Origin of the sequence: Zongyangia acetica (assembly GCF_038739695.1) — a bacterium.
Lineage (GTDB): Bacteria > Bacillota > Clostridia > Oscillospirales > Ruminococcaceae > Zongyangia > Zongyangia gallinarum.
This window is the reverse complement of record NZ_JBBEWN010000007.1, coordinates 114,769-168,254: the sequence shown is the minus strand read 5'-3', so window position 1 is coordinate 168,254 and position 53,486 is coordinate 114,769. Positions and strand designations below refer to the sequence as shown.

Below are 53,486 nucleotides of genomic sequence, written 5' to 3'. Positions count from 1 at the left end.
ATCCTCTCTGTCACCTCTTCGCTGTAGCTTGTCCTGGTGACTCCACCCTCCCATAGTTCTTTGGCTCGTCCTATCCCGCAATTGTAAGCCATCAGCCGCTTGTGCGGATCCTCATAGTCGAACAGGCTCAGCATGTAGACACCCGCCTCTATGTTCTGCGCGGGCTCCATGATGTCGTCAAGTCCCAGGGTCTCCTGGAGCCAGTTATTGTTCACGGGATTGATCTGGAAAAGTCCCTGATCTCCTCCCTCGCTGACTACGTCTGACTGGAAGCGGGACTCCTGTTCCATCACCGCCAGCGCCATCTCTACCGGCACGCCGTATTCCTCGCACAGATCAAACAGGTGGTCTTGCAAGGGGTGTTCCAACGGCACGTCATAGTAGACAGGCTCGTCCACAATCGGCTCATACAGAGCCACAGAGACGGGAAGATTCACAACGCTCTGCGGCTTTTGGGGTGCTGTTTGCTGGGGTGCTGTTGGACATGCCGCGAAACTTGAAAGTCCTAGGATCACCGCTGTTACTGTGGCTGTTGTTAGAAGTCTAACTGATTTTGCTTTGATGTCGTTTCGCCTCCTTATACAATCGGGAAATACTTTAGCACCTCGTTTCCTGTGATGCCCAGTATCTTGCAGATGGTCTGCATGTCGCTCAGGCTCCAGTCCACCTTTCCACGCATTCTTAAGCTGATGTAAGCGCCGCTTTTTCCCATTTCTTTAGCAAGCTCCGCCTGTGTGTAGTCTTCCTGCCTGATGCGTTCTCCTAATGCTCGGTACTTTGGAAACACAGATGTTTCTGTATATATGACTCGGCTCATATTGTCGTCTCCTTTCTTTTATTGGTATTGGTGGAATCTCGCTTGAACCACCGTCTTATCCATGTTATACTGTAGTTCCAAGGAGGTTGTCGCGATGGATAAAGAAATGCTTGAACAGTTTCAAATCCTTTTCCAGGCTATTCAGGATGTGAAAAATGAGGTTAAAGAGTCCGAAACCCGGATCAATCTTAAAATTGAAAATGAAGTATCGAAACGTATTGAAGCATTGTTTGACGGTTACAAGCTTACCCATGAAAAGCAGTGGGAATTAGAGCGAAAAACCGATCTCCTTCAGCAGCAGATCAACGATCTTCAGGCAAGGCTCTCCGCCTTGGAAAACCAAACTGCATAATGTATCTTCTCTTGCGCCCGCTTTCTTTTGCCTGTTGCGGGCGCTTTTGTTTTGTGCTTTCCATCTTTTTTCGCCTCCTTTCTTGATTGGCGATAAGCTGGTGACTTAAAAAGTTACTATCGGGTAAAAAAAATTTCTGCCGGGTTATCTATGTCCAATACTGAAATCATTGCATCGATCTCGTCACTCCCAAATACACCTTTTTTCATTTTTTCATAGAATGTTTTTGGGGAAATTCCGATGGCTTTTGCGACGTCGCATTGAGACATGGCACGTTCAGCAATGATCCCCCTCAGCTTGTCAACCTGAATCATTATATCACCTCCGTAACTTCTTAAGCTACTACCATTATAGCCAGATCGCAGTAACTTGTCAAGATATTTTTGTGTTGACTTGTAACTTATTTGTGTTATACTATAATCAAACAAACACATAGGGGGTGGTGGATTGAAAAAAGGAGAACGCATTAAAATGCGCAGGGAGCAACTTGGAATTACGCAAACCGCATTAGCAGACATGATTGGAGAGTCGAAACAGACAATCTATAAGTACGAAAGCGGAGTAGTGTCCAACATTCCATCCGATAAAATCGAGGCTATTGCAAACGCACTTGATGTTTCTCCTGCTTGGATCTGTGGATGGGAACAAGGTAGCGAAACACCCATTCCATCTGGATTTGATCCATTGCCTGATATGGCGGAAATCCCGCTTGTGGGCCGTATCGCTTGTGGGGAACCGATCACCGCAAAAGAAAACCTAGAAGGTTATGTTTCTGCTCCCGCTATGTGGCATGCCACATTTGCTTTAATATGCAAAGGAGATAGTATGGAACCCACCATTTGCGATGGTGATTTGGTTGCCATTAAGAAGGGCGTCCAAATTGAAAATGGACAGATAGCCGCCGTTCGCATTGGTGACGAAGCCACTCTCAAGCGGGTATACATTCATAAGGACTACATCGAATTGCGGCCAGAGAATCCTGCATACACATCGATTATCTTGCGCAAAGAAGAAATAAGCGAAGTAGCTATAGAAGGTCTGGCCGTAGGATTGTGTCGAGGGTTATAAAAAGGAGGATTTACTTATGGGGGCATTGGGTAAAAAAGATGGATGTGTCATTTGCGGTGGAAAATTGCCGGCACTAACTAGCATTGTACTTGCAGACGGTAAGATGTGCAGAAAATGTTGGGATCAGTGTACTCAATATGTTGTTTTTCCTCAACGATTTACTTCTAGTGATATCAAGCGTAATATGGAAGAAGCGATTGGAAACAAAAGACTGTACCAGATATTTTCTCCCCGGGAGTTTCCTTATCTACTTCATATTGACTACATAAACAGATTATTTGCTGTCGCGCCTAAGAAATTGTTAAAGTCGCAAAAGGCTTATATCTTTAGCTTTGATGAAATCTTAGATTATGAAGTATTTCAGGACGGCAATACCATCTCTAAAAGTGGTGTTGGAGGTGCTATTGCCGGAGGCATTCTGTTTGGAGGGGCAGGTCTGGTTGTTGGCGGTCTCATGGGGCGTGGAACCAAAGAAACCATTACGAAAATGTCAATAAATCTTAAGACCACAAATGAATGGGCTCCTACCGTAGAAATATCAATTTTATCAAGTGAAGTAAAAAAAGATTCAGCTACATACCGATTGACCAAGTTAAACACAGAGACACTTTTACAAGCAATTGATTCCATGATGCAAAAATCCAGCCAATAAAAAACCGCCTCAGTGCTACAACACCGAGACGGCTTTAAGATAGGGAGTATAGGTTGGTTCTCCTATCAAAATATATTATATTAGAAATACCGACAAAATTCAACACAATCTTTCCATTTTATGTAGCATTATCCTCGCTGTGTCGGTAGGGGGGGATTTTTATGAAGTGTAGTGTGTGTGGATTCGAGCACAACGAAGAGCGCTGTCCAAATTGCGGCTATGTCTCGTTTTCTCCGTCCTTTGATAACGGACCGGTACAGACTGCGGTCAAAGCTCCTATGATGGCAAAGAAGAAAAAGAGAAGCGTTTGTCTTCTGATTTCCGCCATTCTCGGCATTGCCTACGCCATCTATCTCGTTGTATATTTTACCGGGATTAATGTCGCTACCACAGGGTCTATTGAAGCTATTAGTTCAGGCTTAGCCACTGCCATGGTGATGCCCCATATGGTGTGTGTTGGTGTCGCCGCTATCTTTAATATTCTTGGCTGGGCGCTCAATAACAGAGCTTTTGCCTTGGTAGGCGGCATCCTCTATGCTGTTTCTATGGTCTTCATGTTCATCTATGCATTCTTTGTCATTGTGCAGATGATTCTGTCGTTTGTAGGCTTTGCCAATCTTAAAAAGATTAACGCAATCAATCATCAATAAAAAATCCCGCCTCAGTGCCGGAACACCGAGACGGGATATAGGAAGCTTACCCAAAGAGGATAAGACAGCCTGAACACCTGTATTATACCTCTCATTTGGGTGGGCTTTGTAAAGTGCGCTCAAAGGAGGTTTTTTCATGCGTAGAGTTAACACCGCAAGGTGGATCGAGTCAAAGAAAATGTGGAGAATCGATGTCCAAAAGGATGGTGTGCGGAAGTCATTCTACTGCTCCACACCAGGGCGCAACGGCCAGAGAGAAGCAAACCGCAAAGCGGATGCTTGGCTGGAGAGCGACATTATATCCTTCTCTGTCCGCACCAATGCCCTGCTTGACGAATATTTGGAACGTGTCAAGGCTACCACATCCAAAAGTAATTACCGCAAAGAGTCCTACCATGTGGAACACTTTATCCGTCCGGTTATGGGACGAAAGAAGGCTTGCCACCTGACCGACCTGGATTGTCAAAAGGTCATTGACAGCGCTTTTCGCCGCACCGGTAAAGACGGAAAGACGGTGGAACTATCCCGCAAGACCCTAATGAATATCCGGGCTACCCTGGCGGCCTTCGCTAAATTCTGCCGTAAGCGGAGGGTAGTCTTGCTCAACTCGGAGGATTGGGAGATACCCAAAGGTTCCCGCTATAAAGGAAAAAGCATTTTACAGCCGGACAGCCTTATCAAGCTTTTTTCCACCGATACCACCCTATTCCGTGGAAAGCGCGTCAAAGACCCATTTATCCATGCTTACCGCTTTCAAGTTTTAACAGGTGTGCGGCCCGGCGAATTGTGCGGCCTTCATCCAGAGGACTGCCAGCCCGGTAAGGTGATCATTCGGCGTTCTATTAATAACGAAGGAGAGGAAACAAGAGGAAAGAACGAAAACGCTATTCGCTCAGTTGTCCTGTCTCCCTTAGCCGAAGCGGAGCTGACCTCCCAGCTTCGCGATTTGCCGGGAGATGGCACGGTGTTTGGGCTGCGGTCTGAAAGTTATTATCGCAAGCGTTGGATTGTGTTCTGCGACGCAAACGATATCTCTTATGTCTCGCCTTACGAACTGCGGCATACCTTTGTTTCAGTGGTAAAGAATCTACCGGAAGGAGAGGTGAAGGCTTTGGTGGGCCACTCTCGAAATATGGATACCTTTGGTACATACGGCCACGAATTGGACGGAGAGCAAAACCGGGTAGCAATCCGGGTCAACTCATTATTCTTGGAGCTTCTTAAGCGTCGGGAAAAAGGATGAGTGCGGTACCAAGTGTGGTAAAACAAAAATAGACCGCCCAGGAATGGCTTTCCTGGGCGGTTTTTTTTGGTGCGGGCGGTGGGACTTGAACCCACACACCGAAGTACTGGCTCCTAAGACCAGCGCGTCTGCCATTCCGCCACGCCCGCAGAATCCGTGACCTTTCTTTGAGGATAGGCCACGTTTCGTAAAGACTATTTTAGCATAGAAATATCTGTCTGTCAATGAGAGATCTCTGGCAGCAGCCCTTTTTCCAGCATGGACTGAGCTGCCAGCATGACCCCCATCTTCGCCGCGGGATAGATCAGACCTCCCTGCATCCAGGCGGCATAGGGTTCCCGCAACGGCGCGTCAGCGGAAAGTTCGATAGAGGCGCCCATGGTAAAGGCCCCGGCCGCCATGATCACCTGGCTGTCATAGCCTGGCATATCCCAGGGCTCAGGAGCCACGTAGGCGTCTACTGCCGCTCCCTTCTGGATGCCCTGGCAGAAAGCGATCAGGCCTTCAGGATTTCCCAGCTGTACCGCTTGGATAATATCCGCTCTGAGCTCGTCAAAGCGAGGCGTCACCCCAAAGCCCAGCAGCTCAAAAAGAGCGGAGGCAAAGACAGCGGTTTTCAGGGCGTTGGCTGTGGTCGTAGGGGCGTAAAAAAGCCCCATAAAGAGCTCTCGATTCTGCTCTAACGTACAGCCCACCTCCTTGCCCATGCCAGGGGCTGTGAGACGGTAGGCGCACTGCTCCACCCATTTGGCTTTGCCGGCAATGTAACCGCCGGTGCGGGCAAGGCCGCCTCCCGGATTCTTAATCAGGGAGCCGATGATCAAATCCGCCCCCACCTGGGTAGGCTCCTGTTCCTCTACAAATTCCCCATAGCAGTTATCCACCATCACCACAATGTCCGGATTCTTTTCCCGGGCCAGCTTGGCCATTCTTCCCACCTCCGCCACGCTGAGGGAGGGCCGGAGGGAATAGCCCCGGGACCGCTGGATATAGGCAACCTTGGCCCCTACGCAGGCCTCCGGTATCTTCTCATAATCCGGCGCCTCCCCTGCCATGGGAACCTCCCGGTAGTGGACGCCAAATTCTTTGAGGGAGCCGTTGTTCTCCCCTCGCAGGCCGATGGCTTCTTCTAATGTATCATAGGGCCGGCCGGTGAGGGACACCATGGTATCCCCCGTCCGCAGCACCCCAAACAAGGCGGTCACCAGGGCATGGGTGCCGGAGACAAAGGTATGGCGCACCAGGGCATCCTCACAGCCCATCGCCTGGGCAAATACCGCGTCCAGGGTATCCCGGCCTCGGTCGTCGTAGCCATAGCCAGTGGTGCCGTGGAGATGATATTCAGACACATTGTTTTTGATAAAGGCAGAAAGGACCTTCAGCTGATTGTATTCACAGATTTCCTCAATCCGCCGGAAGGGTTCCCAGCACATTTCCTCCGCCTGTTTTGCCTTTTCCTCTAAGGCAGGCGCGATTTTAAAAAATTCCTGCTGCATGATTTGTCTCCTTATGTATGGTAACAATATTCTCCTTTTCGATGACAAAGCCCGCCCGCTGATAGATGCGGCAGGCATTCTCTTCCCGGGTCAACAGCCGCAGCATCCTTCCCGGATACTGGGCGGACACATGGCCCAAAAGCCGCCGGAAATAGCCCTGTCCCCGGCAGTCCGACCGGGTGGCGATGTCAGATAGATATAGCTGCCCATCCAAACCCGACGCCGTCAGGGTGGCGGCTAGGCCTCGGCTATCCCGGATTCCCCAGGTCTCCATCAGCCCTCGCCGGGCCCGATGGTTCCGGTCGCAGTACCATCCGTCAAAAGAGGGCAGTGTTCCCCGGACGCTCATAGAAAGCAGCTCATAAGCTTCCGCTTCGGAGGGGTGTACCGCCCTTTCCTCCTTCCTGCCAGGAAGATCTCTGGCCCCCAGGGCCCAGATGGGCTTCCTCCGCCCCGGTATGTCCTGCAAATGGCGGGCAATCTCCCCGGTGCAAAGAAGGCTGTCCCAGGAAAGGGCGGAGAGATACTCCGCTATCTCTGCAGCCCCGGTCTCCTCCCCGGCCCAAGCCGTGGCTTCGCTATAAAAGAGGCAAAGACATCCCTCCGTCATCCCTTGGTTTTTCCATTCCCACACCTGGGAGAAGGGATACCGGTTCTCATAGGCCGCGAAATCCAGGGCACAGAGGAGGGACAGGGGACTTTGGAGGGGAATCTCCCGGCCGCCCCCTTCTAGGAGCCGGATCACCGGGCGCTCTCCTCCCAAATGGAGGCCAGCAGAGCGGCGGTCAGATCCCGCGTGGCGGTGATGTCCTGGGTCTTGAGGACACAGGAGGGGGAATGAAGGTACCGGCAGGGCATGGAGATAGCCAAGGTCCGCACTCCGGCCCGGGCCGTGTGTACCGACCGAGCGTCGTTGCCGCCGTAGACCCCCTCCTTGATCTGGGCCGGGATTCCCCGGCTCTGGGCTGTGGCTATGGCCAAGTTGACCAGCCCCTTGTCATAGATGGCGCCCCGGTCCATGACCGAGATCACCGGGCCCTTGCCCAGCCGGCAGACCTGATTTATTTCCTCCACCCCGGCGATGTCCGCCGCCGTGGTGGTTTCCAGCACAATGGCAAACTGGGGATCCACCCCAAAGGCCGCTGTCTGAGCCCCACGGGTTCCCACCTCTTCCTGGGTGGTGAAGACAAAGGTGGTATCATAAGGGATTTCTCCCTGGATCATATCCATTAAAATCGCGCAGCCCGCCCGGTCATCCAGGGCTCTGGCCTTGAGAAAGCCGTCTCCAAAGGGGGTAAAAGCGCTTTCCCATACCACGCTATCCCCCAAGGAAACCAGCTTTTCCGCCTCTTCCTTGGTGTCCGCGCCGATGTCGATATAAAGTTTATCCAGAGGCACCGTTTCGTCCCGCTCCTTGGCCGACTGCATATGCATGGCCTTGGTGCCGATGATCCCCCGGACGCCTTCCGGCCCTACCCGGACCGGTTTTCCGATCACCACCCGGGGATCAATGCCCCCTACCTCGTCAAAGCGGAGCATCCCTGTCTCGGTGATGCCGGTGACGAGAAAGCCCACTTCATCCATGTGGGCCTCTACCATCAGGCGGTGGGGAGCCCGCTTTGCTCCCTGTTTCTCGCAGATGAGATTGCCCAAGGCGTCCACCCGCATCTGGCAATGACCCGCCAGCCGTTTCTGGATATATTCCCGCACCCGGCCTTCATCCCCGCTGACGCCGGAAAGAAGGCTCAAATCTTTGATGGTTTCCATGAGTCTGTCCATTTATTCCACCGCCTTTCCCGCTACGCCAAAGGTATCTTTCACATAGGCCGCCATCAGCCGCCCACAGTTTTCCACATCCCGCAGGTCAATGAGCTCGGTGGGGGTGTGCATATACCGCAGGGGGATGGAGAGGAGCCCGCAGGGCACCCCGGCTCCCGCCAGGGTAATGGCATCGGCGTCGGTGGAGGTAGCCCCCGGCATCACCTCGGTTTGGTAGGGGATTTCATGTCTTTTGGCAGTCTCGGTCAGAGCGGCGCTCAGCTTTTTGGAGAGCACCGGGGAGACGCCGATCATCGGGCCTTTGGCCAGCTCCCCGCATTTGTGCCGGGGGGCGTCTTCGGTGTAGGCAAAGCTCACATCCACCGCAATGGCCTGGGTGGGGCTTAGGCCAAAGGCGCTGGTCTTCGCCCCATTGCAAGAAAGCTCTTCCCGGGTGCTGAGGACCACGCTAACCCCGCAGGAAAGAGGCGCGTCCTTGAGAAGCTCCGCCGCATAGAGAACCGCGGCGCAGCCGGCCCGGTTATCCAGGGCCTTGGAGCTGATCCGATGCTCTCCCATGGCAGCCCCCTCGTGGCAGACAACGACCCGGGTTCCCAAGGGGATTTTTTCCCGGGCAGTCTCCCCGTCAAGGCCTACATCTATAGCTATTTCGTCCATCTGCGGCACCTTTTTGCTCTCCTCTCCCCGCTGGAGATGGGGAGGGATGGAGCAGACGACCCCATCCAGCTTTTCTTTGGCCAGCACCTTCACCGGGGAGGCCAGCAGGGTCCTGCGGTCCACACCGCCTACCGCCGCCACCTTGAGAAATCCGGTATCCTCGATGGCGGTGACAATCATCCCGATCTCATCCATATGGGCGCAGAGCATGACATGCTCCCCGCTCTCCGGGACGGGATGGAGGGCGCAGATGAGATTGCCCAAGGCATCGGAATGTACCGGGCCCCATTTTTTCAGATAATCCGCCGCCACCTGAGCGGCTCCCTGTTCCTCCCCGCTGACGCCGTAACGGGAGGCCAGGGTCAGGGTCAATTTTTTGATATCCAAACTGTTTCCTCCTTTGGATCAAAGCCCATGGACCAGGGACTTGAAGTGTTCTCCCCGGGCCTCAAAGTTGGGATACATATCAAAGCTGGCACAGGCCGGGGACAGGGTGACAATGTCCCCTTCTCCCGCGATTGCACGGGCCTTGTTTACCGCTTCCTCCATTGAGCCCACCCGGTAGATGGGCAGCTTCTTTTCATCGTAACCGGAAAAGCCTCGGACCGTATCCTCGATCTTATCCGCTGTCACCCCCATCAGGATGAGGGCTTTCACCTTTTCAATAATCTTAGGCGCCAGGGGCAGGAAAGGGATCTTCTTGTCATAGCCGCCGGCCAGAAGGATTACCTTTTGGTCAAAAGCGTTGAGCCCCGCGATGGTCCGGGTGGGGCTGGTGGCAATGGAGTCGTTATACCAACGCACCCCATCTAGAGTGCGCACCAGCTCAATGCGGTGCTCCACCCCTCCGAAGGTTTCCGCTGTGTGGAGGATGTTTTCCATCTCCACCAGGCCCCAGGTGGCGCAGATCGCCGCCAGGTAGTTGAGGACATTGTGATCCCCCGGGATTTTGATTTTATCCCGGTTCATGACCTTGATGACATTGCCGTTGTCCGCAAAGAAAATATCCCCGTTTTCATCCATATAAGCGCCCCGCTCCACCAGGCCGTGGATAGAAAAGGTGAGAAGTTTTCCACGCACATCGGGGGCCAGAGACATGGCCGTCTCGCTGTCCGCCCCCAGTACGGCGGCGGAAAAGGCGTTCTGATGCAGCAGGATGTTCCGCTTGGCCCCGATGTATTCTTCCATGGTGCCATGGACGTCCAGATGGTTGGGGGCGATGTTGGTCACCACCGCCACATCCGGGCTTTCCCGCATGGAGAGCAGCTGGAAGCTGGAAAGCTCTACCACGGCGTAGTCCTCCGGCTCCATCTCCTCAATATGGGCAAGCAATGGCCGGCCGATGTTTCCACCGATGTGGACCCGTTTCCCCTGCGCCTTCAAAAGCTCCCCAATGAGGGTGGTGGTGGTGGTCTTGCCGTCGGAGCCGGTAACCGCGATCAGCCGGCAGGGACAAAGATCAAAAAAGACCTCCATCTCGCTGGTGACCACCTTGCCCTCCTTCCTGGCTTTTTGAAGGGCCTCGTTATAAAAATACATCCCCGGAGTGCGGAAGATCATATCCCCATCCAGGTGGTCAAGATAATTTTCCCCCAGGATAAAGTCAATTCCCTGGGCCCGGAGGGCGTCATAATCCTCCCCCATCTGTTCCCGGGTCCGACGGTCCCGGATGGTGACATGGGCCCCCTTCTGGGCAAAGAGGGAAACCAAAAGCCGGTGGCTGACTCCCAACCCGATAAAGGTGACGTCCTTGCCCCGGATCTGCTCAAAAAACTGTGCGACTCTGCTGTCCATATGCATCCTTCCCGGCGCCGCTTAGGAAAAAGCCTCCTGGTGAGGGGTTCCCTGCGGGCCCTTGCCGCCGTTTGTTTTTCTTCCCCGATGATCCCAGGGAAAACGGCGTCATATACATCTTATTATTATACTTTTATGCAAAGAAAATATCAATCTCCCCGCCCCCTTCCAGAAAAAAACCTGTGCTTTCAAAAAAGGCCTGCCCTTTGGGGCAAGCCTTGGCATTTCATGGTTTTTTTCTATCGGTGGAAGTTTATAATCCATAGTGGATGATAAATTTCTCTTCCCGGATCCCCCGCTCAAAGAGGGCAAGGACAGGTTCAAATTGTCTGCCGTCCTGCCGTCTCCAGACTTCAGCAAAGAGAGAGGCAGAGGAGGGAGGGATCAGGGTGATCCCGCAGTAGTCCAGGTTGTATTCCGGGCGAAGGCGGGTATGCCAATAACAAGGGATATGTTCAAACTCCGGCAGCAGAGGGGAAAGGTCATCATCGTCCAGAAAAATACAGCCGTATTTTTCCGGATCATAGGTGTCATACCGCTCCTTTCCCGGCGTTACCGGCATGATTCCAAAGCCGTGATTTGCCACAGAAGGATCCCCTTTCTATTGAGAAGGCCAGTCAGGGCCTATCCCATCCATTTGTCCAGCAGCCGGCGGAGCCCCGCGGAAAAACTGTCCATAGAGGAGCGCAATAGCTCCGCAATCTGGCGCATATCCCCTTCAATGACGCCGCCGGAACCCAATCCGAAAAAGTCCCGGGCCCGGACCCGCTCATAGCGTTTGATGAGCTTTTTCAGCTGATCCGCCTGTTCTGGCGTCATCTGGGAGCGGCCTCCCCGCTGCAAGGTCCCCAGCAGTTTGTGGGTTTCGGTGATAATCTCATCGTATTCCCGCCGCCGAGCCTCTTTGAACCGGGCGATCTGCCGCAGCTCGTCCCGCTCATCCACAAACTGTATCTCGATGAGGGTGGCCTCTCCGCCCAGATCCCGGATCTTATCGGCCAGCCTCCCAAAAGCGCGGAGATTCACCGGATTCTTGGGCAGGATGGCCACCCCCTGCTTAAAATAGTCGGCGCCCATCTCCTTAAGCTTGCGCCAGACATAAACCCGGTTCTTTGACGGATTGACCGGCAGATTATAGCCAAGCCCCATCCATTTGACCCGTTCCGGCAAATGCTCCGCCCCCTTTCTCAAGACAAAAACGCTTTGTTCCTATTGTAATAGATGTTACTATTTTTCGCAACTAGTTTTCCCCCATTTTCTCTAAAAAAGAAGGGGGCGGACACCGGGCCGGTCCTTGTAATTTCGGCCAAATAATGATAATATTAATTAGTTAATATGGCGGTTGCAACTGAAATCATAGGGGGAAAACTATGTCTGTAAAAAACCTGATTTTGCCTGACACCTATCTGAATAAATTGGATATACTGGAGACGGAAGTGGCCATCAAGCTGGTCAAGGATACCTTTGAACGGGAGCTGGCCGATGCCCTCTCTTTGACCCGGGTTTCGGCGCCACTCTTTGTCCGGCCCGAAACCGGGCTCAACGACGACCTCAACGGGGTAGAGCGGCCGGTACAGTTTGACATCCGGGAACTGGGCGCCGATGTGCAGATTGTCCACTCCCTGGCCAAATGGAAGAGGATGGCCCTGCGCCGTTATGGCTTTGCGCCGGGAACAGGGCTTTATGCCGACATGAACGCCATCCGGCGGGATGAGGACCTGGACAATCTCCACTCGGTCTATGTGGACCAGTGGGACTGGGAAAAGGTCATCGACCGGGATCACCGGAATCTGGACTATCTGCGGGAGACGGTGCTTTCCATTGTCTCCGCCCTGCGGAAAACCCAGAGCGTCCTTTCCCTCCAGTACCCGGTCCTGGATCACCTCATTGACAGCGATGTCTATTTCATCTCCTCCCAGGAGCTGGCGGACCGGTATCCCGGCCTGACACCCCATGAACGGGAGGACCGGATTGCCAAGGAGAAGGGGATTGTTTTTGTCACCCAGATCGGCTGCAAACTCCGGGACGGCAAGCCTCATGATGGCCGGGCACCCGACTACGACGATTGGCGGCTCAACGGGGACATTCTGGTCTGGTATCCTGTTCTCAACCGGGCGGTGGAGATTTCCTCTATGGGCATCCGGGTAGACGAGAAGAGCCTCAGCGCCCAGCTCAAAGAGGCCGGCTGCGAGGAACGGCGGAACCTGGATTTCCACAAGAGGCTGCTGGCAGGGGAATTGCCCCTGACCATGGGCGGCGGCATCGGCCAGTCTAGGATCTGTATGCTCTTGCTGCAAAAGGCCCACATTGGTGAGGTTCAGGCCTCTGTCTGGTCGGAGGAAATGATTGACACCTGTGAGGCCAACGGCATCCATCTGCTCTAACAAAACAGCGAAAAAGCCTGGCGTCACCCTGCCCCAGGCTGGAAAATATCCCTCCGGCCGCGCAATGCCGGGGACAAGCATCAAAGGCTCAAGCCGCTCTTTTCGCAGGCGGTGAAAGCTTCTCTAGTACGATCTGGCAGATCTACCACTTCGGGAGGAATCAACGGATGAATGTAACAAAAATCTTTGGATGTAAGGTGTTTGACGACGCCGTCATGCGGGCCCGTCTGCCCAAAAGCGTCTATGAAAGCCTGAAGCGCACCCGGAAAGAGGGCACCCCTCTGGATGAGAACGTGGCCCATGTGGTGGCCGGCGCTATGAAGGACTGGGCGGTGGAGATGGGTGCCACCCATTATACCCACTGGTTCCAGCCTATGACCAACATCACCGCGGGCAAACATGACGCCTTCCTCACCCCCACCGACGACGGCCGGGTCATCCTGGAGTTTTCGGGAAAAAGCCTGGTCAAGGGCGAACCGGACGCTTCTTCCTTCCCCTCTGGTGGGCTGCGGGCCACCTTTGAGGCCCGGGGCTACACCGCTTGGGATCCCACCTCCCCCGCTTTTGTCAAGGACGGTACCCTTTATATCCCCACCGCCTTCTGTTCCTACACCGGCGAGGCGCTGGATACCAAAACCCCCCTGCTTCAATCTATGGATGTGGTCAGCGACAAGGCCATCGCCGTCCTGCGGCTGCTGGGTGTCAGCGACGTCAAACGGGTCATGGCTACTGTGGGCGCGGAGCAGGAGTACTTCCTCATCGACCGGGCTCTTTACGAGCGGCGGCTGGATCTGAAGCTCTGCGGCCGGACCCTTTTCGGCGCCCGTCCTCCCAAGGGCCAGGAGCTGGACGACCACTATTTTGGCCGGATCCGGCTTCGGGTGAGCAAATTCATGCATGACCTGGATGAAGAGCTGTGGAGTTTGGGCGTCACCAGCAAGACCAAGCACAACGAGGTGGCCCCTGCCCAGCACGAGCTGGCCCCTGTTTTTGAATCCGCCAACGTAGCCTGCGATCACAACCAGCTCATCATGGAGACCTGCAAAACTGTGGCCAAGAAAAATGGCCTGGCCTGCCTGCTCCATGAAAAGCCCTTCCACTATATCAACGGTTCCGGTAAGCACAACAACTGGTCACTTTCCACCGACACAGGGAAAAATCTGCTGAGCCCTGGTAAAAACCCGGGGGAGAACGATGTGTTCCTGGTCTTTCTCAGCGCTGTGCTGGAGGCTGTGGATGAATACGGGGATCTGCTCCGTCTTTCTGCCGCCAGCGCCGGCAACGACCATCGTTTGGGCGGCTTTGAGGCTCCGCCCGCCATTGTCTCTGTCTTTTTAGGGGAACAGCTGACCACCATGCTCCAGTCCATCGCCTCCGGCGTCAATCCGGATACGGTGTCCCGGCTGGTGCTTCACACCGCCGCTGCCGCCCTGCCTGATCTGCCCCAGGACGATTCCGACCGCAACCGCACCTCCCCCTTTGCCTTCACCGGCAACAAATTTGAATTCCGTATGGTGGGGGCTTCCCAGTCCATCGCCTACGCCAATATCTTTTTAAATACCGCCGTAGCGGATGTCTTGGATCGGTATGCCCAGCGGCTGCAAAGCGCCTCTGACATCCATGAAGAGGTCCGCCGTATCGTCCACGACGTGGTAGCGGATCACAGCCGCATCATCTACAACGGCAACAACTACACCGAGGAATGGGTGGAGCGGGCCAAAAAACGGGGGCTTCCCGTCTTAAACACCACCTGCGACGCCATCCCCGCTTTGATCTCGGACAAGAATGTGGCCTTGTTTGAGCGCCATCATATCTTTAGCCGGGCCGAATGCTTCTCCCGCCACGACATCATGCTGGAAAACTATATCCATGTCCTCTCCATTGAGGCCGCCACCATGGTGGATATGGCACGGCGCTCCATCCTGCCCGCCTGCATCCGCTTTGCCGCCGAAATGGCCAAGGACGCCTCCCTCATCAAGGAGGCCGGAGGAATGCCGGCCCCTGTCTCTGATATTGTCCGGGATCTTTCCTCCCTTATCGGCAAGATAAAGGCCGGTATCTCCGCCCTAGAGGAGCTCAACGCCAACGCTGGGGAGGAAAGGAGCCTGTATCAAACCGCCCGCTATTACTGTGACATGGTCATTCCCGCTATGAATCAGCTTCGGGAATGCTGTGACCGGGTGGAAACCATGGTGGCAGAGGACGCTTGGCCGCTGCCCACCTACACCGATTTGATCTACCGGGTGTAACAGTACTCTGGAAATATCCCCCTCCTGCCGTATAAGCGCGGAAGGAGGGGGATATTTATTGTGCAAAATTGCCCATACGACAAAAATAAGAGGGAAAAATCGTGAATCATTGTCGCTATTTTCCTCCCCTTTGCCCTTGACTTTTCCATATGCATACTATACAATTGGTATTGTCATTTTTATAAACACAATATATAGTATTTGAATATATGGGAGGAAACGATCATGCTCACAAAAATCATCAAGCGGGATGGCCGGGAAGTGGCCTTCAACATCGAAAAAATCGCCAACGCTATCTTTAAAGCCGCCCAGGCCACCGGCGGACACGACTATGATACCGCGTTTTCTCTTGCCTCCCAGGTGGTGGATTATATCGAAAATGAGCTGGGAAATCATACCCCCAGCGTGGAAGAAATCCAGGACGCAGTGGAAAAAATCCTGGTGGAAACCGGACATGCCCGCACCGCCAAGGAGTTTATCCTCTATCGCTCCGAGCGCACCCGGGTACGGGAGATGAATACCCGGCTGATGAAGACCTATGAGGATTTGACCTTCCAATCGGCTAAGGACAACGACATTAAGCGGGAAAACGCCAATATCGACGGCGATACCGCCATGGGCACCATGCTCAAATATGGCTCTGAGGGCGCCAAGCAGTTTTATAAGATGTTCATCCTGGATCCCAAGCATTCCCAGGCCCATGAAAACGGGGATATCCACATCCACGATCTGGACTTCCTGACCCTGACCACCACCTGCTGTCAGATCGATCTGGAAAAGCTCTTTGAAGGGGGATTTTCCACCGGCCACGGATTTCTGCGGGAGCCAAACTCCATCCACAGCTACAGCGCTTTGGCCTGTATTGCCATCCAGTCCAATCAGAATGACCAGCACGGCGGACAGAGTATCCCCAATTTTGATTACGCTATGGCAGGCGGCGTGAGAAAATCTTACCTTCACGCCTACAAGGCCAACATGGCAAAGGCCATCGAGCTGCTCACCGGCCGGGAGGATGCCAAGGACTTCACCGAGCAAATGATCCAGGCCTTGAAAGAAGAAACTGGGTTGATCCCCTCCCTTGCCCAGAACGCCACCTATAAGGCGGCGGAACACGCCTATCTGCTCCAGCATTTCGACGAGGAGACCGCTTCCCGCCTCCAGGGAATTGCGGCGAAATATGCCCTTCAGGAGACCGATCGGGCTACCTATCAGGCCATGGAGGCATTGGTTCACAACCTGAACACCATGCATTCCCGGGCAGGCGCTCAGATTCCCTTTAGCTCCATCAACTACGGCACCGACACCTCCCCCGAGGGACGGATGGTCATCAAAAATATCCTGCTGGCCGAGGAGGCTGGATTGGGCAATGGGGAGACCCCCATCTTCCCCATCCACATCTTTAAGGTAAAGGAAGGGGTCAGCTACAACGCGGAGGATCCCAACTACGACCTGTTCAAGCTGGCCTGCCGAGTATCCGCCAAAAGACTGTTCCCCAACTTCTCCTTCCTGGACGCCCCCTTTAACCTGCAGTATTATAAAGAGGGCGATCACAACACAGAGGTAGCCTATATGGGCTGCCGGACCCGCGTCATGGGCAATGCCTATGATCCGAGCCGGGAGGTGACCGCCGGCCGCGGCAACCTGAGCTTCACCTCCATCAACCTGCCCCGGTTGGCCATTAAGGCCCACGGCAACCTGGATATTTTCTTTGAGGATCTGGACCGGAAAATCGACCTGGTCATCGATCAGCTCTATGACCGCTTTAAGCTCCAGTGCCAGAAAAAGGTCCGCAACTTCCCCTTCCTCATGGGACAGGGCGTCTGGCTGGACAGCGACAAGCTTTCCCCCGATGACTCGGTGGAGGAGGTCCTCAAACACGGCACCCTGACCTTGGGCTTTATCGGCCTGGCGGAATGCCTGAAATGCCTCATCGGCAAGCATCACGGTGAATCTGCCGAGGCTCAGAATCTGGGTCTGGAAATTGTGGGCTATATGCGTTCCCGGATGGATCAGGAGACCAAAAAGAGCGGGCTCAACTTCTCCCTCATCGCCACACCGGCGGAGGGCCTCTCCGGCCGTTTTGTCAAGATCGACCGGAAGAAATACGGCGTCATTCCCGGCGTCACCGACCGGGAATATTACACCAACTCCTTCCATATTCCGGTATACTTCCCCATCTCCGCTTTCGATAAGATCCGGCTGGAGGCCCCCTATCATAATCTGACCAACGGCGGCCACATCAGCTATGTAGAGATGGACGGGGATCCCACCCAGAACCTGGCGGCCTTTGAGCAGGTCATCCGCTGCATGAAGGAATCCGGCATCGGTTACGGTTCCATCAACCACCCGGTGGACCGGGATCCGGTCTGCGGCTATACCGGTATCATCGGAGACGAGTGCCCCAACTGCCACCGCACCGAGGCCGACGGTCCTGCCTTCGAGCGCATCCGCCGGATCACCGGCTATCTGGTGGGCACGTTGGACCGCTTCAACAACGCCAAACGGGCGGAGGTAGAAGACAGGGTCAAACACGGCGTCACCATGGAGACATTGTAGTGCACTACAGCATCTAAGATAAATTCAAAAAGAGATGCTCCCAGCTGGGGGCATCTCTTTTGCGGCGAAAGAAGGGCAACTGCCCCTGGGAGGAAAAGTTATGGCTGAAAAAACCACCCTGCGCCTGGCAGGGGTGATCAAAGAATCCATTGTGGATGGTCCGGGTCTGCGTTTTACCGTCTTTGTCCAGGGCTGTCCCCATCACTGTCCCGGCTGCCACAACCCCCAAACCCATGATTTTTCTGGCGGCTTTGACTGCGATGTGGAAAAATTGGTGGCGGAGGTACAAAAAAATCCCCTGCTCCAGGGCGTTACCTTCAGCGGAGGGGAGCCCTTCTGTCAATGTGAAGCGCTTTACCGGCTGGCCACAAAAATCAAGTCCCTTGGCCTGGATCTCTATATATACTCTGGGTATACATATGAACAGATTCTACAATTGGAGGATCCCTTTGCCCGAAAACTGCTGGAACAATGCGATGTGCTCATGGATGGCCCCTTTCTTCTGGAGCTTCGCACCCTGGACGCTCCTTTCCGGGGGAGCAAAAATCAGCGGGCCATTGATGTTGCCGCCACCCTTGCGGGGGAGGAAATTATCCTCCACGATTTTGGGGCGCAGTAGCGTGGGCATGGCACGCAAAGATATTCTTCAAGGGAGGGCATTGCCCTCCCTTGTTTATTGATAAACGAATTGCGGCTTTCTCCTTGGCATATACTGAAATATGCGGCCATTTCCCCAGGTATTTTTAAGATTCTTTGAAATTTTTTCGTTTTTATTGAATCGCCATGGCAACCATGCTACACTTAACGTAATCACTGAAATTCCCATCGCTGCCGGCGATGTTTTTATAGGAGAAGAATCACTGTGCTGAAAAAAATAACCGCTTTTCTGCTGGCCGCTCTAGCTGTCTCCCTGTTTTTTACAGGCTGTTCCCACAGCGGGACGGACGGGCAGATTCTCCGCTACGATATTACGTCAGAGCCTATTAACCTGGATCCCCAGCTTGCCAACGATCACGAATCCATGCTGGTCATCCAAAACAGCTTTGAAGGGCTGCTCACTGTGGATGAGGACAATCAAATTGCCCAGGGCGTGGCCGAGCGCTACGAAGTCTCCGACGATGACCTTATCTATACCTTTTATCTGCGCCAGGACGCCAAATGGTCCGACGGTACCCCGATGACGGCTGAGGATTTTGTCTTTGCCTTCCAACGTTTGGCGGATCCCGCCACCCTCTCCCCACACGCCAGCTCCTTTTTCTGCATCAAAAACGCCCAGTCCATCTATCAGGGCGCCGCTGGGGTGGAGGAATTGGGCGTAACAGCCTTGGACAGTCACACCTTACAGATTACTTTGGACTATCCCAACCCCTATTTCCCCACCTTAATGGCTTCTTCCGCCGCCATGCCCTGCAATGAGGAGTTTTTCCTCTCCACCAAGGGGCGCTATGGACTGGACGCTGATATGCTGCTCTACAACGGGCCGTTTTACATCCGTAAATGGTCCCATGGCGAGTATGTTTCCATGCGGCGGAACCCGGAATATGTCTCCGAAAAGGAAACCATTGCCGGCGGCATCGCCTTCTATATTCAGGAGGATGGGCTGGATCTGGACCGCCTGTTGGACGGTGAGATTGACGCCATGCCCGTCACTGCCGACGAGCTGGATACCGTGGCTGAGCAGGGGCTATCCTATGACAGCTTTGAGGACACCGTCTGGGTGCTGGCTTTTAACGGCAATAACGAAGTTTTCCAGAACGCCAACATCCGCAAAGGGCTCTCCTACGCCATGGACCGGCAGTCTTATATTGAAATTCTGCCCAGCTATATGTCCTATGCCCAGGCGCTGGTGCCCGAGGCGGTCAACATGCTGGACCGCTCCTACCGCTCTGTTGCCGGTGAAGATCTTATGTATGACTATGATCCGGAAACCGCCAAGCAGTTTTTCAATACGGGATTGGCGGAGTTGGGGTTGGAAAAGCTGGAGAAAACCACCATTATCTATCCTGACTCCGATCCCCATCATCTGGCTCTCAGCTTAATGCAGGGCAATTGGCAGACCAATCTGTCCGCTTATATCAATATCGAGCCACTGCCCCAGGATGAGGTCATGGCCAAGGTGGAAAGTGGGGATTTTGACATCGCCCTGATCCCTCTGAAAGCCACCTATGATGCTCCTGAATCTCTGCTCAACAACTTTTTAGCTGAATCGGGAAGTAATTACTATGGATATAACAGCACAGCCTTTTCTGAGGCTCTGAACGCCGCTTTGGAAAGCACCGATATCACCACCAAAGCCTCCTCCTTCGCGCAGGCGGAGCAGGTTTTATTGGACGACTGTGTGGTCGTACCGCTCTACTATCAGACCTCCAGCTACGCCATGGGCGAGGATGTCACCGACATCAGCTTCTCCCCCTTCTCAGGACAGATCCACTTTAAATATGCCCGCAAGCCGGGATAAAGCTCGAAATAAATTTTTCAGACCTTTTCAAAAGCCCTCCCCCGGCCTGGGGGAGGGCTTTTGGGGTTTCCTATCGTTTCAGGCTGTCAAGTTCTTTAGCGAATCGCCTTTTATAAGCTTTGTCCGTCCTGTTAAGTGGGCAGCAAAAAGCGGCAGGAAGTTTTACTTCCTGCCGCTTTAAACGATCTATGATTACACCAATTCGATGATCGCCATCTCCGCAGCGTCTCCGCGGCGGGGGCCAATCTTGACAATTCTTGTATAGCCGCCGTTTTTCTCTTTATAGTTGGGGGCAATCTCGTCAAACACCTTTTTGGCCACGCTTTCCTTCGTGATGAAGGAATAGACCTGACGTTTGGAGTGGAGATTGTCTTGTTTCGCGGTTGTAATCATTTTCTCAGCCATAGACCGAACCTCTTTGGCTCTGGTGACAGTGGTCTCAATCTTGCCTTTTTCCAGCAGATAGGTTACCATGGCACGCAGCATTGCCTTTCTATGATCAGAGGATCTGCCGAGTTTCCTTGTACCTGGCATCGAAATTCACTCCTTTACCTGGTTGTTTGCAAGCTATTCCTCTTCCTTGCTCAGATTAAAGCCCAGGGAGTTGAGCTTGCTGATCACCTCTTCAAGACTCTTCCTGCCGAGGTTTCTCACTTTCATCATGTCTTCCTCAGATTTATTGATCAGGTCTTCTACCGTGTTGATGCCTGCGCGCTTGAGGCAGTTGAAGGAACGCACAGACAGGTCAAGTTCTTCAATGGTCATCTCAAGGACCTTCTCTTTGCCGTTGTCGTCTTTCTCCACCATAATCTCGGTGCGATAGACTTCATCGGAGAGGTCAACGAACAGGTTGAGATGCTCGTTGAGGACCTTGGCTGCGAGGGATACGGCCTCTTTTGCGGAAATAGTTCCGTCAGTCCATACCTCGATTGTCAGTTTGTCGTAGTCGGTAATCTGGCCGACACGGGTATTTTCCACGGCATAGTTGACCTTTAATACCGGCGTATAGATGCTGTCCACCGGGATCACGCCAATGGCCGTCTGCAGCGTCTGCTTGTTCCGCTCGGCGGCAACATAGCCACGGCCTTTATCCAGCGTAATTTCCATGTAGAGCTTTGCGCCAGCTCCCAGAGAAGCAATATGCATACTCGGGTCAAGAATTTCAACCTCGCTGTCCGCCTTGATAGAACCGGCGGTGACTTCGCACTCGCCCTCCGCCTCAATGCAGACAACCTTCGGGCCATCGCTGTAAAGCTTGGCTGTCAGCCCTTTGATATTGAGGATAATCTCGGTGACGTCCTCTTTCACTCCGGGAATCGTTGAAAATTCATGTTGAATACCGTCAATCTTGACAGATGTGACGGCAACACCAGGAAGCGAGGAGAGCAGCACACGCCGTAGGCTGTTACCTAACGTTGTACCAAAGCCACGCTCGAGAGGCTCAACGATAAATTTACCATAAGTCCCGTCGGACTTCATATCCGCCGTCTCAATTCTTGGCTTCTCAATTTCAATCATTCATAACCCTCCTAGTCGGACAGGCCCAAAATGGACCCGTGTTTTTCGCCTTCCTTTGCCGATGTGTCGTGCATTACTTAGAGTAAAGCTCGACGATGAGATGCTCCTCAACCTCAAGGTCAATGTCCTCACGGTTCGGCAGCTCAGCGACAGTTGCCTGCAGGTTCTGACGATCGACATCCAGCCATTTGGGAACCGGTTTGGCGGAGTTCGCTTCCACAACCGCTTTGATCTTGTCGGAATTCTTGCTTGCACCGGCGATCGCGATTACATCGCCAGCCTTGAGCAGATAAGAAGGAATGTTTACCTTCTTGCCGTTGACGGTGAAATGGCCGTGACGGACCAGCTGTCTGCCTTCTTTTCTAGAAGAGGCAAATCCGCAGCGGTATACCACGTTGTCGATACGGCTCTCCAGGATGCGGAGCAGGTTTTCACCGGTCACGCCCTGTTTACGTTCCGCCATCTCGAAGTATTTTCTAAACTGGCCTTCCAGAACACCATAAAAGCGTCTTGCTTTCTGTTTCTCGCGCAGCTGCAGGCCGTACTCAGAGTTCTTCTTACGGCCCTGGCCGTGCTGGCCGGGAGCATAGCTTCTGCGGACAAGTCCACACTTATCGGAGTAGCATCTCTCCCCTTTCAGGAAGAGCTTCTGGCCCTCGCGACGGCACTGTCTGCAAACTGCTCCAGTATATCTTGCCATATGGTTACACCTCCTGATAAATACGAATCCGCGGGGGATCTCCCGCCCTGGGCCTGCATGGCGTCAGGCCGCGGATTCTCCTGCACCTTTGGTGCTATACACGCCGTCTCTTGGGCGGGCGGCAGCCGTTATGGGGAATCGGAGTTACGTCTTTAATCATGTTAACTTCCAGTCCTGCTGCCTGCAGGGCACGGATTGCAGCCTCACGGCCGGAGCCCGGGCCTTTGACATATACTTCCACCGTTTTCAGACCATGTTCCATAGCGGCTTTTGCAGCGGTCTCTGCTGCGGTCTGTGCTGCGAACGGAGTAGATTTTCTGGAACCTCTGAATCCGAGTCCGCCTGCACTTGCCCACGAAAGGGCATTGCCCTGTGTGTCGGTGATGGTAACAATGGTATTGTTAAAGGTGGACTGGATATGTGCGGCGCCACGTTCGATGTTTTTGCGTTCACGACGCCGGCGAGTGGCCTTTTTCGCTGTTGCTTTTGCCATCTCTCTTATCCCTCCCTAGTTACTTTTTCTTGTTGGCGATGGTCTTCTTCGGTCCCTTGCGGGTTCTTGCGTTGGTCTTGGAGCGCTGGCCTCTAACGGGCAGGCCCTTTCTATGACGAACACCGCGATAGCATCCGATTTCTACCAGTCTCTTGATGTTCAGTGCGACCTCACGGCGCAGATCACCTTCCACCTGCACATTGTGGTCGATGTACTCACGCAGTTTGGAAACGTCATCCTCGCTGAGATCTCTCACCCTTGTGTCCGGATTGACGCCTGTCGCCTGGATAATGTCCTGAGCTTTTTTGCGGCCGATACCATAGATGTAGGTAAGGCCAATCTCGACCCGCTTCTCTCTGGGCAGGTCAACACCAGCTATACGTGCCATATAACTGTTGCACCTCCTTCTATACTTTTCGTTAAAAGTACCTGATTGCGGTTTTGCGGGAATCTCTCCCTACCGCAGGATGCTCTCTGACCAGAGCTTAGCCCTGGCGCTGTTTATGCTTGGGGTTTACGCAAATAACCATTACACGCCCTTTGCGCTTAATGACTTTGCACTTCTCGCAAATAGGTTTCACGGAAGGTCTGACTTTCATTTGAAATACCTCCTTGTTACCGGCCCGGTGGGGCTATTTAGAACGCCATGTGATGCGTCCCTTGGTGAGGTCGTAGGGTGACATCTCGACCGTCACCTTATCCCCGGGCAGGATGCGGATAAAGTTCATCCGCAGTTTGCCTGAGATATGGGCCAGAATTTTATGACCGTTTTGAAGCTCCACCTGGAATGTGGCGTTGGGCAGGGCTTCCAGCACGGTACCCTCAATCTCGATTACATCGTCTTTCGACAAGCAAATACCTCCCTCGCAGGTGACGGGCTGCTCACAGCTCCTCATTGACGGGAGCGTCCAGGGAGCCGTTAAACTCCCGGAGAGCGCGCCTCAATTTGTTGTTGGTTGTCAGTGTCTCCACGTCCAGGACAGTGTTGGTCGGCCGCAGATGGCGAAGGTTTTTACGTTTGGGCCTTTCCAGCTTCCGTTCCTTCCCATCGGCGATGACCGCGAAGCCATCTGTTAGGGAAAGAACTACATAAAACCGACCGCCGTCATGGCCCGCCACGGATTTCACGACGCAGCCTTTTGCTATTTCCATTTTGTCCCTCCCGCTTATGGACGGGTCAGCACCACAGGACCATTTTCTGTGATCGCAATGGTGTATTCAAAATGGGCTGACAAGCTGCCGCTTGTAGTTACCGTTGTCCAGCCGTCTGCCAGCACTTTGACGTTTTCTCCGGTAGCGTTCACCATGGGCTCAATAGCGATCGTCATACCAGGTACCAGACGGGCGCCCCGTCCGGCCCGGCCGTAGTTGGGAACATCCGGGGATTCATGCAGATTTTCTCCTACGCCGTGGCCGACAAACTTCTTGACAACCGCCATTCCGTTTTCTTCCACATAGGTCTGAACCGCATGGCCGATATCCCCGATGCGGTTGCCCGCCACGGCTGCCTTGACGCCAATCTCCAGGCTCTGGCGGGTGACGTCCAGCAGCCTTTGGGCTTCTGGGCTGATCTCTCCCACCGGGAAGGTGTAGGCGTTGTCTCCATGGAAACCATGGATGCAAGCGCCCACATCTACACTGACGATGTCGCCGGATTGGATCACTTTGGTCTTTTTCGGGATGCCATGAATAACCTCATTATTGACTGAGATACATGCGCTGCCTGGAAAACCACCATATCCCAAGAAGGACGGCACCGCACCTTCGGACACGATATAATCGTGCACCACAGTGTCGATGTCTTTGGTGGATACGCCGGGTTTGATATGCTCCCCGGCCACCTTCAGTGCCATTGCAGAGATTCTGCCCGCCTCCCGCATGAGTTCGAGCTCTCTCGCCGTTTTCAGCACAATCATGGTTAATCCTCCAGGGCTTTCAAAGTAAGTTTTGTTGTGTCCGCGACCTCTTCCTGGCCGATGACAGTGCGCAGCTTACCCTTCTGAGCATAGAAGTCCTTCAGAGGCTCGGTCTGCTCATGATAAACTTTCAACCGGTCACGAATGGTTTCGGGCTGATCGTCTTTGCGGGTGATGAGCTTTCCGCCGCAGCGGTCGCACAGTCCTTCGTTCCTGGGAGCTTTGTAAAGCAGATGATAGGAAGTGCCGCAGCTCTCGCAGACACGGCGGCCGGACAGTCTCTTTTCGATGTCTTCGTCGGACACTTCAATGTTGATGACTCTGTCGATTTCCACACCCATGTCATCCAGTGCCTGTGCCTGGACAACGGTGCGGGGGAAGCCATCCAGAATGAATCCATCCTTGCAGTCATCTTTAGCCAGGCGCTCCTGGATAATGCCGATGACTACATCGTCGGGGACCAAAGTGCCGGCTTCCATATAGGATTTGGCCTTCAGCCCCATCTCGGTTTCATTCTTCAGTGCTTCACGGATGATGTTTCCGGTACTGATAGCCGGAATGTGCAGGTGATCACAGATCACCTCAGCCTGTGTGCCTTTGCCGGCGCCGGGTGCGCCGAGAAGAATCAGCTTCATAACCATATCCTCCTTTAATCTACTATTCAAGGAAGCCCTTGTAGTGACGCATCATCATCTGGGATTCCATCTGTCTCATGGTGTCAATTGCAACACCAACGATAATCAGGACCGTTGTACCGCCCAGTGCGATATTCATGCCGCTGACCGCGCCAAAGGCGATGGGCAGGATAGCCACAAGGGCCAGGAAAATCGCACCGATGAAGGTAATCTTGCTGATAATTTTCCCAATAAAGTCGGAAGTGGGTTTTCCAGGCCGAATACCGGGAACCGTTCCGTTGTTTTTGCGGATATTGTTGGAAATTTCAATGGGGTTATACTGGACAGAAACATAAAAGTAGTTGAAAGCAATAATCAGCAGGAAGTAGATGATAGCGTAAACTGCTGTATTGTAATCAAACGCGCCCAGGAATTTGCCCCAGAAGCCGGTTTCGCTCGGGTCAACAAATGCCTTGATGGTGCCCGGGATGGACAGCAAGGAGCTGGCAAAGATGATGGGCATAACGCCGGACATATTGACCTTGATAGGAATATGGCTGGACTGGCCGCCATACTGTTTCCGGCCCACCACACGCTTCGCGTACTGTACCGGGATTCTCCGCTCCGCATTGGTCATCAGCACAATGAAGGCGATGACCACCAGGAAGATGACGACGACCAGGGGAACCAGGAAGTAATACTGGGTCTGGCCGATTGCCGCCAGCTGGAAGTAGGCGATAAAGGTGGCGATAACCGACGGGAAGCGGGAGAGGATACCGGCAAAGAGGATCATGGAGATACCGTTGCCGATTCCTTTTTCGTTGATCTGCTCACCCAACCAGACGATCAGAGCCGTACCAGCGGTAAAGCAGGCAACAATGACAATCGCTGCAAACCATCCGGAGAAGCCAGTGGTGTACTGGACAACACCAGAAGTGTTCCTCAGCATGAGATAATAAGCGATAGCCTGGATCAGCGCAAGACCCACAGTGGTATACCGGGTGATCTTGTTGATCTTCTTCCGGCCGTCCTCGCCTTCCTTGGCCATTCTTTCCAGGGCCGGAATGGCGATGGTCAGCAGCTGGATTACGATGGAGGATGTAATGTAGGGGGTAATGGACATAGCGAAGATGGTCGCGTTGCCCAAAGCACCACCGGTCAGAACATCCAGATAACCCAGCAGGTTACCGCTCTGGCTGAGCATCTCTTTCATCCCAGAGGGATCCAGGAAAGGAACCGGGATGGCAGAGCCGATTCTGAACAGAAGCAGGATAAACAGGGTAAATAGAATCTTTTTCCTCAAATCAGCGATTTTCCACGCATTTTTCAGGGTTTCAAACACTCTACTTCACCTCAGCCTTTCCGCCCGCCGCTTCAATTTTCTGCTTTGCGGAAGCAGAGAAGGCAGCGACGCTTACTGTCAGCTTTTTGGTGAGTTCACCATTTCCCAGGATTTTAATGCCATCCAGGGGTTTTTTCAGAATTCCAGCCTCAATGATTGCTTTCTCGTCTACAGTAGCGCCGTCCTCAAACCGCTCCAGGGCGGAAACATTGATGGCTGCATACTTTTTCGCGAAGATGTTATTGAAGCCTCTCTTGGGGATACGTCTCTGCAGAGGCATCTGACCGCCTTCAAATCCGGGTCTGACACCGCCGCCGGAACGTGCATTCTGGCCTTTATGGCCTTTGCCGGCTGTTTTGCCGTTTCCAGAACCAGCACCTCTGCCTTTGCGCTTAACATCCTTTACGGAACCAGGTGCCGGAGATAGCTCGTGCAATTTCATCGTGTTCGCACCTCCTTGTTAGGCTTTCTGCCTGCATTACTCATCAATTGATGGGGAAGCCTTACGCCTCTTCTACCTCAACCATGTGGGAGATCTTGGCGACTTTCCCTCTTGTTGCTGCATTATCAGGCTGAATCACCTGTGCACCGATTTTGCGAAGGCCCAGGGATTTGGCTGTGGCGATCTGGTCGTCCTTTTTCCCCGCAAAGCTTTTTGTAAGCTTGATTTTCAGGTTTGCCATTGTAATCCCCTCCCTTAACCTAAGATTTCTTTGACAGTCTTGCCCCGGATTGCTGCGACTTGCTCTGCGTCGCGCAGGGAGGCCAGACCGTTCATGGTCGCGCTCACCACGTTGCAGGGGTTATTGGAGCGCAGGCATTTTGTACGGATATCACGGATACCGGCGGTCTCAAGGACTGCACGGACCGCGCCGCCAGCGATTACACCGGTACCAGGGGCAGCCGGTTTCATCAGAACGCGGCCGGCGCCGAATACGCCGATGATCTCGTGAGGAATGGTTGTGCCTTTCAGGGAAACTTTGATGAGGTTCTTTTTAGCGTCCTCGATTCCCTTACGAATTGCATCCGGGACCTCGGAAGCTTTGCCAATGCCAAAGCCTACGATGCCGTTGCCGTCTCCGACTACTACCAGGGCGGCGAATTTGAAAATACGGCCGCCTTTTACGGTTTTGGATACACGGTTGATGGATACAACTCTTTCAGTGAGTTCAAGTGTAGATCCGTCGATTCTAGCCAAAAGTATCCTCCTCCCTAGAATTTCAGTCCGCTCTCGCGAGCGCCGTCGGCCAGCTCTTTGATGCGGCCGTGATAAATATATCCGCTGCGGTCAAACACCACTTCGGTAATGCCGGCTTCCATGGCTTTTTTGCCGATGGTCATGCCGACCTTTTTAGCAGCCTCTTTGTTACCGCCAAAACCTTCAAAATCTTTGTCCATAGAAGATGCGGAAACCAAGGTGACTCCCTTCACATCATCAATAATCTGGGCGTAGATGTGTTTTGCGGAGCGGAATACGTTGAGGCGCGGACGCTGCGCGGTGCCGCTGATCTTAGCGCGCACTCTGCGATGTCTTAAAAGCCTTGCTTTGTTGCTGTCAGGCTTTGTCACCATAGCTTTTTCACTCCTTTAATTACTTCTTGCCCTTACCGGCCTTGCCTTCCTTGCGGATGATCACTTCGTCAACGTACTTGATGCCCTTGCCCTTATAGGGTTCCGGCGGACGTTTCTCGCGGATCTCTGCGGCAAACTGTCCAACCTGCTGTTTGTCAGCGCCGTGGACAATGACTTTGTTGGGGGCAGGTACTTCGATGGTGATGCCATCGATCTCAGGCACGATGACCTGATGGGAGTAACCCAGTGTCAAAACCAGGTTTTTACCCTGTTTTGCAGCACGGTAACCAACACCGTTGATCTCCAGCTCTTTGCTGAAGCCGGCAGTGACACCCTGTACCATGTTGGCGATCAGGGTCCGGGTCAGACCGTGCAGGCTCTTGTGCATTTTATCTTCGGAAGGACGGGAGACGATAATCTCATTGCCTTCCAGCGCAATCCCGATTTCAGGATGGAAGGTCATGTCAAGAGCGCCTTTGGGGCCTTTGACAACAACCTCGTGTCCGTTGACCTTTACATCAACGCCTGCGGGAATTTCAATTGGTTTTCTTCCGATACGAGACATTCCCTGTGCACCTCCTTACCAAATAAATGCAAGGACTTCGCCGCCGACATTTTCCTTGCGGGCCTGTCTGTCGGTCATAACGCCCTTGGATGTGGAGAGAATCGCGATGCCGAGGCCCTTCATCACCTTGGGCATATCCTCGCAGCTGGTGTAGATGCGCAGGCCGGGTTTGGATACCCTACGCAGGCCAGTGATGACCTGTGATTTATTCTCACCGTATTTTAAGGTAATACGGATAATCCCTTGCTTACCATCGTCGATGACCTGGAAGCCTTTGATATATCCCTCGTCCACAAGAATCTGCGTGATCGCTTTCTTCATGTTGGAAGCGGGGACATCCACCGTGTCGTGTTTTGCTGAGTTAGCGTTTCTGATGCGTGTCAGCAAATCGGCAATTGTATCGGTGATCTGCATGCCGTCAACCTCCTTTGCTCTTTTTACCAGCTGGCCTTCTTCACGCCCGGGATCTGGCCTTTGTAGGCGAGCTCCCTAAAGCAGATACGGCAAATGCCGAACTTGCGAAGATAGGCGTGTGGCCTGCCGCAGATTTTGCATCTGTTGTATGCTCTTGTGGAGAACTTGGGAGTTCTCTGCTGTTTTGCAATCATGGATTTCTTTGCCACAAATCTTCCCCCTTACTTCGCGAACGGGGCGCCCATGAGAGTCAGCAGCTCCCGGGCTTCCTCGTCGGTTTTCGCGGTGGTGACAAAGCAGATGTCCATGCCGCGAACCTTATCAATTTTATCGTACTCGATTTCAGGGAACAGAAGCTGCTCCTTAAGTCCCATGGAGTAGTTGCCGCGTCCGTCGAAGGAGTTGGCGTTGATGCCTCTGAAGTCTCTAACGCGCGGCAGCGCAACGTTAAAGAGGCGATCCAGGAACTCATACATCCGGTCGGAGCGCAGGGTGACCTTTGCGCCGATGTCCATGCCTTCACGGAGCTTGAAGTTAGCAACCGATTTCTTTGCCTTGCAGACGACGGGCCGCTGGCCGGTGATCGTGGAAAGGTCGGAAATGATTGCCTCGATGACCTTGTGGTTGTCGCGGGCTTCGCCGCAGCCAACGTTGATGACGATCTTTTCAAGCTTCGGGATCTGCATGACGCTCTGGTAGCCGAACTTTTTCATCAAAGCCGGAGCTACTTCTTTCACATAGAAGTCTTTCATTCTAGCCATGTTGTTTCCTCCTCACTTAAAAAGTCTCGCCGCATTTTTCGTTTTTGCACATACGAACCTTGCTCCCGTCAGCCAGGATCTTGTGGCCGATGCGGGTGGGTTTGCCGCAGCGCGGGCAAACCAGCTGTACCTTGCTGGCATACATGGCGCCTTCCGCCTTGACAATGCCGCCGGGCTCGCCCATTCTGCGAGGTTTCACATGTTTGGTGACCATGTTGATGCCCTCGACAATGACCTTCTGCTCAGCGGGGCTGACAGCCAGAACCTTGCCTTTTTTGCCCTTGTCCTTGCCGGACAGAACAATGACGGTATCGCCCTTTTTGACATGAATTTTATTCATTCCAGAGCACCTCCATTAAAGCACCTCAGGGGCGAGGCTTAATATCTTGAGGTAATCCTTATCGCGGAGTTCCCTCGCCACCGGGCCAAAAATACGTGTGCCCCTCGGGTTTTTGTCTTCTCTTATAATAACGGCTGCGTTTTCGTCGAAACGAATGTAAGAACCGTCGTCGCGGCGCAGGCCCTTCGCAGAGCGAACGATGACCGCTTTGACCACTTCACCTTTTTTGACAACGCCGCCGGGTGCAGCTTTTTTAACCGAAGCTACAACTACATCGCCAATGTTGGCGTATCTTCTGCGGGTGCCTCCCAGCACACGGATGCACATCAGTTCCTTTGCACCGGTGTTGTCGGCAACCTTCAGATAGGTCTGCATCTGTATCACAGAGCGTTCCTCCTTTCGGCTTTGACAGTTTGACTATTTCGCTTTCTCGATGATGGTAGTAACCCTCCATCTTTTATCCTTGGAAATGGGGCGGGTCTCCATCACCTGCACCTTGTCGCCGATGCCGCAGGCATTGTCTGCGTCGTGGGCTTTCAGCTTCACCGTGCGTTTGATGATCTTTTTATAAAGGGGGTGTTTTACGTTGTCTTTAATGGCGACGACAACAGTTTTGTCCATCTTATTGCTGACAACAGTGCCGACCCTCGTTTTTCTGAGGTTTCTCTCGCTCACAGTTTCATCCTCCCTTCCGTGTTACTGCACGCTCTCTTTTTCGCGGATGATGGTCTTAATCCGGGCGATGTCTTTTTTCACCGCTTTGATCCGCATGGGGTTATCCAGCTGATTGATGGCGTGCTGGAACCGGAGGTTGAAAAGCTCAGCTTTGAGGTCCGCCAGCTTTGCATTCAGCTCGGACTGGGTCATATCACGAATCTCTGTCGCTTTCATTACTTCTCCGCCTCCTTCTCCTTGGTGATAAATTTGCACTTCAGCGGGAGCTTGTGAGCTGCAAGTCTCATAGCTTCCCTTGCAACGTCTTCACTGACGCCGCCCATCTCGAACATAACGCGGCCGGGTTTTACAACGGCAACCCAGTACTCAGGGCTACCTTTACCGGAACCCATTCGGGTCTCAGCCGGTTTCTCGGTAACGGGCTTATCGGGGAAAATTTTGATCCATACCTGACCGCCACGTTTGATGTAACGGGTCATAGCGATACGAGCCGCCTCAATCTGCTGGGAGGTAACCCAGGAGGGCTCCAGAGCCTGCAGACCGTACTCACCGTTGGAAACAGTGTTGCCCCGCATAGCTTTGCCCTTCAGACGTCCTCTGTGGACACGGCGGTATTTAACTCTCTTCGGTAGAAGCATTATTTTCTGCCTCCTTCCCTCTGAGGCTTTCTAACTTCCTGCAGTACCTCTCCGGCGTAGATCCAAACCTTGACGCCGATTTTGCCATAGGTGGTGTTTGCCTCAGCAAATCCATAGTCGATGTCTGCGCGCAGGGTCTGCAGCGGGATGGTGCCCTCGTGATAATGCTCGGTACGGGCGATCTCCGCGCCGCCCAGACGGCCGGACACGCAGGTCTTAATGCCTTTTGCTCCCAACTTCATGGCGCGGCCGATGGCTTGTTTCATGGCGCGTCTGAAGGAGATTCTGCGCTCCAGCTGGGATGCGATGGACTCGGCCACCAGCTGTGCGTTTTTATCGGGTTGTTTTACCTCAACGATGTTGAGGAAAACAGGTTTTCCAATGAGTGCCTCGCAGTTTTTGCGGAGCTTCTCGATCTCTGTGCCGCCTCTGCCGATCACCATACCGGGTTTGGCGCAGTGGATGTTGATTCTGATTCTCTTGGCATCGCGCTCGATCTCGATGCGGGGGACGCCGGCAGCATACAAAGTCTTTTTAAGGAACTTACGCAGCTTATAATCCTCAACGAGGATATCGCCGAAAGCATCGTCCTTAGCAAACCAGCGGGAATCCCAATCTTTGATTACGCCCACTCTGAGACCATGTGGGTTAACTTTCTGGCCCATAGTTTACCTCCTCTTTCAGCTTATTCCTTTTCTCTCAGAACCAGGGTCATGTGCGAAGTTCTTTTCTTGATGCTAAATGCACGGCCCTGTGCTCTCGGCCGGATCCTTTTCAGGGTCGGTCCCGGTGTAACAAAACACTCGGCAACAAACAGGTTGTTTCTATCCATGTTGTTGTTATTCTCCGCGTTTGCCACGGCCGATTTCAGGAGCTTCTGAAGAGGCTCACATGCAGCCTTCGGTGTATACTTGAGTATCGCCATCGCCTCGTCCACCGGCTTGTTCCGGATCAGGTCAAGCACAATCTGGACTTTGCGGGGCGCAATACGGGCATATCTAAGGTAAGCCCTCGCTTCCATAGGTAATCCTCCTTCCGGCCTTCTTTACTTTCCGGTATTCGATTTCTTGGAGCCTGCGTGGCCTTTGAAGGTTCTGGTGGGGGCAAACTCACCGAGTTTGTGACCGACCATATCTTCGGTAATATACACAGGCACATGTTTGCGTCCATCGTGGACAGCAAAGGTGTGTCCGACGAATTCGGGGAATATTGTAGATGCGCGGCTCCAGGTCTTGAGGACCTTCTTCTCGCCGGCCTCGTTCATAGCGACGACTCTCTTATACAGTGCTTCCTGTACGAAAGGGCCTTTTTTTACGCTTCTACCCATTGATCATCTGCCTCCTTTCATGTCGCTCTATTTAGCGTTGCGACGTTTCACAATGAACTTGTCGGAGCGGTGATGTTTCGCTCTTGTCTTGTAGCCCAGTGCAGGTTTGCCCCACGGGGTTACAGGGCCCGGACGGCCAACGGGGGATTTACCTTCACCACCACCGTGGGGGTGATCGCAGGGGTTCATAACAGAACCGCGGACGGTAGGTCTCCAACCCATGTGGCGTTTGCGGCCGGCTTTACCGATGTTGACGTTCTCGTGGTCAACGTTGCCGACCTGGCCGATGGTGGCCATGCAGGTGACAGGAACATTGCGAAGCTCGCCGGAGGGCAGTCTGATCAGCGCGTAGCCGTTTTCTTTTGCCATGAGCTGTGCCAGAATACCGGCGGCACGGGCAAGCTGTGCGCCTTTGCCGGGATACATCTCCACGTTGTGGATGAAGGTACCCACGGGGATGTTGGTCATGGGAAGGGCATTGCCCGGTTTAATATCAGCATCAGGACCGGTGGCAATGGTGTCGCCCACCTTCAGGCCTACCGGAGCGATGATGTAGCGTTTCTCGCCGTCCTCATACTGCACCAGGGCAATATGTGCGGAACGGTTGGGGTCGTATTCCAGGGTGAGAACGTTGGCCTTGCCGACCTTGTCTCTCTTGAAATCGATGATGCGGTATTTTCTGCGATTGCCGCCGCCACGGTGACGAACGGTAATTCTACCTGTATTGTTGCGGCCGGAATTGCTCTTCATGGTTTCCAGAAGGCTCTTCTCCGGAGCAACCTTGCTCAGCCCGCTGAAGTCGGTGGTGGTCATGCCACGGTGACCGGCTGTGGTCGGGTTGTAAGTCTTGATCGCCATTCGGTTTCACTCTCCTCATAAATTCTGTTTCGCGGAAGATTCCGCTGACAAGAACTTGGTTTAGCGGGATTTATGAGTATCCCATACAAGTCCCTAGCAATCGGCTGTCTATTCCGTAGGGACTACACCATGCTCTCGAAGAACTCGATGCCTTTGGAGTCTTCTTTGAGAGTAACGATGGCCTTCTTCCAGTTGGGCTTGTAGCCGACGTTTCTGCCCATCCGTTTTTTTCTGCCTCTGACGTTCATGGTGTTCACTTTTGCAACCTTCACACCGAACAGTTCTTCAACGGCCTGGCCGATTTCGATTTTGTTGGCGTCGGTAGCTACTTTAAACGTGTATTTTTTCATGCCGATGGCCTCCATGGAAGCCTCGGTGATGATGGGGCGGATAATGATGTCCTGAGCGGCCTTCATTATGCATACACCTCCTCGATCTTTGCCACGGCGTCCTTGACAACGATGAATTTATCGTAGTTAAGGATGTCGTATACGTTCAGGGTGTTAACCAAGGCGGTCTTGACGCCGGGGATGTTTCTCGCGCTCATGACAACTGTGTTGTCAACTTCCGGCATAACGATGAGTGCCTTGCGGTCAGCTCCCAGAGCTTTGAGCATTTCCACAATGCTCTTTGTCTTGATCTGATCCAGCTTCAGGGCGTCGAGAACAACGATCTCGCCAGCCTGCGCTTTGCTGGAAAATGCGGATTTCATGGCCAGTCTCTTGACCTTCTTGTTCAGGCTGTAGCTGTAATCCCGAGGTTTGGGACCCAGAGCGATTCCGCCGTGTCTCCACTGAGGAGCCCGGATGGAACCCTGTCTTGCGTGGCCGGTGCCTTTCTGTCTCCAGGGTTTGCGGCCGCCGCCTGCAACCTCAGTACGGGTCTTGGTGGACTGTGTACCCTGGCGCTGGTTGGCCAGGTAATTTACGACAGCGTCGTGCATCACAGATGTGTTGGGGGTGATCCCGAAGATCGCATCGGAAAGCTCGATCTCGCCAACATTTTTTCCAGCCATGTCAAATACGGTAACTTTTGGCATCGTGCTTCCTCCTTCCCTTAAGCCTTCTTCACGCTGTCAGTGATAAAGACGATCCCGTTCTTGGGGCCCGGGATTGCACCTTTCAGCGCGATCAGGTTGTTTTCTGCATCTACCTTTACTACCTCCAGGTTCTGGACAGTAACGGTCTCAGTACCCAAATGGCCCGGCAGCTTCTTGCCTTTGAAAACCCTGGACGGGTCGCTGCACACGCCCATGGAACCAGCGTGACGGTGCACAGGTCCGGAACCGTGGGTCTCTTTCAGTCTGGCGTTGTTCCAGCGCTTGATGGTACCGGCATAGCCTTTACCTTTGCTGGTGCCGCAAACGTCGACCTTATCACCCAGCTCGAATTTGTCGGCTTTGATGATGTCGCCTACGTTCAGCTCGTCACAGTTGTCCAGGCGGAACTCTTTGAGGGTTCTCTTCACCGGAGCGTCGGCCTTTGCGAAGTGGCCGGCGATGGGCTTGTTCACGTTTTTGGAACGGATATCCCCAAAGCCGATCTGTACAGCTTGGTAACCGTCATTGTCCACAGTTTTCTTCTGGACAACAACGCAGGGGCCCGCTTCCACAACGGTGACCGGGATGACTTTTCCCTTTTCGTCAAAAAGCTGGGTCATGCCAATCTTTTTGCCTACGATGCATTTTTGCATACTCTACTTACCTCCTATGGTTATTGGTTGACTCCCGATGGGGGCCAACTTGACCTGACCGGGTGGGATTAAAGCTTGACTTCGATATCCACGCCGGCAGGAAGCTCAAGACCTAACAAAGCCTCAACAGTCTTTTTGGACGGCTTAATTATGTCGATGAGTCTTTTGTGGGTTCTCATCTCAAACTGCTCGCGGCTGTCTTTGTCCTTGTGGACAGCGCGCAGGATGGTGATGACCTCTTTCTCGGTGGGAAGGGGGATCGGACCGGAAATCTTGTCGTTCTCTCTCTTCGCGATTGCAACGATCTTTTCAGCCGCTGCGTCGATCAGCTTGGGGTCATAACTCTTCAGTCTGATTCTGATGTTTTCTTTGACTGCCACTACCATCGCCTCCTCATAATTTCGCTTGTGCGGGGCAACGATCAAAAAACTGAACACCGAGCCGTGTGTTCCGTGCTCGACCATTTAAAAAACCGGTTAAACTGTGGGGAAACCACACGTCTAGCCGGGACATCAGGCATGTTACAGCCTTACGAGAGCGCCAAAAATCGCGGAAAGACGCAATCTTCCCAAGATTTTTCGCGGTTTCAGTATTTTTTGTCGCCCGGTTTTAAATCGGACATACTCGGCGGAAATTCCCTGCTTCCAAGAGCAGCAACCTCCCGCTTCATCGCATATCTAGTGCAGTCGTGCTTAAATATAATACTATAAAAATGGCTTAAATGCAAGCTTTTTTTACTATTTTACAAGGAAATTCCCGAGGAAATGCAACTTTGTTGCTTTGCCCATTTTTTACAATAATTTTTCGTCAAATTTAGATAAAATCCCAAAGTTTTTTTGCGGCATGGGATCTGCCTGCGGGCAGTTCACGGGCTTAGGTTATATCTAAAACGCGGCGCGATAACCCCTTTGTCAGGCGGCGTGTCGTTGGGGACGAAAAAGAAAAAAGCGGCAGAACGAAAGTCCTGCCACTTTTTATGCTTTTTATTAATCCTTGAAATAGCGTCCGATGGCGTCCGCTGCAATCATGGCCGCGCACACCTTTTCGGGGGTAACCTCCAAGGGCATGTTCCGCAGGGTGTCCCCTTCGGCGCTGGCCAGGGTGGCAGCTTCCATAAGTTTTTCCTTATCCACCTTCTTAATGCCCATCTCCGCGAAGGTGACAGGCAGGCCAACCTCAATGCAGAAGGAAACCACTTCTTCGATTTCCTCCTCCGGCGCATTCTCCAGCACCAGCTGGGTCAATGTGCCGAAAGCCACCTTCTCGCCGTGATAGAGGTGATGGCATTCCTTGATGCAGGTCAGTCCGTTGTGGATGGCATGGGCGCCGGCCAGGCCGCCGCTCTCAAAGCCGATACCGCTGAGATAGGTGTTGGCCTCAATGATCCTCTCCACCGCTTCGGTGCAGACGCCGGCCTCCACAGCGATTTTCGCCTTGACGCCTTCGGTCATCAGGGTGTCGTAGCAGAGCTTAGCCAGGGCCATGGCGGCGCTGGTCACCTTGCCTCCGGCGCAGGTATCGCTGCGGCTGGCCTTGGTGGCTCTCGCCTCAAAATAGGTGGCCAGGGCATCGCCCATGCCGGAAACCAGCAGGCGGGCAGGCGCTGCCGCCACAATCGCGCTATCCACCAGCACCAGGTTGGGGTTGGCGGGAAGGAACAGGTATCTTTCAAAGACGCCGTCGTCAGAGTAGATCACCGACAGGGCCGAGCAGGGCGCGTCGGTGGAAGCAATGGTGGGGCAGACCACAACCGGGCATTTCTCATAATAAGCCACAGCCTTGGCAGTATCCAGGATCTTGCCGCCGCCAATGCCGATGACGCAGTCGCATTTTTTCTCAGCAACGACTTTGCGCAGGCGGTTGATCTCATTTTCGGAGCATTCGCCGCCAAAGGTCTCAAAGGCATAGGCAATGCCGGTATCCGCAAAGCTGCTCTCCACCAGACTGCCGAGGCGCTTCATGCCGCCGGCGCTGATGAGGATCAGCACAGATGTGCCCAGGCTCTTGACATAGCCGCTCAAATTAGAGAGCTCTCCCTGGCCCTGGACATATTTGTTGGGGCTGATAATGATGTTTGCCATGGTGTTCCTCCACCTTTCGTCATTTTTATTTTCTGTATTTTACCGCGCGCCTCCCGGCGGGGAAGACGCGCCCTAGGTCTCGTTTGAAACTTTGCCGCGTCTCACGCGAATACGTTGCGGTCGACACATCAGCGCGACTCGGCTGCGGGCACTGCCCGCCCGCGTCACACGCAATTACGTTGCGATTGACCCCACAGCGCGAATTCCTCCCCGGGCGGGGGCTTAATAGGCTTTGCCCCAGTAGACCATCGCCTTGGCAGGCTTGCCGCAGCAGACGCAGGTATCGGAGAGATGCTCCTGCTCAAAGGGCATGCAGCGGGAAGAAACCCCTGCCACCTCTTTGAGTTTTTCCTCGCAGGCCTGGTCGCCGCACCACATAGCCTTAATAAAGCCCGGCTTGGTCTCGGCAATTTCCTTGAGCTGTTCCAGGGTTGTGGCCTCGTAGGTTTTTTCCTCCCGGTTTTTCCGGGCTCTCTCATACATGCCGTCGTGAACCATCTGAAGCAGCTCGGGGACTTTGGTCTCCAGCTCATCCAGGGAGACAAAATATTTTTCCCGGTTATCCCGGCGAACCAGGACACACTGGTTTTTCTCAATATCCTTAGGACCGATCTCCAAGCGGAGGGGTACTCCCTTCATCTCGTACTGGGCAAACTTCCAGCCGGGAGAGTTGTCGCTGAGATCGATTTTGGCCCGGCAGAACTTCTGCAGCCTTGCCAGCACCTCGTTGGCCTTATCGGTGACGCCCTCCTTATGCATGGCAATGGGGACGATGACCACTTGGGTCGGAGCCACCGCCGGCGGCAGCACCAGGCCGTTATCGTCGCCGTGGGTCATGATGATGGCGCCGATGAGCCGGGTAGAGACGCCCCAGGAAGTCTGATGAGGATGCTGCAGGGTGTTATCCCGACCGGTGAAGGTGACGTCAAAGGCTTTTGCAAATCCGTCGCCGAAATAATGGGAGGTACCGCTCTGCAGCGCCTTGCCATCGTGCATCATGGCCTCGATGGTATAGGTTGCCTCCGCGCCGGCGAATTTCTCTTTGTCAGTCTTGCGGCCTTTGATCACCGGGATCGCCAGGTCGTTCTCGCAGGTCTCAGCGTAGATGCCCAGCATCCGCTGGGTTTCTTCCATGGCTTCCTCCGCGGTCTCATGCATGGTATGGCCCTCCTGCCAGAGGAATTCTACGTTGCGCAGGAAGGGGCGGGAAGTCTTCTCCCACCGGACCACCGAGCACCACTGATTGTAAAGCATGGGCAGATCCCGGTAGGATTTGATCACATGGGCATAGTGGTCACAGAAGAGGGTTTCAGAGGTGGGCCGGACACACAGCCGCTCGGTGAGTTTTTCGTTGCCGCCATGGGTCACCCAGGCCACTTCAGGGGCAAAGCCCTCCACGTGATCCTTCTCCCTCTGGAGCAGGCTTTCTGGGATAAACATTGGCATATAGACATTCTCATGTCCCGTTGCCTTGAACTTGGCGTCGAAAATCTTCTGAATGTTCTCCCACAGGGCATAGCCGTAGGGGCGGAAAATCATGCAGCCCCGGACGCTGGAATAATCCACCAGATCCGCCTTGATGACCACATCGGTGTACCATTTGGCAAAGTCCACATCCATGGGGGTAATGGCCTCTACCATTTTCTTCTGATCTGCCACGTTTTTCAAACCTTTCTCTTGCCGGACCCCGGCGTTTTCTCAATGGAGTTTTCTCCGTTTATTTTTCTTCTTTTTCCTTGTTTCCGGTCACTTTGGTCAGCACCAGCACCACCAGGTAGATCAAGACAATGACCACAAAGATACCCAGCATCCCCTGGCCCATGAGCTGGAGGGTCTGCATTAATGCGTGCATATCCACGTTCATATTCATTCTCCTTTTCTACATTACAGGATGATTAACCCAGCATTCCCGGCACCAGGCCCAGGATGATACCGCCAGCAACTACCGAAGCAATCTGTCCGGAAACGTTAGCGCCTACGGCATGCATGAGCAGGTGGTTCTGATTATCCTCTTTGAGGGCCAGCTTCTGCACTACACGGGCGGACATGGGGAAAGCGGAGATACCGGCGCCTCCCACCATGGGATTGATCTTGTTTTTCAGGAACAGGTTCAGGATCTTGGCGAAGAGTACGCCGCCGATGGTGTCGAAGATAAACGCTACCAGACCCAGTACCATGATCAGCAGGGTGGTGGGGGAGACAAACTGCTCCGCCTTCATGCTGGAAGCGATGGTGATACCCAGCAGCAGGGTGACCAAGTTGGCCAGTTCTTTCTGGGCGGTCTGGCTCAGGGAGTCCAGACGTCCGCACTCGCGGATCAGGTTGCCGAACATGAGGAAGCCCACCAGGGAAACCGACGAAGGCGCGACCAGGCCGGCGATGATGGTCACCAGGATGGGGAAGAGGATACGGGTGGTCCGGGATACGTTTTTGGGATTATAAGGCATCCGGATGGCCCGCTCTTTTTTAGTGGTGACAAGTTTAATGGCAAAGGGCTGTATAATGGGCACTAACGCCATATATGAGTAGGCGGCCACTGCGATGGGGCCGATATAGTTGGATTTAAGCACCTGGGAAACCAGGATGGAGGTGGGGCCGTCCGCCGCACCGATGATGCCGATGGCCGCCGCATCCTTCAGGCCAAAGCCGAAGACTACCGCCACGGTAATGGTAAGGAAGATACCAAACTGGGCTGCCGCTCCAAAAAGGAACATCTTGGGGTTGGAAAGCAGAGGGCCAAAGTCGATCATAGCGCCAATGCCGATAAACAGCAGCAGCGGCATGGCTTCCGAGGCCTCAATACCCACATTGAAAAGCCAGTCGATAATTCCATTGACTTCGCCAATGCCTTCCATAGTCTGGTTGATCGCACCGCTTAGGGGAAGGTTAACGAGAATTGCGCCAAAGCCCATGGGCAGGAGCAGCGCTGGTTCATAGTCTTTTTTGATGGCCAAATAGATCAACAACGCGCCGATGACCCACATGACCACCTGTTGCCAAGTGATGGACATGATGCCGTCAATGAGAAAATCCAATCCTTACAACTCCTTTTTAATAAAGTCCATTTTTAATTTGTCCTGTCATTTTAACTAACAGGGTCAACATTCATTATTATAGGGGAATTTGACCTATTTTTCAATATGATTCGACTCGAAAATTCATAATCTTCCCGTGATAAAAGAAGGCCGCCGCACTGATCCAGTGCGGCGGCTCGTAATCCAGGTTTTACGCTTCTACTTTCGACTCAATGTACTTGACAATGTCGCCGACAGTTTTAATGTTCTCAACTTCCTCGTCGGGGAATTCCAGATCGAATTCTTCCTCAATGCTCATGACCAGGTCGACAACATCCAAAGAATCTGCTCCCAAATCATCAGTGATGCTGGCGTCCAGGGTAACCTGCTCCTCCTCTACATCCAGCTGATCGCAAAGAATTTCTCTGACTTTCTCCAGTACCATGCCTTGTTCCTCCTTGAAAAACTTTCTTTTGTTTTTTCATTATTTAAAGGTGATCTATCACCGGTTAAACCTATTTCTATGCGTTATTCCTCGGAAAATTCACCAATTTTCCTAAATTTATGGTAACGGTTCTCTAAAAGCTCCTCCACCGAAGTTTCCTGGAGCGCTCCCACAGTGGTGAGCAGATAGTCCCGGATGGTGTGGGCCATCAGCTTGGGCTGCTTGTGGGCGCCTCCCATGGGCTCCGCCAGGATATCGTCACACACGCCGAATTCCTTTAGGTCCTCCGCCGTCATCCTGAGCACCTGGGCTGCTTCCTTCTCCCGGCTGGCATCCTTCCACAGGATACTGGCACATCCCCGGGGGGAAATGACCGAGTAAACTGCGTTTTCCAGCATGGCAAGCCGGTCGCAAACTCCAAGACCCAAGGCTCCGCCGCTGCCGCCTTCCCCTAAAACGATGGAAACCACAGGGGTTTTCAGCCCCATCATTTCAAAGAGATTTTTGGCGATGGCCTCGCCCTGTCCCCGCTCTTCCGCCTCTATGCCGCAGAAAGCGCCGGGGGTGTCGATAAAGCAGATAATCGGACGATGGAATTTCTCCGCCTGCCGCATCAGCCGCAGGGCTTTGCGGTATCCCTCGGGATGGGCCATGGCGAAGTTGGCCCTCTTGTTTTCTTCAATGGTTTTCCCCTTGAGCTGGCCGACCACCGTCACCGGAGTTCCGCCCAGGGTGGCAATGCCTCCTATAATGGCACCATCATCGCCGTAATAACGGTCTCCATGCAGTTCGATGAACTCCTCAAAGACCAAGGGGATATAGTCGCGGAGGGTCGGACGCTCCTTATTGCGGATGAGCTCAATGCGCTCCCAGGTTGTCAGCTTATTCATTGGCACCACCTGTCCTTCCGCTGTGCAGCCTGAGCAGATCTGCCAGTGTCTTTCTCATATCCCGGCGCTCCACAATTTTGTCTACAAAACCATGGCTTTCCAGAAATTCCGCCGACTGGAAATCGTCTGGCAGCCGTTGTTTGATGGTGCCCTCAATGACCCGGCGGCCGGCAAAGCCCACCAGCACCTTTGGTTCTGCCAGGATAATGTCTCCCAGCATGGCAAAGCTGGCGGTGACCCCTCCGGTGGTGGGATCGGTGAGCACCGTGATGTAAAGCAGTCCCGCGTCGCTGTGGCGGGCACAGGCTCCGGAAGTTTTGGCCATCTGCATCAGGGAAAGGATCCCCTCCTGCATCCGGGCGCCTCCCGAAGAGGCGAAGATGACGATGGGAAGGCGTTTTTCGGTGGCCCTTTCAAAGGCGCGGGTTATTTTCTCCCCTACCACCGAGCCCATGGAAGCCATCATAAAGCGGGAATCCATCACCGCGATGACACATGGCTCCCCCATGATCTCGCACTCGCCGGTGACCACAGCATCGGACAGCCCCGTCTTTTCCTGCAGCTCCCGGATTTTCTCCTCATAGCCGGGAAAGTCGATGGGGTTTTTGCTTTTCATAAGGGTATCATATTCTTTAAACGTCTGGTTGTCAACAGTCAATTCCAGTCTTTCTCTGGAGGAGAGCCTGGCATGATAGCCGCAGTTCTTGCAGACCTTGTTCTCGGCCTCAAATTCCTCCATCAGCACCACCTGCTGGCAGCGGGGGCACTTAAAGAGAAGGTCGCTGGGGATGTGGATTTTCTTAGCCTTGACCATCGGCTGTTCATCTATGTCCAGCCGTGTCTTGACCTTCTGGAAGAGATCTTCCCACAAAACAGCTCCGCCTCCTTTATGGATAGGGGATCACTCCCCTCCCGTCTAACGATGGGTAAAGTTCTTTCTGTCTAAAAATCCGATATCAAAGTTGCCCGCCTCAAAGTCCGGGTCTTTCACCAAGTTTAACTGAAACTCAATATTGGTGTCAACGCCCTCCACCAAAAATTCAGCCAGGGCCCAACGCATTTTGAGGATGGCTTCCTTGCGGGTGGGGGCATAGACGATCAGTTTCGCAATCATAGAATCGTAGTACGGGGTTATAGTATAACCCTGATAGATGGCGCTGTCAATACGCACGCCGGGGCCTCCCGGCATATGCAGCGCCTGGATGGTGCCCGGGCAGGGGCGAAATCCCTGGGCCGGATTCTCCGCGTTAATGCGGCACTCGATGGCGTGTCCCTTGAGGGCGATGTCCTTCTGGGTATAGGGAAGTTTGTGCCCGGCGGCAATGAGAATCTGCCGGCGGACAATATCCACCCCTGAGACAAGCTCGGTGACCGGATGCTCCACCTGAACCCGGGTGTTCATCTCCATGAAGTAGAAGTTGCCTTTGGCGTCCACCAAAAATTCAATAGTCCCTGCATTTTCATAGCCGCAGGCTTTTGCCGCGGCACAGGCCGCCTGGCCCATCTTCTCCCGCAGTTCTCCGGTCATAAAGGGGGCCGGGGAGGGAGACTCCTCCAGCACCTTCTGGTTGCGGCGCTGCATGGAGCAGTCCCGCTCTCCCAGATGGACCACATTTCCGAACCGGTCGGCCAGGATCTGCACCTCAATATGCCGGGGGCCTTCGATAAACTTTTCAATATAGACCTGATCGTTGGCGAAGAAGCTGAGGGCCTCCTGTTTGGCGGCCACAAAAGCCGATTCCAGCTCCCCTTCGTCGCCTACATACCGGATGCCCCGGCCGCCCCCGCCGGCGCTGGCCTTGACCATAATCGGATAGCCGATCTCCGACGCGATCCGCCGGGCGTCCTCCAGTGTCTCCACCACTCCGTCGGAGCCGGGAACCACCGGCACGCCGGCTTTCTTCATGGTCTCCTTGGCGGTGGATTTATCCCCCATCATCTCGATGGATTCGGGCCTGGGCCCGATAAATTTCACGCCGCATTTCTCGCACATCCGGGCAAACCCTGCGTTTTCCGAAAGAAAGCCAAAGCCGGGATGCAGTGCCTCCGCGCCGGTGATCTCACAGGCGGAGAGGATGGCGGCAACGTTGTTATAGCTGTCCCGGGTGGCGGCAGGGCCGATGCAGATGGCCTCGTCGGCGATCTGGGCGTGGAGGGCGTCCCGATCCGGCTCGGAAAAGACCGCCACCGTCCGGATACCCAGCTCCCGGCAGGCCCGGATGATCCGCACCGCGATTTCTCCCCGGTTGGCAATGAGTACTTTACTGAACATAAGCGCCTCCCGCTATTCTTTCTGCTCTGCGGCCTTGGGGCCGATGGCAAAGGTCAGCTCCGCTGTCACCGCACGCTTTCCATTCACGGTAGCGGTGGCTTTTCCCACCCCGATGGAGCCTCTGAGCTTGATGACCTCCACCTCCAAGAGGATGGTATCCCCCGGCAGGATCTGCTTGCGGAACCGGGCCTTGTCGATGCCGGCGAAAAAGGCCACATGGCCTTTGTACTGCTCTAAAGAGAGGACGCAGACCGCGCCGGCCTGGGCCAGCATCTCCACCGTCAGCACCCCCGGCTGTACCGGCATCCCAGGAAAATGCCCTTTAAACCAGAATTCATCCTCCTTGAGGGTCTTTCTGGCTACCACACGCTCCCCTGGGGTCAACTCCAATATATCGTCAATGAGCAGGAAGGGGTCCCGATGGGGGATAATCTCCTTGATCTGCTCCTGTGTCATGAGCACTTCTTCCATGTTTTTGTCTCCTTCCGCCCCCATGGGGCCAATATTTCCCGACGCGGATATATCGCCGCTTTGGCTATTCGATGACCAAAATGGGCTGGCCGTATTCCACCGGCTGGGCGTTGTCCACCAGGATCTGGGTCACGATACCGTCTACATCGCTGGGCACCTCGTTCATCAGCTTCATGGATTCGATGATAAAGAGGGTATCCCCCTTTTTCACCTTGCTGCCCACGCTGACATAGGGGGGCTTTTCCGGGGCGGGAGAGTGGTAGAAGGTGCCCACAATGGGGGATTTGACCACATGGCCCTTGATTTCCTCCTTTTCCGGAGCAGGGGCCGCGCTGCTGGGGGCCGCGGCTGCCGGAGCAGCTGCTGCCTGGGCCGCCGGCACCTGGATCACCTCGGTTTTGGGGCCCTCGATCACCACCTTCATCCCCTCGGATTCAATTTCCAGCCGGGTCAGTTTGTTTTTCGCCACCCGGTCCATTAAGCTTTTGATGTTATCTACGTTCAGTTCCATTAGTTCCTCCTGTCAAGCTCTCTCGTCTTCGAACTTCTTCAGGCACAAGGTGGCGTTCTGGCCGCCAAAGCCCAGAGAATTGGTGATGGCATATTCGATGTCCGCCTTGCGGGCGCCTTCGGTGATATAATCCAGGTCGCACTCCTCGTCAGGCACCTTGTACCCTACGGTGGGGGGCAAAACGCCGTCCCGCAGAGCCAGGCAGGTGATGGCAGCCTCAATGGCCCCCGCCGCGCCCAGCATATGTCCGGTCATGGACTTGGTGGAGGAGATGGGCACCTGAGCCGCCCGCTCCCCAAAGACCTTTTTCACCGCGTTTGTCTCGTATTTATCGTTGATGGGGGTAGAGGTGCCGTGGGCGTTAATGTAACCCACGTCCTCTGTGGTAATCCCCGCCTCCCCGATGGAAAGCTCCATGGCCTTGATGGCGCCGGCGCCCTCTGGATCGGGGCTGGTAATGTGATAAGCGTCTGCCGTGGCGCCGTAGCCTACGATCTCGCCGTAGATTTTGGCGCTTCTGGCCCTGGCGTGCTCCAATTCCTCTAAAATGAGCATTACCGAGCCCTCGCCCATAATAAAGCCGTCCCGCTCCTTGTCAAAGGGGATGGAGGCCCGGGCCTTATCCTGGCTCTTGGAGAGGGCGCCCATGTTGTTGAAGCCGGAAGCGGCGAATTTGGTGATGGTGGCTTCGGCGCCGCCGGCCACCGCCACATCCAGATAGCCGTATTTGATCTTGCGGAAGGCCTCGCCAATGGCGTGGTTGGCCGAGGAGCAGGCGGTGACCGCTGTAAAGTTATCGCCCTTGAAGCCATGCTGCATGGCGATCATACCGCAGCCCATATTGGAGATCATCATGGGGATAAAGAAGGGGGAAACCCGGTTGTATCCTTTCTCCAGAGCTTTGATATGCTCCTCCTCCAAGGTGTTGATGCCGCCGATACCGCTGCCCAGAATGACGCCCACCCGGAAGGGATCCTCCTCTTTGAATTCGGTGCCGGCGTCGGTGAGGGCCAGGTTGGCCGCCGCGCAGGCGAACTGGCAGTACCGGTCCATCCGGCGGGCCTCTTTCTTGGCAATGCCGTAATCTACGGCCTGGAAGTCCTTGACCTCCGCCGCCAGCTTGATGTCAAAATCGCTGGTGTCAAAGTGGGTGATTTCATCAATGCCGCAGACGCCGGCCTTGATATTCTTCCACATGGCGTCTACGCCGATCCCCACTGGGGTCACGGCGCCAATGCCGGTAATCACTACTCTTTTCATCTGATTTTCCATGCCTTTCCATCCCTTGCGGGCCAACTTTGCCCGCCGCTGGCCTTCTCCCAGCAGGTCAAAATGTAAAAATTATATCTTATTATACTATTTGTATTTAATTACATAGCCAATCCGCCGGATACCACCAGGGTCTGGCCGGTGATATAAGAAGCATCGGGGCCGGCCAGGAAGGATACCACAGCCGCTACCTCTTCCACCTTGCCAAACCGGCGCAGGGCGATGGCGTGGAGGGCTTCCTCCTTGACCTTGTCGGGGAGGACGGCGGTCATCTGGGTGTCGATGAATCCGGGAGCCACCGCATTGACGGTGATGTTCCGGCTGCCCAGCTCCTTGGCGGCGGTCATGGTCATGCCGATGATGCCGGCCTTGGAAGCGCTGTAGTTAAACTGTCCGGCGTTGCCGTAAACTCCCGCCACCGAAGAGATGTTGATGATCCGGCCGCTTCTCTGGCGCATCATCAGGGCCCCGGCGTGGCGGGTCATGTTAAAGACGCTCTTCATATTCACATTGATGACCGCGTCATACTGCTCCTCGCTCATCCGAACCAGCAGCCCATCCTTGGTGATGCCGGCGTTGTTGACCAGCACATCCAGGCTGCCGAAGCGGGCGGCCACCTTCTTGACCATTTCGCCGCATCCGGCGAAATCGGTGACATCACAGATAAAGCAGTCGGCGTCCACGCCAAATTCCCGGCACTTGGCCGCTGTCTCTTTCCCGCCGTTTTCATATTCCGCTTCACCCCGGCAATTCACCGCGATGTTGAATCCATCCTGGGCCAGGCGCAGGGCGATGCAGGCGCCAATACCCTGAGAAGCTCCCGTAATCAATGCTGTCTTTGCCAAAATAAACACTCCTTCATCCTTATAACTTATGGTATAAACAAATATAAATTATACGTCAAATATAATAGCGCCGTAGGTCAGCCCCGCGCCAAAGCCCACCAAACAAACCCGGCTGCCCTGGGGCATCCGGCCAAGCCGTCTGGCCTCTTCACAGGCCAGGGGGATGCTGGCGGAGGAGGTGTTGGCGTATTTATCCAGATTGCAGAACACCTTCTCCATAGGGATATGGAGTTTCTGAGCCGCGGTTTTGATGATCCGGATGTTGGCCTGATGGGGGATGAGCAGATCGATGGACTCGGTGGGGATCCCTGCCTTTTCCGCCGCTTTTTCCACCGCATGGGGCATCACCCGGGTGGCAAATTTATAGACCTCCCGGCCATCCATATAGACAAACCCATCGGGCCAATCAGGATAGCCCTCCGGAAGGGAGGCCGGATCGTTTTGCATAAACACAGTTTTCAGCTCCGGTTTTTTCGCGAAGAGGAGGTGGGCCCCGGTGCCATCGGCCCCCATATAAGAGGTATAAAGGGTATCCGCTTCCTCCAGCAGATAGGCCGCCGCCCCGTCGCCAAAGAGGACACAGGTGGAACGGTCCTCATAGTTGCAGATCTGGGACAGTCGTTCGGCGCAGATGACCAAAACCTTTTTCACATCGCCGGTGGCCAGATACCGCCGGGCCATATCAATGGCGTAAACACATCCGGCGCAGGCGCAGTTGAGGTCGATGGCCATGCACTCCTGGATGCCCAGCATCCCCTGGGCGATGCAGGCCATGGAGGGGGTGTAAAAATCCGCCGTCACCGAACTAAAAAGGATCAAATCCACCTCCTGAGGGTCGATACCGGCGTCTTCCAATGCCTTCCGCGCCGCTTTGACGCCCATATCCACCGTCAATTCCCCGTCGGCCACATGCCGGGTCTTGATTCCCGAGCGGGTGGTAATCCATTCGTCAGAAGTGTCCAAAAAAGAGGTGAAGGCTTCGTTATCCACCGTCAGGGGTGGGACATAACTCCCCATACCCAAAATCCGAATTCCCATTGCGTTTCCAATCCCCGCGGCCGCACGCGGTTGCAAGTTTTTCTCCAAACGGAAGCTGTCCACGAGCTATATTTGACAAGCTCCCCGCAAATTTTGTTAACTTTTTCGTGATCCCTTGATTTTCCAGGGGTTTATTGGTATATTGATTCTGTAGGCCTCCCGTCCATTTTTCAGGGAGGACTTTTCTATGGTAGGATGCGGCGCCAAAGGAGCCGGTATAAACTTCCATTTTTTTAAAAAAATATAATAGCCGTTACATTTTATTATGATAGTGGCTGACAGCGGATTTGTCAATCGGCTTTTTGTGAAATACTTCCCAAAAGACGAATTTTTCTCATTCTGAAGGGCTTTTTACCCGTAAAACACTGCAAAGGAGACCATCGCCATGACGAAAGTAGCCTATCTTTTCTCCGGACAGGGGTCACAATATCCCGGTATGGGCAAGGAATTTTACGACAATTTCCCGGCTGTGCGCCAGATTTATGAGTGCGCCGGGGACATTCTGGGCCGGGATATCGCCGCCGTATCCTTCGGCGAGGACGAGGCCCAGCTGCAAAAAACCATCAATGCCCAGCCGGCCATCTTTGCCCTAAGCCTAGCCTGCTATACCCTTTGCAAGGAGCATCTGCCTCCCGCCATCGCCATGGCTGGACACTCCCTGGGAGAGTATGCCGCCCTTTGTGCCGACGGCGTTATGACCATGGAGGACGGTTTTCGGGTCATCGGCGCCCGGGCTGCCGCCATGGAGAAGGCGGGAGAGCGTCATCCCGGCGGCATGTATGCCATTATCGGCTGCGAACCGGCCACCATTGCCCAGGTCTGTGAGGAGACGGGGGGCTATGTCCTCCCCGTCAACTATAACAGCCCTGTCCAGACGGTCATCGCCGGGGAGCTGGACGCCGTCCAAAAGGCCGCGGAAACCTTCACCCAGATGGGGCATCGGGCCATTAAATTGGGGGTCTCCGCCGCTTTCCATTCCAAGCTCATGGAGGAAGCCGCCCAGGAGCTGAAGGAGGCTGTTTCCGGCATCTCCTTTGCTGAGCCTGCAGTCCCCTTCTTCTCCAATGTGACCGGCGACCAGAATGCCGACCTTTCCGACATGCCTTCCTATTTCTATCGGCATATGATCTCCCCCGTCCGCTTTACAGACGAGCTGACCCACATGCGGGAGGCCGGACCCAGTGTCTTTGTGGAGCTGGGGCCGGGGAAGGTGCTCACCGGTTTGGTCAAGAAAACCCTCAAAGGCATGCCTGTCATGTACATTGAGAATATGAAAACCCTTGGGAAAGTGGTCGAGTCCCTTTCCCTGTAATAAAGATGAGGCGAATGTCATGAAACCTTCCTCAAAACGGCGAGCCTTTGCCCTGACCGGTTATCCCTTGGGACACACCATGTCCCCGCCCCTCCACCAGCGGCTGTTTGAAATGGCCGGCCGGGAGGGGGAATATCAGGTGCTGGAAATCCCACCGGAGGAACTTTCCTCCCGGGTGGAGGAGCTGTTGGCACTGGACGGCTTTAACGTCACTATTCCCCATAAATTGGGGATTATTCCCTATTTGGATGAACTCTCTGACAGCGCCCGGCGCTATGGCGCTGTCAATACTGTCAAGTGCGGAGAAAAATCCATCGGTTACAACACCGATGTGGACGGTTTTGTCCGGGCGCTGGCCGAAGCCGGTGTGGAATTAAAAAACAAGCGGGTCCTCGTCTTAGGAGCCGGCGGCGCCGGCCGGATGATGGCCATTGAATCCTGCCTCGGCGGCTGCGATGTGGTGGTGGCCATCCGGATGAGCAGTGTGCCCCGGGCCGAGGCCCTGGCGGCAGACATCCGCGCGCTGCGTCCCGACGCAAAGATCCGAATCTGTCTAATGGATGAAATCCTCCCCCTGATCGGTGAGGAGGGGGGCTTTGATCTGCTGTGCAACGCCACTCCGGTGGGTATGTATCCCAAAACCGACGCCATGCCTGCCCAGGAGGAGGTCATCAAAGCCTGCGGCTGTGTCTTTGACGCCATCTACAACCCTGGGAGGACCCGCCTTCTGGAGGTGGCCCAGCGCCATGGCATCCCCACGGTAGGCGGCATGTCCATGCTGGTGTGGCAGGCGGTGGCCGCCCACGAAATCTGGGACGGGGATCGGTATGACCCCGGCGACATCCAAAAGCTGACGGAAGAAATGTCCCAACTTGTCTCGCTGCAGTTTGGCGGCGGAAAATAAGGGCCTTTGGCCAAAGGAGCGAAATCATGTCCCGCAATATTGTCTTATGTGGATTTATGGGCAGCGGCAAGACCACCATCGGCAAGATGCTGGCCCAGCATCTTCTTTATACCTTCGTAGACACCGACGATGTCATTGAAGCGACGACCGGTATGACAGTTCCCCAGATCTTTGAAATCCATGGGGAGGAACACTACCGGGATCTGGAACACAACGCGGTTAAGGAGCTGGCTTCCCGGAAAAAAAGCCATGTCATCGCCACCGGCGGCGGGGTAATGACCTTACAGCGGAATGTGGATGTATTCCGGGCCCATGGGGATAAAATCATCTTTCTGGATATCCCCTTCGAGGTATGCTATAAGCGGATCAAGGATTCGGACCGCCCGCTGGTGCGAAACAACACAAAGGAAGCTTTGCATGAGATTTACCACGCCCGCCGGGATCTCTACCTGGCGGCCTGCGACCAGCGGATTACCGGTCTGGATTCCCAGGCCATTGTCCGGGAAATTATCCAAGGGATCCATTCGTCCTATACCCCGGAAAGCGAACGATACTAAACAAAAACCGTGTATCCCTTGTGGGGATACACGGTTTCTTCTTTCTCATTTTCGCACAAACGCGCCCGGAACCGGTGACACGGTTCCGGGGACATGTCCGAAATAAGGCTTACAGGATTAATCCAAGTTCCTGGAAAGCAGCTTGACGCAGGCGATAGCGCTGAGCACCATGGCCGCGCAGCCCGCGGCCACCAGGGATAAGGCGACAATGGCGTTCCAAAGGGCCGCGTTTTTTCCTTTTTCATTCATGGAAACGTCCTCCCTTTTTCATTATGATTATGGTTAGTGTAGCACGTTTTATTCCCACTTGCAACGGTAAAGGCGGGAAGATCGCTGTCCTAATGAAAAGGCAGCCGCTGAGCGGCTGCCTTTTCATTAGGTAATCACACTTTAAGTAAAGAGTTCTCTTTCCGGTAAACGGAAAATTTCCTTCGCCCCTTTTTCCGACGGGGGATAGGCATAGCCCTGGATGAGCACAGCAGGTCGGGATTCATCCCCCTGGCCCATGAGCAGGGTGGCCGCGGAGCAAAGCTCGTCGGCAATGGCTTCCTCCGAGGACTGCATCACATAGCCATCCCGGTCGGTAGCTCCCCGATAGCTGTGGATGGGGGCGATTCCGTAGCATCCAACACAGACGCCGATGGCCCCTTCCCGGAAGGAGCGTCCATGGGTATCCGCCACAATCACCGCTACCCTCTTCCCAGTCAAGGAAAAAATACCATCAGAAATTCTCTTGGCACTCTGGTCTGGGTCGCGGGGCAAGGCAACGACCAAATCCTCCCCGCCGGCATTGGAATGATCCACCGCGGCATTGGCGCAGATAAACCCCAGCTTATGCCGGGTGATGATGACCCCAGGCCTCGCCTTCACTACTTCGGAGGATTCTTCCAGCACCACCTGCAAAATCCGTGGATCCTTTCCTGTCATTTGCGCGTAACGCAGCGCCTCAGGGGAAGGGGTCACCTGGGATAGGGAATAAACCCTTCCCTCTGCTTTAGAGATAATCTTATGGGCCAGAACCAGAATATCGCCGCTTTGTATCTCTCCCACCGTGTGAAGAGCGGCAGTAAGGATCTGGGGCAGGTCATCCCCGGCATGAATCGGAGGGATTCCCTCCGGGGCAAGCATCCGTATTCCCCTCATACCCGATCCCTCGCATGGAGCAGATTTGGTACCCGTTTGAGAACCACCTGATAAATCACGACCGTACCAAAAGAGTTGATCGCCGCCTTGATGAGGTTAAAGGGGATCAGGGCATAGGGCATCATCTGCACTACCTTTTCTGTCCCGTAGCCAAATTGAAGGGGCAGGATGACACAGTTGACCGGCACCATGGCAATGGTCCGGGCAATAGAGCCAATAATACAGGCGATAATCAGCCCCTTGCAGTCTGGCTTCTTCTGGTAAATCCAGCCTACCACAAAGACAAACACCGAGGTAATCAGGCAATCGCTTAAGGGTCCAAAAATTCCTTTGGCCCGGAACATAAAATAAAGGATATCCTTGATAAGATTGGTCATGACGCCGGCAACCGGGCCAAAGGTCACTGAAGCCACCAGGGCGGGAATTTCACTGGGCTCAAAGCGGAGAAATTGGGCCCCTGGAATCAGCGGTACCGAAAAGATAGACATGAGCAGGAAGGCAAGGGCCCCCAAAAGTCCCACGTAGGTAATTCGTTTGGTATTGACTTTCTGTTTCATCCCAGTTTTCTCCTTTGCTATCCGGCTAAATTCCGGTTAGTCCAATGCCGATATGCCCCCGTTTATAGCGTTTGTTCATGCCGATGATCATGGGAGTCAGCCCCTCGACGGTACGGGCGTTGAGAAGACTGCCCGCGTCAAAGCCCCGCAGGCCGATATCCTCTGCCAAGCCGATGAGTGTGTTCTTTGCCTCTTCATCCTCGCCTAGAATCAGGGCGTCACCTTTGACCTCTTTTTCCGGATTTTCCAGCATGGCCGCCGAAACAGTATGGAAAGCCGCTACTACCTTAACGCCCTCACCCAGCGCCGCCTGGGTCTGCTGGGCATTGGAGCCCTCTGCCGGCGCTTCGTAGCGCAAAGGTTTAAAGCGCAGGGGGATGGTCACATCCACCACAATTTTCCCCTGAACCAGTGGTTTAATCAGCTCCAGCACCGCCGCTCTGGCGGCGTCGGGGACGGCCAGAACCACAATGTCCCCTGCCTGGACAGCGTCTTCGTTGGCAAGGCCTCGGGCATTCTGTCTTCCGGTCATCTCATTGATCCGGCCGGCCGCTTCCTCCGCCCGCTCCTTCTGCCGGGAGCCGATGACAATCTGAT

72 protein-coding genes and 1 tRNA gene (1 of these 73 running past the window's edge) are annotated in these 53,486 nt (G+C 54.1%); 13 read left to right on the top strand and 60 right to left on the bottom strand.

Annotation, left to right across the window (positions count from 1 at the left end; translation table 11 throughout):
• A partial coding sequence (locus WGC32_RS08365) for a transglycosylase SLT domain-containing protein (RefSeq protein WP_342681350.1) occupies window positions 1-437 on the bottom strand: 437 nt, incomplete at its 3' end.
• Between the two features lie 140 nt (window positions 438-577).
• Window positions 578-817 (bottom strand): helix-turn-helix domain-containing protein, encoded by a 240-nt coding sequence (locus WGC32_RS08360; RefSeq protein ID WP_342681349.1) that lies wholly within the window; start codon window positions 815-817, stop codon window positions 578-580.
• Window positions 818-911: 94 nt separating this feature from the next.
• On the opposite strand from WGC32_RS08360, the gene WGC32_RS08355 reads away from it, so the two are divergent.
• Window positions 912-1,169 (top strand): hypothetical protein, encoded by a 258-nt coding sequence (locus tag WGC32_RS08355; protein WP_342681348.1) that lies wholly within the window; start codon window positions 912-914, stop codon window positions 1,167-1,169.
• Between the two features lie 116 nt (window positions 1,170-1,285).
• Here WGC32_RS08355 and WGC32_RS08350 read toward each other — a convergent pair whose 3' ends face one another.
• Window positions 1,286-1,483, bottom strand: coding sequence for a helix-turn-helix domain-containing protein (locus tag WGC32_RS08350; RefSeq protein ID WP_191509558.1), 198 nt, complete (start codon window positions 1,481-1,483; stop codon window positions 1,286-1,288).
• A gap of 133 nt (window positions 1,484-1,616) precedes the next feature.
• On the opposite strand from WGC32_RS08350, the gene WGC32_RS08345 reads away from it, so the two are divergent.
• The 4 genes from WGC32_RS08345 (at window position 1,617) to WGC32_RS08330 (ending at window position 4,782) form a co-directional block, all read left to right on the top strand.
• A complete protein-coding gene (locus tag WGC32_RS08345; RefSeq protein ID WP_342681347.1) occupies window positions 1,617-2,237 on the top strand; it encodes a LexA family protein in 621 nt (206 codons plus the stop codon).
• Window positions 2,238-2,253: 16 nt separating this feature from the next.
• Window positions 2,254-2,889 (top strand): DUF4428 domain-containing protein, encoded by a 636-nt coding sequence (locus WGC32_RS08340; RefSeq protein WP_342681346.1) that lies wholly within the window; start codon window positions 2,254-2,256, stop codon window positions 2,887-2,889.
• Window positions 2,890-3,050: 161 nt separating this feature from the next.
• On the top strand, window positions 3,051-3,539 hold the full coding sequence (locus tag WGC32_RS08335) for a hypothetical protein (RefSeq protein WP_224771567.1): 489 nt from the start codon (window positions 3,051-3,053) through the stop codon (window positions 3,537-3,539).
• Window positions 3,540-3,675: 136 nt separating this feature from the next.
• Window positions 3,676-4,782: a site-specific integrase gene (locus tag WGC32_RS08330; protein WP_342681345.1), complete on the top strand. Its 1,107-nt coding sequence runs from the start codon at window positions 3,676-3,678 to the stop codon at window positions 4,780-4,782.
• 67 nt (window positions 4,783-4,849) lie between these two features.
• On the opposite strand, the gene WGC32_RS08325 is transcribed toward WGC32_RS08330, so the two are convergent.
• The 8 genes from WGC32_RS08325 to WGC32_RS08290 form a co-directional block, all read right to left on the bottom strand.
• A tRNA-Leu gene (locus WGC32_RS08325) sits at window positions 4,850-4,931 on the bottom strand.
• 72 nt (window positions 4,932-5,003) lie between these two features.
• Window positions 5,004-6,278: a methionine gamma-lyase family protein gene (locus WGC32_RS08320; RefSeq protein WP_342681344.1), complete on the bottom strand. Its 1,275-nt coding sequence runs from the start codon at window positions 6,276-6,278 to the stop codon at window positions 5,004-5,006.
• Window positions 6,259-7,023, bottom strand: coding sequence for a GNAT family N-acetyltransferase (locus tag WGC32_RS08315; protein WP_342681343.1), 765 nt, complete (start codon window positions 7,021-7,023; stop codon window positions 6,259-6,261). Before WGC32_RS08315 ends, WGC32_RS08320 begins: the two co-directional genes overlap by 20 nt.
• Entirely contained in the window at window positions 7,020-8,057 is a 1,038-nt protein-coding gene (locus WGC32_RS08310; RefSeq protein ID WP_342681342.1) for a M42 family metallopeptidase, read from the bottom strand. The genes WGC32_RS08315 and WGC32_RS08310 overlap by 4 nt, the downstream gene beginning before the upstream one ends.
• A complete protein-coding gene (locus WGC32_RS08305; protein ID WP_342681341.1) occupies window positions 8,058-9,101 on the bottom strand; it encodes a M20/M25/M40 family metallo-hydrolase in 1,044 nt (347 codons plus the stop codon).
• Between the two features lie 18 nt (window positions 9,102-9,119).
• Window positions 9,120-10,508 (bottom strand): UDP-N-acetylmuramoyl-L-alanine--D-glutamate ligase, encoded by a 1,389-nt coding sequence (gene murD, locus WGC32_RS08300; RefSeq protein ID WP_342681340.1) that lies wholly within the window; start codon window positions 10,506-10,508, stop codon window positions 9,120-9,122.
• A gap of 253 nt (window positions 10,509-10,761) precedes the next feature.
• A complete protein-coding gene (locus tag WGC32_RS08295; RefSeq protein ID WP_191481409.1) occupies window positions 10,762-11,094 on the bottom strand; it encodes a hypothetical protein in 333 nt (110 codons plus the stop codon).
• Between the two features lie 38 nt (window positions 11,095-11,132).
• The gene (locus tag WGC32_RS08290) at window positions 11,133-11,678 is read right to left on the bottom strand and encodes a Chromate resistance protein ChrB (RefSeq protein WP_191481408.1); all 546 of its coding nucleotides are present in this window, start codon (window positions 11,676-11,678) and stop codon (window positions 11,133-11,135) included.
• 200 nt (window positions 11,679-11,878) lie between these two features.
• Here WGC32_RS08290 and asnA point away from each other — a divergent pair, with 200 nt between their 5' ends.
• The 5 genes from asnA to WGC32_RS08265 all read left to right on the top strand — a co-directional run bounded on the left by asnA (window position 11,879) and on the right by WGC32_RS08265 (window position 20,155).
• Complete coding sequence (gene asnA / locus WGC32_RS08285) at window positions 11,879-12,892, top strand: aspartate--ammonia ligase (RefSeq protein ID WP_342681339.1); 1,014 nt, start codon at window positions 11,879-11,881, stop codon at window positions 12,890-12,892.
• 167 nt (window positions 12,893-13,059) lie between these two features.
• Window positions 13,060-15,141, top strand: a complete 2,082-nt coding sequence (locus tag WGC32_RS08280; RefSeq protein ID WP_342681338.1) for a glutamine synthetase III family protein — start codon at window positions 13,060-13,062, stop codon at window positions 15,139-15,141.
• 225 nt (window positions 15,142-15,366) lie between these two features.
• Window positions 15,367-17,697, top strand: coding sequence for an anaerobic ribonucleoside triphosphate reductase (locus tag WGC32_RS08275; protein ID WP_342681337.1), 2,331 nt, complete (start codon window positions 15,367-15,369; stop codon window positions 17,695-17,697).
• Window positions 17,698-17,797: 100 nt separating this feature from the next.
• A complete protein-coding gene (gene nrdG / locus WGC32_RS08270) occupies window positions 17,798-18,316 on the top strand; it encodes an anaerobic ribonucleoside-triphosphate reductase activating protein (RefSeq protein WP_342681336.1) in 519 nt (172 codons plus the stop codon).
• A 243-nt stretch (window positions 18,317-18,559) separates the two neighbouring features.
• On the top strand, window positions 18,560-20,155 hold the full coding sequence (locus WGC32_RS08265; protein ID WP_342681335.1) for a peptide ABC transporter substrate-binding protein: 1,596 nt from the start codon (window positions 18,560-18,562) through the stop codon (window positions 20,153-20,155).
• Between the two features lie 192 nt (window positions 20,156-20,347).
• Here WGC32_RS08265 and rplQ read toward each other — a convergent pair whose 3' ends face one another.
• The 45 genes from rplQ to WGC32_RS08040 form a co-directional block, all read right to left on the bottom strand.
• Window positions 20,348-20,689, bottom strand: a complete 342-nt coding sequence (gene rplQ / locus WGC32_RS08260; protein ID WP_191481402.1) for a 50S ribosomal protein L17 — start codon at window positions 20,687-20,689, stop codon at window positions 20,348-20,350.
• 33 nt (window positions 20,690-20,722) lie between these two features.
• Window positions 20,723-21,673, bottom strand: coding sequence for a DNA-directed RNA polymerase subunit alpha (locus WGC32_RS08255; RefSeq protein ID WP_191481401.1), 951 nt, complete (start codon window positions 21,671-21,673; stop codon window positions 20,723-20,725).
• A gap of 73 nt (window positions 21,674-21,746) precedes the next feature.
• Entirely contained in the window at window positions 21,747-22,373 is a 627-nt protein-coding gene (gene rpsD / locus WGC32_RS08250; protein WP_191481400.1) for a 30S ribosomal protein S4, read from the bottom strand.
• A 94-nt stretch (window positions 22,374-22,467) separates the two neighbouring features.
• Complete coding sequence (gene rpsK, locus WGC32_RS08245; protein ID WP_191481399.1) at window positions 22,468-22,866, bottom strand: 30S ribosomal protein S11; 399 nt, start codon at window positions 22,864-22,866, stop codon at window positions 22,468-22,470.
• 19 nt (window positions 22,867-22,885) lie between these two features.
• Window positions 22,886-23,254: a 30S ribosomal protein S13 gene (rpsM, locus tag WGC32_RS08240; protein WP_191481398.1), complete on the bottom strand. Its 369-nt coding sequence runs from the start codon at window positions 23,252-23,254 to the stop codon at window positions 22,886-22,888.
• A 97-nt stretch (window positions 23,255-23,351) separates the two neighbouring features.
• Window positions 23,352-23,465 carry a 50S ribosomal protein L36 gene (rpmJ, locus tag WGC32_RS08235; RefSeq protein ID WP_191481397.1) on the bottom strand — a complete coding sequence of 38 codons (114 nt, stop codon included), beginning with the start codon at window positions 23,463-23,465 and terminating at the stop codon, window positions 23,352-23,354.
• Window positions 23,466-23,498: 33 nt separating this feature from the next.
• Window positions 23,499-23,717 carry a translation initiation factor IF-1 gene (infA, locus tag WGC32_RS08230; protein ID WP_191481396.1) on the bottom strand — a complete coding sequence of 73 codons (219 nt, stop codon included), beginning with the start codon at window positions 23,715-23,717 and terminating at the stop codon, window positions 23,499-23,501.
• Window positions 23,718-23,748: 31 nt separating this feature from the next.
• A complete protein-coding gene (locus WGC32_RS08225; RefSeq protein ID WP_342681334.1) occupies window positions 23,749-24,018 on the bottom strand; it encodes a KOW domain-containing RNA-binding protein in 270 nt (89 codons plus the stop codon).
• A 14-nt stretch (window positions 24,019-24,032) separates the two neighbouring features.
• Window positions 24,033-24,782 (bottom strand): type I methionyl aminopeptidase, encoded by a 750-nt coding sequence (map, locus tag WGC32_RS08220; protein ID WP_191481394.1) that lies wholly within the window; start codon window positions 24,780-24,782, stop codon window positions 24,033-24,035.
• A gap of 2 nt (window positions 24,783-24,784) precedes the next feature.
• Window positions 24,785-25,417: an adenylate kinase gene (locus tag WGC32_RS08215; RefSeq protein ID WP_191481393.1), complete on the bottom strand. Its 633-nt coding sequence runs from the start codon at window positions 25,415-25,417 to the stop codon at window positions 24,785-24,787.
• A 22-nt stretch (window positions 25,418-25,439) separates the two neighbouring features.
• A complete protein-coding gene (gene secY / locus WGC32_RS08210) occupies window positions 25,440-26,738 on the bottom strand; it encodes a preprotein translocase subunit SecY (RefSeq protein WP_342681333.1) in 1,299 nt (432 codons plus the stop codon).
• A 1-nt stretch (window position 26,739) separates the two neighbouring features.
• Entirely contained in the window at window positions 26,740-27,180 is a 441-nt protein-coding gene (gene rplO / locus WGC32_RS08205) for a 50S ribosomal protein L15 (RefSeq protein ID WP_191481391.1), read from the bottom strand.
• Between the two features lie 61 nt (window positions 27,181-27,241).
• Complete coding sequence (gene rpmD, locus WGC32_RS08200) at window positions 27,242-27,421, bottom strand: 50S ribosomal protein L30 (protein WP_191481390.1); 180 nt, start codon at window positions 27,419-27,421, stop codon at window positions 27,242-27,244.
• 14 nt (window positions 27,422-27,435) lie between these two features.
• On the bottom strand, window positions 27,436-27,936 hold the full coding sequence (gene rpsE, locus WGC32_RS08195) for a 30S ribosomal protein S5 (RefSeq protein WP_191481389.1): 501 nt from the start codon (window positions 27,934-27,936) through the stop codon (window positions 27,436-27,438).
• A 14-nt stretch (window positions 27,937-27,950) separates the two neighbouring features.
• Window positions 27,951-28,310, bottom strand: a complete 360-nt coding sequence (rplR, locus tag WGC32_RS08190; protein WP_191481388.1) for a 50S ribosomal protein L18 — start codon at window positions 28,308-28,310, stop codon at window positions 27,951-27,953.
• Between the two features lie 19 nt (window positions 28,311-28,329).
• Entirely contained in the window at window positions 28,330-28,875 is a 546-nt protein-coding gene (gene rplF / locus WGC32_RS08185; protein WP_191481387.1) for a 50S ribosomal protein L6, read from the bottom strand.
• Between the two features lie 15 nt (window positions 28,876-28,890).
• On the bottom strand, window positions 28,891-29,289 hold the full coding sequence (gene rpsH / locus WGC32_RS08180) for a 30S ribosomal protein S8 (RefSeq protein WP_191481386.1): 399 nt from the start codon (window positions 29,287-29,289) through the stop codon (window positions 28,891-28,893).
• 23 nt (window positions 29,290-29,312) lie between these two features.
• Entirely contained in the window at window positions 29,313-29,498 is a 186-nt protein-coding gene (locus WGC32_RS08175) for a type Z 30S ribosomal protein S14 (RefSeq protein WP_191481385.1), read from the bottom strand.
• 12 nt (window positions 29,499-29,510) lie between these two features.
• Window positions 29,511-30,050, bottom strand: a complete 540-nt coding sequence (gene rplE, locus WGC32_RS08170) for a 50S ribosomal protein L5 (protein ID WP_191481384.1) — start codon at window positions 30,048-30,050, stop codon at window positions 29,511-29,513.
• Between the two features lie 16 nt (window positions 30,051-30,066).
• Entirely contained in the window at window positions 30,067-30,390 is a 324-nt protein-coding gene (rplX, locus tag WGC32_RS08165) for a 50S ribosomal protein L24 (RefSeq protein WP_224771523.1), read from the bottom strand.
• Window positions 30,391-30,405: 15 nt separating this feature from the next.
• Entirely contained in the window at window positions 30,406-30,774 is a 369-nt protein-coding gene (gene rplN, locus WGC32_RS08160) for a 50S ribosomal protein L14 (RefSeq protein ID WP_191481383.1), read from the bottom strand.
• A 33-nt stretch (window positions 30,775-30,807) separates the two neighbouring features.
• Complete coding sequence (rpsQ, locus tag WGC32_RS08155; protein WP_191481382.1) at window positions 30,808-31,065, bottom strand: 30S ribosomal protein S17; 258 nt, start codon at window positions 31,063-31,065, stop codon at window positions 30,808-30,810.
• A gap of 21 nt (window positions 31,066-31,086) precedes the next feature.
• A complete protein-coding gene (gene rpmC, locus WGC32_RS08150; RefSeq protein WP_191481381.1) occupies window positions 31,087-31,281 on the bottom strand; it encodes a 50S ribosomal protein L29 in 195 nt (64 codons plus the stop codon).
• Window positions 31,281-31,703 carry a 50S ribosomal protein L16 gene (gene rplP / locus WGC32_RS08145; RefSeq protein ID WP_191481380.1) on the bottom strand — a complete coding sequence of 141 codons (423 nt, stop codon included), beginning with the start codon at window positions 31,701-31,703 and terminating at the stop codon, window positions 31,281-31,283. Before rplP ends, rpmC begins: the two co-directional genes overlap by 1 nt.
• Window positions 31,703-32,368 carry a 30S ribosomal protein S3 gene (rpsC, locus tag WGC32_RS08140; RefSeq protein WP_191481379.1) on the bottom strand — a complete coding sequence of 222 codons (666 nt, stop codon included), beginning with the start codon at window positions 32,366-32,368 and terminating at the stop codon, window positions 31,703-31,705. The genes rplP and rpsC overlap by 1 nt, the downstream gene beginning before the upstream one ends.
• Window positions 32,369-32,388: 20 nt before the next feature.
• Window positions 32,389-32,724 carry a 50S ribosomal protein L22 gene (gene rplV / locus WGC32_RS08135; protein ID WP_191481378.1) on the bottom strand — a complete coding sequence of 112 codons (336 nt, stop codon included), beginning with the start codon at window positions 32,722-32,724 and terminating at the stop codon, window positions 32,389-32,391.
• A gap of 24 nt (window positions 32,725-32,748) precedes the next feature.
• Window positions 32,749-33,030 (bottom strand): 30S ribosomal protein S19, encoded by a 282-nt coding sequence (gene rpsS, locus WGC32_RS08130; RefSeq protein WP_191509319.1) that lies wholly within the window; start codon window positions 33,028-33,030, stop codon window positions 32,749-32,751.
• A gap of 27 nt (window positions 33,031-33,057) precedes the next feature.
• Entirely contained in the window at window positions 33,058-33,888 is an 831-nt protein-coding gene (gene rplB / locus WGC32_RS08125; protein WP_191481376.1) for a 50S ribosomal protein L2, read from the bottom strand.
• A 122-nt stretch (window positions 33,889-34,010) separates the two neighbouring features.
• Window positions 34,011-34,304, bottom strand: coding sequence for a 50S ribosomal protein L23 (gene rplW / locus WGC32_RS08120; protein ID WP_191481375.1), 294 nt, complete (start codon window positions 34,302-34,304; stop codon window positions 34,011-34,013).
• Complete coding sequence (gene rplD, locus WGC32_RS08115) at window positions 34,304-34,927, bottom strand: 50S ribosomal protein L4 (protein WP_191481374.1); 624 nt, start codon at window positions 34,925-34,927, stop codon at window positions 34,304-34,306. The genes rplW and rplD overlap by 1 nt, the downstream gene beginning before the upstream one ends.
• A gap of 17 nt (window positions 34,928-34,944) precedes the next feature.
• Window positions 34,945-35,580 carry a 50S ribosomal protein L3 gene (rplC, locus tag WGC32_RS08110; RefSeq protein WP_342681332.1) on the bottom strand — a complete coding sequence of 212 codons (636 nt, stop codon included), beginning with the start codon at window positions 35,578-35,580 and terminating at the stop codon, window positions 34,945-34,947.
• Between the two features lie 68 nt (window positions 35,581-35,648).
• Window positions 35,649-35,966, bottom strand: a complete 318-nt coding sequence (gene rpsJ, locus WGC32_RS08105) for a 30S ribosomal protein S10 (protein ID WP_462933630.1) — start codon at window positions 35,964-35,966, stop codon at window positions 35,649-35,651.
• 600 nt (window positions 35,967-36,566) lie between these two features.
• Complete coding sequence (locus WGC32_RS08100; RefSeq protein ID WP_191481372.1) at window positions 36,567-37,661, bottom strand: glycerol dehydrogenase; 1,095 nt, start codon at window positions 37,659-37,661, stop codon at window positions 36,567-36,569.
• A 222-nt stretch (window positions 37,662-37,883) separates the two neighbouring features.
• Entirely contained in the window at window positions 37,884-39,302 is a 1,419-nt protein-coding gene (gene proS / locus WGC32_RS08095) for a proline--tRNA ligase (RefSeq protein WP_462933629.1), read from the bottom strand.
• 76 nt (window positions 39,303-39,378) lie between these two features.
• The gene (locus WGC32_RS08090; protein ID WP_191481371.1) at window positions 39,379-39,525 is read right to left on the bottom strand and encodes an OadG-related small transporter subunit; all 147 of its coding nucleotides are present in this window, start codon (window positions 39,523-39,525) and stop codon (window positions 39,379-39,381) included.
• 31 nt (window positions 39,526-39,556) lie between these two features.
• A complete protein-coding gene (locus tag WGC32_RS08085) occupies window positions 39,557-40,696 on the bottom strand; it encodes a sodium ion-translocating decarboxylase subunit beta (RefSeq protein WP_191481370.1) in 1,140 nt (379 codons plus the stop codon).
• Between the two features lie 190 nt (window positions 40,697-40,886).
• Window positions 40,887-41,120, bottom strand: a complete 234-nt coding sequence (acpP, locus tag WGC32_RS08080; protein ID WP_191481369.1) for an acyl carrier protein — start codon at window positions 41,118-41,120, stop codon at window positions 40,887-40,889.
• Between the two features lie 83 nt (window positions 41,121-41,203).
• Window positions 41,204-42,010 carry an acetyl-CoA carboxylase carboxyltransferase subunit alpha gene (locus WGC32_RS08075; protein WP_191481368.1) on the bottom strand — a complete coding sequence of 269 codons (807 nt, stop codon included), beginning with the start codon at window positions 42,008-42,010 and terminating at the stop codon, window positions 41,204-41,206.
• Window positions 42,003-42,824 carry an acetyl-CoA carboxylase, carboxyltransferase subunit beta gene (gene accD / locus WGC32_RS08070; RefSeq protein ID WP_342681353.1) on the bottom strand — a complete coding sequence of 274 codons (822 nt, stop codon included), beginning with the start codon at window positions 42,822-42,824 and terminating at the stop codon, window positions 42,003-42,005. The genes WGC32_RS08075 and accD overlap by 8 nt, the downstream gene beginning before the upstream one ends.
• A gap of 102 nt (window positions 42,825-42,926) precedes the next feature.
• On the bottom strand, window positions 42,927-44,282 hold the full coding sequence (locus tag WGC32_RS08065; RefSeq protein ID WP_342681330.1) for an acetyl-CoA carboxylase biotin carboxylase subunit: 1,356 nt from the start codon (window positions 44,280-44,282) through the stop codon (window positions 42,927-42,929).
• Between the two features lie 12 nt (window positions 44,283-44,294).
• Window positions 44,295-44,753, bottom strand: coding sequence for a 3-hydroxyacyl-ACP dehydratase FabZ (gene fabZ / locus WGC32_RS08060; RefSeq protein WP_462933627.1), 459 nt, complete (start codon window positions 44,751-44,753; stop codon window positions 44,295-44,297).
• 64 nt (window positions 44,754-44,817) lie between these two features.
• Window positions 44,818-45,264 (bottom strand): acetyl-CoA carboxylase biotin carboxyl carrier protein, encoded by a 447-nt coding sequence (gene accB / locus WGC32_RS08055; protein ID WP_342681329.1) that lies wholly within the window; start codon window positions 45,262-45,264, stop codon window positions 44,818-44,820.
• Between the two features lie 12 nt (window positions 45,265-45,276).
• Entirely contained in the window at window positions 45,277-46,536 is a 1,260-nt protein-coding gene (gene fabF, locus WGC32_RS08050) for a beta-ketoacyl-ACP synthase II (RefSeq protein ID WP_342681328.1), read from the bottom strand.
• A 98-nt stretch (window positions 46,537-46,634) separates the two neighbouring features.
• Window positions 46,635-47,378 carry a 3-oxoacyl-[acyl-carrier-protein] reductase gene (gene fabG, locus WGC32_RS08045; RefSeq protein WP_342681327.1) on the bottom strand — a complete coding sequence of 248 codons (744 nt, stop codon included), beginning with the start codon at window positions 47,376-47,378 and terminating at the stop codon, window positions 46,635-46,637.
• A gap of 48 nt (window positions 47,379-47,426) precedes the next feature.
• Window positions 47,427-48,416 carry a 3-oxoacyl-ACP synthase III family protein gene (locus tag WGC32_RS08040; protein ID WP_342681326.1) on the bottom strand — a complete coding sequence of 330 codons (990 nt, stop codon included), beginning with the start codon at window positions 48,414-48,416 and terminating at the stop codon, window positions 47,427-47,429.
• 385 nt (window positions 48,417-48,801) lie between these two features.
• Here WGC32_RS08040 and fabD point away from each other — a divergent pair, with 385 nt between their 5' ends.
• The 3 genes from fabD to WGC32_RS08025 are packed head-to-tail and all read left to right on the top strand — an operon-like array spanning window position 48,802 to window position 51,189.
• Window positions 48,802-49,728 (top strand): ACP S-malonyltransferase, encoded by a 927-nt coding sequence (gene fabD / locus WGC32_RS08035; protein WP_342681325.1) that lies wholly within the window; start codon window positions 48,802-48,804, stop codon window positions 49,726-49,728.
• A 19-nt stretch (window positions 49,729-49,747) separates the two neighbouring features.
• The gene (locus WGC32_RS08030) at window positions 49,748-50,632 is read left to right on the top strand and encodes a shikimate dehydrogenase family protein (RefSeq protein WP_342681324.1); all 885 of its coding nucleotides are present in this window, start codon (window positions 49,748-49,750) and stop codon (window positions 50,630-50,632) included.
• Between the two features lie 26 nt (window positions 50,633-50,658).
• Complete coding sequence (locus tag WGC32_RS08025; RefSeq protein ID WP_191509326.1) at window positions 50,659-51,189, top strand: shikimate kinase; 531 nt, start codon at window positions 50,659-50,661, stop codon at window positions 51,187-51,189.
• Between the two features lie 117 nt (window positions 51,190-51,306).
• Here the strand turns inward: WGC32_RS08025 and WGC32_RS08020 are convergent, their stop codons facing one another.
• The 4 genes from WGC32_RS08020 to npdG form a co-directional block, all read right to left on the bottom strand.
• Window positions 51,307-51,438, bottom strand: a complete 132-nt coding sequence (locus WGC32_RS08020) for a hypothetical protein (RefSeq protein ID WP_342681323.1) — start codon at window positions 51,436-51,438, stop codon at window positions 51,307-51,309.
• Window positions 51,439-51,579: 141 nt separating this feature from the next.
• On the bottom strand, window positions 51,580-52,332 hold the full coding sequence (cofE, locus tag WGC32_RS08015; protein ID WP_342681322.1) for a coenzyme F420-0:L-glutamate ligase: 753 nt from the start codon (window positions 52,330-52,332) through the stop codon (window positions 51,580-51,582).
• Window positions 52,329-52,889, bottom strand: a complete 561-nt coding sequence (locus tag WGC32_RS08010) for an ECF transporter S component (protein WP_342681321.1) — start codon at window positions 52,887-52,889, stop codon at window positions 52,329-52,331. Before WGC32_RS08010 ends, cofE begins: the two co-directional genes overlap by 4 nt.
• Window positions 52,890-52,914: 25 nt before the next feature.
• A protein-coding gene (npdG, locus tag WGC32_RS08005; protein ID WP_191481350.1) for an NADPH-dependent F420 reductase crosses the window boundary here: on the bottom strand, window positions 52,915-53,486 show its 3' portion. It continues 73 nt past the right edge of the window; only the last 572 of its 645 coding nucleotides appear in the window; its start codon lies beyond the right edge, outside the window — the gene reads right to left on this strand; it ends in the stop codon at window positions 52,915-52,917.

Bases quoted from the DNA above. Each gene is read 5' to 3' on its own strand.
- WGC32_RS08350 (WP_191509558.1), bottom strand. From the start codon at position 1,483: ATGATTCAGGTTGACAAGCTGAGGGGGATCATTGCTGAACGTGCCATG.
- rpmD (WP_191481390.1), bottom strand. From the start codon at position 27,421: ATGGCAAACCTGAAAATCAAGCTTACAAAAAGCTTTGCGGGGAAAAAG.
- murD (WP_342681340.1), bottom strand. From the start codon at position 10,508: ATGGACAGCAGAGTCGCACAGTTTTTTGAGCAGATCCGGGGCAAGGAC.
- rpsK (WP_191481399.1), bottom strand. From the start codon at position 22,866: ATGGCAAAAGCAACAGCGAAAAAGGCCACTCGCCGGCGTCGTGAACGC.
- rpsH (WP_191481386.1), bottom strand. From the start codon at position 29,289: ATGCAGATCACCGATACAATTGCCGATTTGCTGACACGCATCAGAAAC.
- rplC (WP_342681332.1), bottom strand. From the start codon at position 35,580: ATGCAAAAATGCATCGTAGGCAAAAAGATTGGCATGACCCAGCTTTTT.
- WGC32_RS08255 (WP_191481401.1), bottom strand. From the start codon at position 21,673: ATGATTGAAATTGAGAAGCCAAGAATTGAGACGGCGGATATGAAGTCC.
- WGC32_RS08025 (WP_191509326.1), top strand. From the start codon at position 50,659: ATGTCCCGCAATATTGTCTTATGTGGATTTATGGGCAGCGGCAAGACC.
- WGC32_RS08010 (WP_342681321.1), bottom strand. From the start codon at position 52,889: ATGAAACAGAAAGTCAATACCAAACGAATTACCTACGTGGGACTTTTG.
- rplQ (WP_191481402.1), bottom strand. From the start codon at position 20,689: ATGCCAGGTACAAGGAAACTCGGCAGATCCTCTGATCATAGAAAGGCA.
- nrdG (WP_342681336.1), top strand. From the start codon at position 17,798: ATGGCTGAAAAAACCACCCTGCGCCTGGCAGGGGTGATCAAAGAATCC.
- WGC32_RS08330 (WP_342681345.1), top strand. From the start codon at position 3,676: ATGCGTAGAGTTAACACCGCAAGGTGGATCGAGTCAAAGAAAATGTGG.
- rplV (WP_191481378.1), bottom strand. From the start codon at position 32,724: ATGGAAGCGAGGGCTTACCTTAGATATGCCCGTATTGCGCCCCGCAAA.
- WGC32_RS08280 (WP_342681338.1), top strand. From the start codon at position 13,060: ATGAATGTAACAAAAATCTTTGGATGTAAGGTGTTTGACGACGCCGTC.
- rplD (WP_191481374.1), bottom strand. From the start codon at position 34,927: ATGCCAAAAGTTACCGTATTTGACATGGCTGGAAAAAATGTTGGCGAG.
- WGC32_RS08340 (WP_342681346.1), top strand. From the start codon at position 2,254: ATGGGGGCATTGGGTAAAAAAGATGGATGTGTCATTTGCGGTGGAAAA.
- rplP (WP_191481380.1), bottom strand. From the start codon at position 31,703: ATGCTTCTACCGAAGAGAGTTAAATACCGCCGTGTCCACAGAGGACGT.
- WGC32_RS08215 (WP_191481393.1), bottom strand. From the start codon at position 25,417: ATGAAGCTGATTCTTCTCGGCGCACCCGGCGCCGGCAAAGGCACACAG.
- WGC32_RS08360 (WP_342681349.1), bottom strand. From the start codon at position 817: ATGAGCCGAGTCATATATACAGAAACATCTGTGTTTCCAAAGTACCGA.
- acpP (WP_191481369.1), bottom strand. From the start codon at position 41,120: ATGGTACTGGAGAAAGTCAGAGAAATTCTTTGCGATCAGCTGGATGTA.
- WGC32_RS08355 (WP_342681348.1), top strand. From the start codon at position 912: ATGGATAAAGAAATGCTTGAACAGTTTCAAATCCTTTTCCAGGCTATT.
- fabF (WP_342681328.1), bottom strand. From the start codon at position 46,536: ATGGAAAATCAGATGAAAAGAGTAGTGATTACCGGCATTGGCGCCGTG.
- rplB (WP_191481376.1), bottom strand. From the start codon at position 33,888: ATGGCGATCAAGACTTACAACCCGACCACAGCCGGTCACCGTGGCATG.
- rpsC (WP_191481379.1), bottom strand. From the start codon at position 32,368: ATGGGCCAGAAAGTTAACCCACATGGTCTCAGAGTGGGCGTAATCAAA.
- rpsS (WP_191509319.1), bottom strand. From the start codon at position 33,030: ATGGGTAGAAGCGTAAAAAAAGGCCCTTTCGTACAGGAAGCACTGTAT.
- rplX (WP_224771523.1), bottom strand. From the start codon at position 30,390: ATGAATAAAATTCATGTCAAAAAGGGCGATACCGTCATTGTTCTGTCC.
- WGC32_RS08310 (WP_342681342.1), bottom strand. From the start codon at position 8,057: ATGGACAGACTCATGGAAACCATCAAAGATTTGAGCCTTCTTTCCGGC.
- rpsM (WP_191481398.1), bottom strand. From the start codon at position 23,254: ATGGCACGTATAGCTGGTGTTGACCTGCCCAGAGAGAAGCGGGTCGAG.
- accB (WP_342681329.1), bottom strand. From the start codon at position 45,264: ATGGAACTGAACGTAGATAACATCAAAAGCTTAATGGACCGGGTGGCG.
- rpmC (WP_191481381.1), bottom strand. From the start codon at position 31,281: ATGAAAGCGACAGAGATTCGTGATATGACCCAGTCCGAGCTGAATGCA.
- WGC32_RS08100 (WP_191481372.1), bottom strand. From the start codon at position 37,661: ATGGCAAACATCATTATCAGCCCCAACAAATATGTCCAGGGCCAGGGA.
- rplW (WP_191481375.1), bottom strand. From the start codon at position 34,304: ATGAAGGCCGCTCAGGACATCATTATCCGCCCCATCATCACCGAGGCT.
- rplE (WP_191481384.1), bottom strand. From the start codon at position 30,050: ATGGCTAGAATGAAAGACTTCTATGTGAAAGAAGTAGCTCCGGCTTTG.
- WGC32_RS08040 (WP_342681326.1), bottom strand. From the start codon at position 48,416: ATGGGAATTCGGATTTTGGGTATGGGGAGTTATGTCCCACCCCTGACG.
- WGC32_RS08275 (WP_342681337.1), top strand. From the start codon at position 15,367: ATGCTCACAAAAATCATCAAGCGGGATGGCCGGGAAGTGGCCTTCAAC.
- WGC32_RS08075 (WP_191481368.1), bottom strand. From the start codon at position 42,010: ATGAATAAGCTGACAACCTGGGAGCGCATTGAGCTCATCCGCAATAAG.
- fabD (WP_342681325.1), top strand. From the start codon at position 48,802: ATGACGAAAGTAGCCTATCTTTTCTCCGGACAGGGGTCACAATATCCC.
- rplO (WP_191481391.1), bottom strand. From the start codon at position 27,180: ATGAAATTGCACGAGCTATCTCCGGCACCTGGTTCCGTAAAGGATGTT.
- WGC32_RS08225 (WP_342681334.1), bottom strand. From the start codon at position 24,018: ATGGAAATAGCAAAAGGCTGCGTCGTGAAATCCGTGGCGGGCCATGAC.
- rpsJ (WP_462933630.1), bottom strand. From the start codon at position 35,966: ATGGTAGTGGCAGTCAAAGAAAACATCAGAATCAGACTGAAGAGTTAT.
- rplF (WP_191481387.1), bottom strand. From the start codon at position 28,875: ATGTCTCGTATCGGAAGAAAACCAATTGAAATTCCCGCAGGCGTTGAT.
- asnA (WP_342681339.1), top strand. From the start codon at position 11,879: ATGTCTGTAAAAAACCTGATTTTGCCTGACACCTATCTGAATAAATTG.
- WGC32_RS08090 (WP_191481371.1), bottom strand. From the start codon at position 39,525: ATGAACGTGGATATGCACGCATTAATGCAGACCCTCCAGCTCATGGGC.
- map (WP_191481394.1), bottom strand. From the start codon at position 24,782: ATGATTGTGCTGAAAACGGCGAGAGAGCTCGAACTCATGCGGGAGGCG.
- rpmJ (WP_191481397.1), bottom strand. From the start codon at position 23,465: ATGAAAGTCAGACCTTCCGTGAAACCTATTTGCGAGAAGTGCAAAGTC.
- WGC32_RS08320 (WP_342681344.1), bottom strand. From the start codon at position 6,278: ATGCAGCAGGAATTTTTTAAAATCGCGCCTGCCTTAGAGGAAAAGGCA.
- WGC32_RS08335 (WP_224771567.1), top strand. From the start codon at position 3,051: ATGAAGTGTAGTGTGTGTGGATTCGAGCACAACGAAGAGCGCTGTCCA.
- WGC32_RS08030 (WP_342681324.1), top strand. From the start codon at position 49,748: ATGAAACCTTCCTCAAAACGGCGAGCCTTTGCCCTGACCGGTTATCCC.
- proS (WP_462933629.1), bottom strand. From the start codon at position 39,302: ATGGTAGAGGCCATTACCCCCATGGATGTGGACTTTGCCAAATGGTAC.
- WGC32_RS08065 (WP_342681330.1), bottom strand. From the start codon at position 44,282: ATGTTCAGTAAAGTACTCATTGCCAACCGGGGAGAAATCGCGGTGCGG.
- rpsD (WP_191481400.1), bottom strand. From the start codon at position 22,373: ATGGCAAGATATACTGGAGCAGTTTGCAGACAGTGCCGTCGCGAGGGC.
- fabZ (WP_462933627.1), bottom strand. From the start codon at position 44,753: ATGGAAGAAGTGCTCATGACACAGGAGCAGATCAAGGAGATTATCCCC.
- cofE (WP_342681322.1), bottom strand. From the start codon at position 52,332: ATGAGGGGAATACGGATGCTTGCCCCGGAGGGAATCCCTCCGATTCAT.
- accD (WP_342681353.1), bottom strand. From the start codon at position 42,824: ATGGTCAAGGCTAAGAAAATCCACATCCCCAGCGACCTTCTCTTTAAG.
- rplR (WP_191481388.1), bottom strand. From the start codon at position 28,310: ATGGTGACAAAGCCTGACAGCAACAAAGCAAGGCTTTTAAGACATCGC.
- WGC32_RS08020 (WP_342681323.1), bottom strand. From the start codon at position 51,438: ATGAATGAAAAAGGAAAAAACGCGGCCCTTTGGAACGCCATTGTCGCC.